48 protein-coding genes, 3 tRNA genes, 1 pseudogene and 1 CRISPR repeat array are annotated in these 57,294 nt (G+C 55.7%); of the genes and pseudogenes, 23 read left to right on the top strand and 29 right to left on the bottom strand.

Annotated elements, in window-relative coordinates; genetic code table 11:
* Positions 1-220 precede the first annotated feature (220 nt).
* The gene (gene acs, locus VRY85_RS13965) at positions 221-2,200 is read left to right on the top strand and encodes an acetate--CoA ligase (RefSeq protein ID WP_414599212.1); all 1,980 of its coding nucleotides are present in this window, start codon (positions 221-223) and stop codon (positions 2,198-2,200) included.
* Here acs and rssA read toward each other — a convergent pair.
* The 3 genes from rssA to VRY85_RS13950 form a co-directional block, all read right to left on the bottom strand.
* Complete coding sequence (rssA, locus tag VRY85_RS13960) at positions 2,194-3,132, bottom strand: patatin-like phospholipase RssA (protein WP_414599232.1); 939 nt, start codon at positions 3,130-3,132, stop codon at positions 2,194-2,196. The two genes, acs and rssA, sit on opposite strands and share 7 nt — an antisense overlap.
* A 19-nt stretch (positions 3,133-3,151) precedes the next feature.
* Positions 3,152-3,553: a DoxX family protein gene (locus tag VRY85_RS13955; RefSeq protein ID WP_414599211.1), complete on the bottom strand. Its 402-nt coding sequence runs from the start codon at positions 3,551-3,553 to the stop codon at positions 3,152-3,154.
* Between the two features lie 61 nt (positions 3,554-3,614).
* Positions 3,615-4,076 carry an AMP-binding protein gene (locus VRY85_RS13950; RefSeq protein WP_414599210.1) on the bottom strand — a complete coding sequence of 154 codons (462 nt, stop codon included), beginning with the start codon at positions 4,074-4,076 and terminating at the stop codon, positions 3,615-3,617.
* A 213-nt stretch (positions 4,077-4,289) separates the two neighbouring features.
* Here VRY85_RS13950 and VRY85_RS13945 point away from each other — a divergent pair, with 213 nt between their 5' ends.
* Positions 4,290-5,045 (top strand): 5'-methylthioadenosine/adenosylhomocysteine nucleosidase, encoded by a 756-nt coding sequence (locus VRY85_RS13945; RefSeq protein WP_414599209.1) that lies wholly within the window; start codon positions 4,290-4,292, stop codon positions 5,043-5,045.
* A 5-nt stretch (positions 5,046-5,050) separates the two neighbouring features.
* Here the strand turns inward: VRY85_RS13945 and VRY85_RS13940 are convergent, their stop codons facing one another.
* From VRY85_RS13940 to VRY85_RS13930, 3 genes are all read right to left on the bottom strand, one after another.
* Positions 5,051-5,812, bottom strand: coding sequence for a spermidine synthase (locus VRY85_RS13940; RefSeq protein WP_414599208.1), 762 nt, complete (start codon positions 5,810-5,812; stop codon positions 5,051-5,053).
* Between the two features lie 61 nt (positions 5,813-5,873).
* A tRNA-Pro gene (locus tag VRY85_RS13935) sits at positions 5,874-5,950 on the bottom strand.
* A 45-nt stretch (positions 5,951-5,995) separates the two neighbouring features.
* Positions 5,996-7,573 (bottom strand): TerC family protein, encoded by a 1,578-nt coding sequence (locus VRY85_RS13930; RefSeq protein WP_414599207.1) that lies wholly within the window; start codon positions 7,571-7,573, stop codon positions 5,996-5,998.
* Positions 7,574-7,779: 206 nt separating this feature from the next.
* Between VRY85_RS13930 and VRY85_RS13925 the strand changes: the two genes are divergently transcribed.
* Genes VRY85_RS13925 through VRY85_RS13910 form a run of 4 tightly spaced genes read left to right on the top strand, consistent with a single transcriptional unit; the run spans position 7,780 to position 12,462 of the window.
* Positions 7,780-8,997: an ABC transporter substrate-binding protein gene (locus VRY85_RS13925; protein ID WP_414599231.1), complete on the top strand. Its 1,218-nt coding sequence runs from the start codon at positions 7,780-7,782 to the stop codon at positions 8,995-8,997.
* Positions 8,998-9,030: 33 nt separating this feature from the next.
* Complete coding sequence (locus tag VRY85_RS13920; protein WP_414599206.1) at positions 9,031-10,914, top strand: ABC transporter permease; 1,884 nt, start codon at positions 9,031-9,033, stop codon at positions 10,912-10,914.
* Positions 10,911-11,702 (top strand): ABC transporter ATP-binding protein, encoded by a 792-nt coding sequence (locus tag VRY85_RS13915; RefSeq protein WP_414599205.1) that lies wholly within the window; start codon positions 10,911-10,913, stop codon positions 11,700-11,702. Before VRY85_RS13920 ends, VRY85_RS13915 begins: the two co-directional genes overlap by 4 nt.
* The gene (locus VRY85_RS13910; RefSeq protein WP_414599204.1) at positions 11,689-12,462 is read left to right on the top strand and encodes an ABC transporter ATP-binding protein; all 774 of its coding nucleotides are present in this window, start codon (positions 11,689-11,691) and stop codon (positions 12,460-12,462) included. The genes VRY85_RS13915 and VRY85_RS13910 overlap by 14 nt, the downstream gene beginning before the upstream one ends.
* A 42-nt stretch (positions 12,463-12,504) precedes the next feature.
* Here the strand turns inward: VRY85_RS13910 and VRY85_RS13905 are convergent, their stop codons facing one another.
* Complete coding sequence (locus VRY85_RS13905) at positions 12,505-16,080, bottom strand: indolepyruvate ferredoxin oxidoreductase family protein (RefSeq protein WP_414599203.1); 3,576 nt, start codon at positions 16,078-16,080, stop codon at positions 12,505-12,507.
* 32 nt (positions 16,081-16,112) lie between these two features.
* Positions 16,113-17,423: a phospholipase A gene (locus VRY85_RS13900; RefSeq protein WP_414599202.1), complete on the bottom strand. Its 1,311-nt coding sequence runs from the start codon at positions 17,421-17,423 to the stop codon at positions 16,113-16,115.
* Positions 17,424-17,584: 161 nt separating this feature from the next.
* On the opposite strand from VRY85_RS13900, the gene VRY85_RS13895 reads away from it, so the two are divergent.
* Positions 17,585-17,661, top strand: a tRNA-Arg gene (locus tag VRY85_RS13895).
* Between the two features lie 348 nt (positions 17,662-18,009).
* Entirely contained in the window at positions 18,010-19,047 is a 1,038-nt protein-coding gene (bioB, locus tag VRY85_RS13890; RefSeq protein ID WP_414599201.1) for a biotin synthase BioB, read from the top strand.
* A 93-nt stretch (positions 19,048-19,140) separates the two neighbouring features.
* Here bioB and VRY85_RS13885 read toward each other — a convergent pair whose 3' ends face one another.
* Positions 19,141-20,145 (bottom strand): Bug family tripartite tricarboxylate transporter substrate binding protein, encoded by a 1,005-nt coding sequence (locus tag VRY85_RS13885; protein ID WP_414599200.1) that lies wholly within the window; start codon positions 20,143-20,145, stop codon positions 19,141-19,143.
* Between the two features lie 174 nt (positions 20,146-20,319).
* On the bottom strand, positions 20,320-21,267 hold the full coding sequence (locus VRY85_RS13880; protein ID WP_414599199.1) for a LysR family transcriptional regulator: 948 nt from the start codon (positions 21,265-21,267) through the stop codon (positions 20,320-20,322).
* A 151-nt stretch (positions 21,268-21,418) separates the two neighbouring features.
* Between VRY85_RS13880 and VRY85_RS13875 the strand changes: the two genes are divergently transcribed.
* A complete protein-coding gene (locus VRY85_RS13875) occupies positions 21,419-22,570 on the top strand; it encodes a M20 aminoacylase family protein (RefSeq protein WP_414599198.1) in 1,152 nt (383 codons plus the stop codon).
* On the opposite strand, the gene VRY85_RS13870 is transcribed toward VRY85_RS13875, so the two are convergent.
* From VRY85_RS13870 to VRY85_RS13850, 5 genes are all read right to left on the bottom strand, one after another.
* Entirely contained in the window at positions 22,567-24,021 is a 1,455-nt protein-coding gene (locus VRY85_RS13870; RefSeq protein WP_414599197.1) for a phospholipase D-like domain-containing protein, read from the bottom strand. The two genes, VRY85_RS13875 and VRY85_RS13870, sit on opposite strands and share 4 nt — an antisense overlap.
* 648 nt (positions 24,022-24,669) lie before the next feature.
* On the bottom strand, positions 24,670-25,089 hold the full coding sequence (locus tag VRY85_RS13865; RefSeq protein WP_414599196.1) for a very short patch repair endonuclease: 420 nt from the start codon (positions 25,087-25,089) through the stop codon (positions 24,670-24,672).
* On the bottom strand, positions 25,086-26,063 hold the full coding sequence (locus VRY85_RS13860; protein ID WP_414599195.1) for an HNH endonuclease: 978 nt from the start codon (positions 26,061-26,063) through the stop codon (positions 25,086-25,088). The genes VRY85_RS13865 and VRY85_RS13860 overlap by 4 nt, the downstream gene beginning before the upstream one ends.
* Positions 26,020-27,138, bottom strand: coding sequence for a DNA cytosine methyltransferase (locus VRY85_RS13855; protein WP_414599194.1), 1,119 nt, complete (start codon positions 27,136-27,138; stop codon positions 26,020-26,022). The genes VRY85_RS13860 and VRY85_RS13855 overlap by 44 nt, the downstream gene beginning before the upstream one ends.
* A gap of 843 nt (positions 27,139-27,981) precedes the next feature.
* Positions 27,982-28,057: transfer RNA gene (locus VRY85_RS13850), tRNA-His, on the bottom strand.
* Between the two features lie 231 nt (positions 28,058-28,288).
* Between VRY85_RS13850 and VRY85_RS13845 the strand changes: the two genes are divergently transcribed.
* The 4 genes from VRY85_RS13845 (at position 28,289) to bamC (ending at position 31,690) form a co-directional block, all read left to right on the top strand.
* Positions 28,289-28,915: an L-threonylcarbamoyladenylate synthase gene (locus VRY85_RS13845; protein ID WP_414599193.1), complete on the top strand. Its 627-nt coding sequence runs from the start codon at positions 28,289-28,291 to the stop codon at positions 28,913-28,915.
* A 12-nt stretch (positions 28,916-28,927) separates the two neighbouring features.
* The gene (locus VRY85_RS13840; protein WP_414599192.1) at positions 28,928-29,578 is read left to right on the top strand and encodes a site-2 protease family protein; all 651 of its coding nucleotides are present in this window, start codon (positions 28,928-28,930) and stop codon (positions 29,576-29,578) included.
* Between the two features lie 82 nt (positions 29,579-29,660).
* Positions 29,661-30,557 carry a 4-hydroxy-tetrahydrodipicolinate synthase gene (gene dapA / locus VRY85_RS13835; RefSeq protein WP_414599191.1) on the top strand — a complete coding sequence of 299 codons (897 nt, stop codon included), beginning with the start codon at positions 29,661-29,663 and terminating at the stop codon, positions 30,555-30,557.
* 2 nt (positions 30,558-30,559) lie between these two features.
* The gene (bamC, locus tag VRY85_RS13830) at positions 30,560-31,690 is read left to right on the top strand and encodes an outer membrane protein assembly factor BamC (protein WP_414599190.1); all 1,131 of its coding nucleotides are present in this window, start codon (positions 30,560-30,562) and stop codon (positions 31,688-31,690) included.
* A gap of 78 nt (positions 31,691-31,768) precedes the next feature.
* On the opposite strand, the gene VRY85_RS13825 is transcribed toward bamC, so the two are convergent.
* From VRY85_RS13825 to VRY85_RS13805, 5 genes are all read right to left on the bottom strand, one after another.
* Complete coding sequence (locus VRY85_RS13825) at positions 31,769-32,959, bottom strand: cupin domain-containing protein (protein ID WP_414599189.1); 1,191 nt, start codon at positions 32,957-32,959, stop codon at positions 31,769-31,771.
* A 2-nt stretch (positions 32,960-32,961) separates the two neighbouring features.
* Positions 32,962-35,616, bottom strand: coding sequence for a DNA mismatch repair protein MutS (gene mutS, locus VRY85_RS13820; RefSeq protein WP_414599188.1), 2,655 nt, complete (start codon positions 35,614-35,616; stop codon positions 32,962-32,964).
* 403 nt (positions 35,617-36,019) lie between these two features.
* Positions 36,020-36,214, bottom strand: coding sequence for a hypothetical protein (locus tag VRY85_RS13815; protein WP_414599187.1), 195 nt, complete (start codon positions 36,212-36,214; stop codon positions 36,020-36,022).
* Positions 36,192-37,232, bottom strand: coding sequence for a nucleotidyl transferase AbiEii/AbiGii toxin family protein (locus VRY85_RS13810; RefSeq protein WP_414599186.1), 1,041 nt, complete (start codon positions 37,230-37,232; stop codon positions 36,192-36,194). Before VRY85_RS13810 ends, VRY85_RS13815 begins: the two co-directional genes overlap by 23 nt.
* Positions 37,225-37,821 (bottom strand): DUF6088 family protein, encoded by a 597-nt coding sequence (locus VRY85_RS13805; RefSeq protein WP_414599185.1) that lies wholly within the window; start codon positions 37,819-37,821, stop codon positions 37,225-37,227. The genes VRY85_RS13810 and VRY85_RS13805 overlap by 8 nt, the downstream gene beginning before the upstream one ends.
* A gap of 315 nt (positions 37,822-38,136) precedes the next feature.
* Here VRY85_RS13805 and VRY85_RS13800 point away from each other — a divergent pair, with 315 nt between their 5' ends.
* Complete coding sequence (locus VRY85_RS13800; RefSeq protein ID WP_414599184.1) at positions 38,137-38,511, top strand: CRISPR-associated endonuclease Cas3''; 375 nt, start codon at positions 38,137-38,139, stop codon at positions 38,509-38,511.
* A 242-nt stretch (positions 38,512-38,753) separates the two neighbouring features.
* On the opposite strand, the pseudogene VRY85_RS13795 reads toward VRY85_RS13800, so the two are convergent.
* Positions 38,754-39,533, bottom strand: a pseudogene (locus VRY85_RS13795) (IS110 family transposase); the annotation flags it as partial.
* Here VRY85_RS13795 and VRY85_RS13790 point away from each other — a divergent pair.
* From VRY85_RS13790 to VRY85_RS13775, 4 genes are all read left to right on the top strand, one after another.
* Entirely contained in the window at positions 39,421-39,780 is a 360-nt protein-coding gene (locus VRY85_RS13790) for a hypothetical protein (RefSeq protein WP_414599233.1), read from the top strand. The pseudogene VRY85_RS13795 and the gene VRY85_RS13790 sit on opposite strands and share 113 nt — an antisense overlap.
* 152 nt (positions 39,781-39,932) lie before the next feature.
* Positions 39,933-40,178, top strand: a complete 246-nt coding sequence (locus VRY85_RS13785; protein ID WP_414599183.1) for an AbrB/MazE/SpoVT family DNA-binding domain-containing protein — start codon at positions 39,933-39,935, stop codon at positions 40,176-40,178.
* On the top strand, positions 40,178-40,525 hold the full coding sequence (locus VRY85_RS13780; protein WP_414599182.1) for a type II toxin-antitoxin system PemK/MazF family toxin: 348 nt from the start codon (positions 40,178-40,180) through the stop codon (positions 40,523-40,525). Before VRY85_RS13785 ends, VRY85_RS13780 begins: the two co-directional genes overlap by 1 nt.
* Before the next feature lie 231 nt (positions 40,526-40,756).
* Positions 40,757-41,131: a DsrE family protein gene (locus VRY85_RS13775; RefSeq protein WP_414599181.1), complete on the top strand. Its 375-nt coding sequence runs from the start codon at positions 40,757-40,759 to the stop codon at positions 41,129-41,131.
* A gap of 48 nt (positions 41,132-41,179) precedes the next feature.
* On the opposite strand, the gene VRY85_RS13770 is transcribed toward VRY85_RS13775, so the two are convergent.
* The 3 genes from VRY85_RS13770 to VRY85_RS13760 form a co-directional block, all read right to left on the bottom strand.
* The gene (locus VRY85_RS13770) at positions 41,180-41,698 is read right to left on the bottom strand and encodes a flavin reductase family protein (protein ID WP_414599180.1); all 519 of its coding nucleotides are present in this window, start codon (positions 41,696-41,698) and stop codon (positions 41,180-41,182) included.
* 86 nt (positions 41,699-41,784) lie between these two features.
* On the bottom strand, positions 41,785-42,813 hold the full coding sequence (locus tag VRY85_RS13765) for a methionine synthase (RefSeq protein WP_414599179.1): 1,029 nt from the start codon (positions 42,811-42,813) through the stop codon (positions 41,785-41,787).
* A gap of 27 nt (positions 42,814-42,840) precedes the next feature.
* On the bottom strand, positions 42,841-43,821 hold the full coding sequence (locus VRY85_RS13760) for a DUF1852 domain-containing protein (RefSeq protein ID WP_414599178.1): 981 nt from the start codon (positions 43,819-43,821) through the stop codon (positions 42,841-42,843).
* Between the two features lie 419 nt (positions 43,822-44,240).
* Here VRY85_RS13760 and VRY85_RS13755 point away from each other — a divergent pair, with 419 nt between their 5' ends.
* Both VRY85_RS13755 and VRY85_RS13750 read left to right on the top strand, forming a co-directional pair.
* Positions 44,241-45,362 carry a hypothetical protein gene (locus tag VRY85_RS13755; RefSeq protein ID WP_414599177.1) on the top strand — a complete coding sequence of 374 codons (1,122 nt, stop codon included), beginning with the start codon at positions 44,241-44,243 and terminating at the stop codon, positions 45,360-45,362.
* A 58-nt stretch (positions 45,363-45,420) separates the two neighbouring features.
* Positions 45,421-46,470, top strand: coding sequence for an NADP(H)-dependent aldo-keto reductase (locus tag VRY85_RS13750; protein WP_414599176.1), 1,050 nt, complete (start codon positions 45,421-45,423; stop codon positions 46,468-46,470).
* A 26-nt stretch (positions 46,471-46,496) separates the two neighbouring features.
* On the opposite strand, the gene VRY85_RS13745 is transcribed toward VRY85_RS13750, so the two are convergent.
* From VRY85_RS13745 to VRY85_RS13725, 5 genes are all read right to left on the bottom strand, one after another.
* Positions 46,497-47,195, bottom strand: a complete 699-nt coding sequence (locus VRY85_RS13745; protein ID WP_414599175.1) for a pirin family protein — start codon at positions 47,193-47,195, stop codon at positions 46,497-46,499.
* A 9-nt stretch (positions 47,196-47,204) separates the two neighbouring features.
* Positions 47,205-48,191 carry a glutathione S-transferase family protein gene (locus VRY85_RS13740; RefSeq protein ID WP_414599174.1) on the bottom strand — a complete coding sequence of 329 codons (987 nt, stop codon included), beginning with the start codon at positions 48,189-48,191 and terminating at the stop codon, positions 47,205-47,207.
* Positions 48,192-48,327: 136 nt separating this feature from the next.
* The gene (locus VRY85_RS13735; protein WP_414599230.1) at positions 48,328-50,181 is read right to left on the bottom strand and encodes a CHASE2 domain-containing protein; all 1,854 of its coding nucleotides are present in this window, start codon (positions 50,179-50,181) and stop codon (positions 48,328-48,330) included.
* Between the two features lie 106 nt (positions 50,182-50,287).
* Positions 50,288-51,352 (bottom strand): FecR domain-containing protein, encoded by a 1,065-nt coding sequence (locus tag VRY85_RS13730; RefSeq protein WP_414599173.1) that lies wholly within the window; start codon positions 51,350-51,352, stop codon positions 50,288-50,290.
* 38 nt (positions 51,353-51,390) lie between these two features.
* Positions 51,391-52,110 (bottom strand): response regulator transcription factor, encoded by a 720-nt coding sequence (locus VRY85_RS13725; RefSeq protein ID WP_414599172.1) that lies wholly within the window; start codon positions 52,108-52,110, stop codon positions 51,391-51,393.
* Between the two features lie 322 nt (positions 52,111-52,432).
* On the opposite strand from VRY85_RS13725, the gene cas9 reads away from it, so the two are divergent.
* From cas9 to cas2, 3 genes are read left to right on the top strand one after another with little or no spacing between them, the layout of a single operon-like run.
* Positions 52,433-55,498, top strand: coding sequence for a type II CRISPR RNA-guided endonuclease Cas9 (gene cas9 / locus VRY85_RS13720; protein ID WP_414599171.1), 3,066 nt, complete (start codon positions 52,433-52,435; stop codon positions 55,496-55,498).
* 21 nt (positions 55,499-55,519) lie between these two features.
* Positions 55,520-56,455, top strand: coding sequence for a type II CRISPR-associated endonuclease Cas1 (cas1, locus tag VRY85_RS13715; protein ID WP_414599170.1), 936 nt, complete (start codon positions 55,520-55,522; stop codon positions 56,453-56,455).
* A complete protein-coding gene (gene cas2, locus VRY85_RS13710; protein ID WP_414599169.1) occupies positions 56,456-56,782 on the top strand; it encodes a CRISPR-associated endonuclease Cas2 in 327 nt (108 codons plus the stop codon).
* Between the two features lie 68 nt (positions 56,783-56,850).
* Positions 56,851-57,151: direct repeats of the CRISPR family, unit length 37 nt; unit sequence AATTCTAACTGATTAGGATATGCGCACTGGCTGGAAC.
* Positions 57,152-57,294: the final 143 nt, after the last annotated feature.

The following is a 57,294-nucleotide window of genomic DNA, read 5'->3' as shown; positions in this document are numbered from 1 at the left end:
AAGCCTGATCGTCGCCAAGACAGAAGCATAAAAGCCCACTTCACGGTTTGGAACCGGAGTGGGCTTTTTCGTGGGCGTCACAGGGATGGTTGTGAGGATTGCGGTTCGTAGCAATCGGGTCTAGAGGCGGGGCGCAAGAATCGAGTACCATCAACTTCAATAATTTGAAGATTTGAAATGCCGTAATCAAAGAGCGGCGGATACAACAAAAGGAGACACGATGTCAACCACCATCAACACCATGCTGGTCGAAAAAAGGGTCATCCATCCCCCAGCGGAGTTTTCGGCCCAGGCGCGGATTTCTAGTATGGAGCAGTACCAGGCTTTGTGTGAGGAAGCAGAGCAGAACCTCGAGGAATTCTGGCGGAATATGGCGGAATCGGGCCTGGAATGGCGCAAGCCGTTCACCAAGGTGCTTGATGACTCAAACGCGCCGTTCTACACCTGGTTTGAAGATGGTGAGCTGAACGTTTCCGAAAACTGCTTAGATATTCATCTGAAAAATGGCAACGCCGACAAAACTGCGCTGATTTTTGAAGCGGATGACGGCTCGGTCGAAACTGTGACCTACCGCCAACTGCATGCAAGGGTGTGCCGCATTGCCAATGGCATACGCGCCCTGGGCTATGGCAAGGGCGACCGAGCCATCCTTTACCTGCCCATGTCGATCGAGGCCATTGCGATGATGCAGGCCTGCGCCCGCCTGGGTTTGACCCATTCCGTGGTGTTTGGCGGCTTCTCGGCGCGCAGCCTGCATCAGCGCATTGTCGATGTCGGCGCCCGGCTGGTGCTCACAGCGGACGCTCAGATGCGTGGCGGAAGGCAGATCCCCTTGAAAGCAGCCGTGGATGAGGCGCTGGCTTATGAAGGGGGTGATGTTGTTGAAAAAGTGGTGGTGTATCAGCGCACAGGAGCCGACATCAATTGGGAGGAAGGGCGTGATGTTCCGTTGAGCGAACTTGAGACAGGGCAGTCTGAAGAATGTGAGCCTGTGGCGGTCGAAGCCGAGCACCCGCTGTTTGTGTTGTATACCTCGGGTTCCACTGGCAAACCCAAGGGGGTGCAGCATGCCTCGGCCGGGTATCTGCTGTGGGCCAAGCAAACTGCCCAATGGGTATTCGACGCCCGGCCTGAAGATGTGTTCTGGTGTACCGCCGACATTGGCTGGGTAACAGGGCATTCTTACATTACCTACGGCTCGTTGGCGGCGGGGCTGACTCAGATTGTGTTTGAGGGCATTCCCACCTATCCCCATGCCGGACGTTTCTGGGAAATGATCCAGCGCCATGGCGTCACCATTTTTTATACGGCGCCCACTGCCATCCGCTCACTGATTAAGGCTTCTGAACAAAGCCCAGAACATCATCCCAGCCGTTACGACCTTTCCAGCCTGCGTTTATTGGGCTCGGTGGGAGAACCCATCAACCCCGAAGCCTGGATGTGGTACTACGAGAATGTGGGCGGCTCGCGCTGTCCGATTGTTGACACATGGTGGCAGACTGAAACGGGTGGGCATATTCTCACGCCTTTACCCGGCGCCACACCTTTGAAGCCGGGCTCCTGCACGCTGCCCCTTCCCGGCATCGATGCGGCGGTGGTTGACGAAGCAGGGAACGAACTGCCCCCTGGAGCAGGGGGCTTGTTGGTGATTCGCCGACCCTGGCCGGCCATGATACGAGCGGTGTGGGGGGACGAAAACCGCTATCGCAGCAGTTACTTCCCCGATGAGTTGCGCGGCATGTATATGGCGGGCGACAACGCTCAGCGCGATGAGGACGGCTATTTCTGGATATTGGGCCGGACGGATGACGTATTAAGCGTGTCCGGCCACAGGTTGGGCGGGACGGAGATCGAATCCGCTTTGGTGGCTCACGAACTGGTGGCCGAAGCGGCGGTAGTAGGGCGGCCGGATGCCACAACGGGCGAGGCGATTGTGGCCTTCGTCATGCTCAAGCAGGCCGCGCCAAGCGCTGAAGAAGCGCAGAAGGTGGCTGAAACCTTGCGCAACTGGGTGGCTAGCCAGGTAGGGCCGATCGCCAAGCCCAAGGATATCCGCTTTGGCAACAACCTGCCCAAAACGCGTTCTGGGAAAATCATGCGTCGCCTATTAAGGCTGGTGGCTGAAGGCAGGGAAATCGACCAGGATACATCCACGCTTGAAAACCCTGACGTGCTTAAGCAGTTCTCGGGCGTTTACTGAGCGGGCGCTTCGCCGTCACCCAGCGGTTTTCCCAAACCCAGGCTGCGCAGCGTGGGCAGGGCGGCTTGGGCGGCGGCGACACCTTGCTCAATAGCGAGTTCGGCGCGGTGAAAGTCCAGCAGGCCCAGCGAGGCCAGGCGCGGGGCAATGACAGCGTCGGCAGGGTCGCCCGCCATGCGGCTGCGGGTGATTCTGACCTGCATAATATTGATGCTGCTCGACAGAATATCGATCAGAGAAGGCATGGGCTCGACCTCGGGAGGGCTGCCCGACAGCCACGATGACAAGGCTTCCGGCAAGTGTGCTCGCCAGGCGCTGCCTACTGTAGAACGCAGCTTTTGTTCAGGCTCAGGTTCCAGGTGGCGGCCAAGAATATCGGTGTTCAGGTCCACGGCCACCACGATGTCGGCGTCCATTGAGCGCGCCAGTGAAACGGGCACTGGGTTAACCAGACCACCATCCACTAACAGGCGTTCCTGAAGCCAGCAGGGTGAAAACAGCCCAGGCAGCGCAATGGAGGCTCGCACCGCGTCAGTGGTAGACCCTTCCTTCAGCCAGACCTCCTGGCCGGTGTGCAGATCGGTGGCTACCGCAGCAAACGGCAAGTTGAGTGCTTGGATGGGGCAATCCATGAAATGCTTCTGGAAGAAGCTCATCAGGCGCTCACCCTTGAGCATGCCGCCATTCAGATGAAAATCCATCAGTGACACGACATCGCGTAGGTTGAGCGAGCGAACCCACTGTTCGAAGCGGTCAAGCTCCCCTGCTGCATAGGCTGCGCCGACCAAGGCGCCAATTGAGGTGCCGCAGATGATGTCAGGCTGGATGCCAGCCTCTTCTAGCGTGCGCAGTACGCCAATGTGGGCCCAGCCGCGGGCCGAGCCGCTGCCTAGCGCCAAGGCCAGGCGGGGTTTACGCTTTACGGGAGGCATCATGGTGAGGGAGGCTTATTTAGTTCCAGCGGCCGCCGAGAGAATAGCGGCCGGCGCCCAGCATGAGTACGGCTATGCCGGCCCCCAGAAACATGGCCTGGAGCTCCAGCCGCCAGCCGCCGTTGGAAGTGAAGTGGGAGAAATGCCCACTGTGGGCCAGAAGCAAGGCGAACAGCATATTGACGATGATAAGGGCGGCTCCCAGGCGTGTGTAAACACCCAATATCAGCAGCAGCGGAGCCAGCACTTCACCCAGGTAAACGCCCCAGGCCAGAAACGCAGGCAGGCCACGCATAGCCAGCATGGCCTCGATGCCGCCGATGCCGTGCTTGATTTTGGCCCAGCCATGGAAAAAAATCAGTATGCCAAGCACCAGGCGCAGCAGCAGCCTTGCAAGATCGTCGAGAGAATTCTGGGACATACAAGATAGCGTAGATTGCAGTTGCGGGGATTATAGGCCGCTCGTATGTCTGTACCGCTATTCAATTTGCAGTTGTTTTTTCTGCCAGAGTAGCGCCGTCCCCGACTGTGGGCATCTCTGCATCGCGATAGGTGGAGACCAGCCCCGGAAATTGCGAAAAATGAATTTTGAAATCTTCATCGCAAGGGATGAGGGCGTGGCCTCGGGCATCGACAATAATGGTGCTGGGCTGCGCTGAATTGATAACCGGCGCAAGCTCTTCAGTCGTGGCGCCGGTGCTGAGCGGCAGTAGTTTTTTGTTGGCGGCTTGCGCTGCCAACACCGTGACGAGATATTCGTGGCAGTAATCGGCGCACAAAGCCACGGTTGATCCGGGAGTCGGGTCCATATTGGCCAGTGCAACGCTCATGGCGTGGACGGCAACGGCGAGTTCCGAATAGGAGACGGCGATTTCGCTGTCGTCCAGGGCGATATGTTCGCCAAAATTCTCTGCAATGGAATTCAGATACTGCGCGGGTGACATAAACCAACATCCTTGTTCAAAGGGATAGCGCAACAAGTATAGAGAGTCGCCTTCTGGCTGTCGTGTCCGATTCCTAAGGGGTTTCCCGAGCATGGGGTGGCGGTTCTGTTGAGACGCACAATGACATAAGCGTACAACCCACGCAAATCGGGCGATAGCGGTCTTTTCTGCGCGGACAGTCTAATATGCCGGTCTGACACTTACGGAGGAAACATGCTTCGCATCGGCATTATGGCGGCCTTGTATGAGGAGATCGCTGATCTGCTCGACACGATGGAAAACGTGGTGACCCGTCGCATCGGCATGCGGGATTATCATGCGGGCACATTGCATGGTCAGGATTGCGTGGTGGTCCTGGCGCGCATCGGTAAGGTGGCCGCAGCTGCGACAGCGGTGACCTTGATACGGGAATTCAGTGTTGATCGCCTGGTTTTTACCGGCTTGGCGGGCGGCGTCGCCAGCCACGTCAATGTGGGCGATGTTGTCATTGGCACGGCGCTGCTGCAACATGATCTGGACGCTAGCCCGTTGTTTCCTCGCCATGAGATTCCTCTGTTGAGCCGAAGCCGTATCTCGGCCGATAGTGGTTTGAGCGCCAAGCTTGAGCAAGCGGCTCAGCGCTACATACAGCAGGAATGGGCGCAGGATATTGTTCCCGCAACACGCGAGGCGTTCCGTTTATCGGTTCCCCGCGTTCATGTCGGGCTGATAATCAGCGGCGATCAGTTCGTGAACCGTGTCGCAAGCGTGCGGGCACTGCGCGAAGCGCTGCCGGATGCTTTGTGTGTGGAGATGGAAGGGGCTGCTGTGGCACAGGTCTGCCATGAGTACGGTGCGCGTTTTGCCATCGTACGCACGGTGTCAGATCGCGCTGATGATTCTGCCAGCCACGACTTCAGCGGTTTTCTTGCGGCTGTCGCCAGCCATTATTCTGCTGGTATTTTGCGGCAAGTTCTGGATACCTTGTAGAGGTGTTAGCTGGGCAGGCCGCCCGCTTCAGGCATAACAGGAATATCCAGTTCACCAAGCATCCAGGCAAACAGGCCGTCTACCCATGTATGAGCGGGCAGGCCCAAGGTTTGGTGCAGGTGTGTGGCGCGTTCGCGTAGCGCTTCAAAATCTACGGATGGCGAGCGCTTGAAAGCAATGGCCACAATATTGCCGTCGTGGACTTCCGGCAGCCATGCGACCGCTTCAAATGCGGTTTCCATCATCCGTATATGCCGCCCATGATCGGGCCAGTCGCAATAAAGATTGACAGTCATTATGCCGTCGCGGCTCAGGGTGTTGGCGCAAGCGGCGTAGAAAGCCTCAGAACTCACAGCCGGTGCATGGGCACGGGCGTCGTATAGGTCAACCTGCAGTATGTCTATGGTGCGGCGCCGCGAGAAATCGTTGACGTAATCGAGTGCGTCCATATTCAGGACGTTAAGCCGATCGTCATTGGGAGGCAGGGCGAATTGCTGGCGGCAGGTGGAGATAACGTCCGGGTTGAGTTCCACCGCCGTGACGTGCGAGGCCAGCAAGCGTTGATAGCAAAACTTGGTAAGCGCTGCGGCCCCTAAGCCCAATTGAACGATATGTTCGGCATGGTCACGAAACAGCAGCCACATCATCATCTGCTGGACATATTCCAGCTCGATATCGTCGGGCCGGGCGACCCGCATAGCGCCTTGCACGGCAGGGGTGCCAAAGTGCAGGGTTCGCAGGCCATCGTTTTCCAAAATGGTCAGCATGGGTAAACCGCTCAATGACAACGGCCTTCCGAGGATATAACTTCGGAAGGCCGTAAATGAGTGGTCGGGGCGGCGGGATTCGAACTCGCGACCCTCTGGTCCCAAACCAGATGCGCTACCAGGCTGCGCTACGCCCCGACAAGAACGTGACTATAACACACTATTTTTAATCGTGCCTGAGCCTCATGTTTCCTCGGGTGTGGCTGGGGCCTCTGAAGCAGGTAAACGTTCGACGAATACCTTGGCAATGCGACGCCCGTCTAGCTGGAGGATGCGGAAGTGCAGCGTGTCTTTGCCATGATTTACCGTGAAGGTTTCACCGACTTCCGGCAGTTTGCCCAGCTGCTGCAGCAGGAACCCGGCCACCGTGCTGAAATCGTCGTTTTCGGAGGCCAGTTCGTCGATGTCCAGCGTTTGCTCGAACTGGTGCAGATCGGTACCGCCTTCCACAATCCACTGGTTCTCAGACTTAGCAATGATGTCTGGGGTTTCGTCTTCGTCCGGGAAGTCTCCGGCAATGGCTTCAAAGACGTCCATAGGGGTGACCAGACCTTCGACCGTACCGAACTCATTGATAACAATGACCAACTGACCACGAGCGGATTTCAAGGTATTGATGAGATCCAGCATGCGTACGGTCTCGTGCACGATGATGGGGGGGCGCAAGCGCTGTTGGTTTACCTTGCCGTCAACGATGAGGTCGGTGATGAGGTCCTTGGCGCGGCCGATGCCGACGATTTCATCCAACGAACCCCGGCACACGGGGTAGAAACCATGGGGGGTCTTGTTGATGTTGGCGCGGATGGTTTCCGCGTCGCTATCCAGGTTGACCCAGGAGATATCGGTGCGTGGCGTCATGACTGAATGCACGTTGCGTTCCGCCAGGCGCAGCACACCGCTGACCATATAGCGCTCTTCCTCGGCAAAAGGAATGGGCTCTTCAGATGGCATTTCGTCAGTGGGGGAGTCGGCCTCAGCGCTGCTGCGCTTGCCCAGCATACGTAGCACGGTTTCCGCAGTACGTTCGCGCATGGGGCGGTCGGAACGCATGAGCAGGAGGTTGCGTCGCGCCAACTGGTTAAGAAACTCAATAATGACGGAAAAGCCAATGGCGGCATATAGATAGCCCTTGGGCACCTTAAAGCCGAAGCCTTCTGCTACCAGAGAAAAACCGATCATGAGCAAAAAGCCCAGACACAGAATCACGACGGTGGGGTGTGCGTTCACAAATCGGGTGAGCGGCTTGGACGCGAACAGCATCACACCCATGGCGATGATGACGGCAGCCATCATGACCTCAAGGTGGTCCACCATGCCGACAGCCGTGATGACGGCATCGAGTGAAAACACCGCGTCAAGCACCACGATCTGCGTCACGATGACGCCGAAGCTGGCGTACGCGGGCGACTGAAGTACAGCATGACGCTGACCTTCAACGCGTTCGTGCATTTCCATCGTGCCTTTGAAAACGAGGAAAAAGCCGCCCACTATGAGAATGAGATCACGCCCCGAAAACCCAATGTTGCCAACATGGAACAGTGGCGTGGTGAGGTGGAACATCCAGGAAATGACTGACAGCAAGCCCAGGCGCATGAGCAACGCCAGTGATAAGCCCAAAACACGCGCTTTGTCGCGCTGATGCGGGGGAAGCTTGTCTGAAAGAATGGCGATGAAGATGAGGTTGTCTATCCCTAGGACAATCTCAAGGACGACCAGGGTGAGAAGGCCGACCCATACAGTAGGGTCAAGCAATAGCTCCATTACGATGTAATCCGGAAAACAAAAAAAGCATTATAAGGACGCGGGCACGGATATCTACATCTGGAATGATTTATTTAGCCACTTCGCCGGGTCTTGACGGGCAATTATGCTCAGGATTAGCATAATGATGCAAGGCTGTAAGACTGGCCTGAGCAAACGAGAGCAGAACCTTTATTTATCACTATTTCGGGATATCGGAAATGACCATGCCCATCGTCCGGCGCTTGGCGCGTACCCTGGCATTGTTGTGTGGTGGCGTTGCCATGGCCGCAGGCGGCGCGCAGGCGCAAGAGCCCATTCGTATCGGTGAGCTGAACAGCTACAAGACACAACCTGCTTTTCTGGGCCCTTACCGAATGGGTATGGAGTTGGCGGTCGAGCAGATTAATGCGGCGGGAGGGGTGAACGGCCGGGAATTACAGCTCATTATCCGTGACGACAACTCCAACCCGGGCGACGCCGTGCGCGCGGCCGAAGAGTTGGTGACGCGTGAAAAGGTAGATGTGCTGACCGGCACGTTTCTGTCGAATATCGGTCTGGCCGTGGCTGACTATGCTCGGCACCGCAAGATCTTTTTTCTGGCCAGCGAGCCCCTGACTAACAAAATCGTGTGGGAACAGGGCAATCGCTATACGTTCCGCTTACGTAATTCCACCTATATGCAGGTGGCCATGCTGATTCCGGACGCTGTGAAAATGAACCGTAAACGTTGGGCTATCGTCTACCCCAACTACGAATATGGTCAATCTGCAGTGGAAACATTCAAGGAACTGCTAAAGCAAGCCCAGCCGGATGTCGAGTTTGTTGCCGAACAGGCCACTCCGCTGGGGCGTATTGATGCGGGCAATGTGGTACAGGCATTGGCCGATGCGAAACCGGATGCGCTTTTCAATGTGCTTTTTGCTGCCGACTTGGCTAAATTTGTGCGGGCGGGCAAGCAGCGTCGTTTTTTAGATGGCCTGCCCACCGTCAGTATGCTGTCAGGTGAACCTGAGTATCTTGACCCCCTGGGCCGGGAAACTCCCGAAGGCTGGGTCGTGACCGGCTACCCCTGGTATGCCATCGACACGCCAGAGCATCAGGCCTTTCTGGATGCTTACCAAGCTCGTTTTGACGATTACCCGCGACTGGGAACCGTCATAGGTTACAGCACCATTGTTTCCCTGGCCGAAGGTTTGCGTGCAGCGGGTTCCACCGATACCGAAGCCTTAATCAAGGCGTTTAAGGGGCTGGAAGTGTTAACGCCTTTTGGCCCGATCAGCTATCGCCCGCAAGATCATCAATCCACCATGGGCGCTTATGTGGGCAAGCTGGCGGTGCAGGACGGCAAGGGAATTATGACCGACATCCGTTATGTGGATGGCGCAACCGTGCAACCTTCCGATGAGCAGGTCGAGCAGTGGCGCCCGGCCGATGCGCAATAAGGGGCGAATCATGGCAGCTCCAAGGAGGCAGAGGTGACGCTGGCCGCGCTGCTGGTGCAGGCCCTAAATGGTCTGGCAGAAGCGTCTTCACTCTTTCTGGTGGCCGTCGGGCTGTCGCTGATATTCGGCGTTAGCCGCATCGTCAATTTCGCCCACGGTTCGCTGTATATGCTGGGGCTGTATCTGGCCTGGACGCTGTCGCAAAACTGGGGAGGCAGTGTGGTCGGCTTCTGGGCCACCATGCTGGCGGCGTCGCTACTCATTGGCGTAGTGGGCGCCTTGGTGGAAATGACGGTGTTGCGGCGTATTTACCGTGCACCGGAAATGTTTCAGCTATTGGCCACATTTGCCTTGGTGCTCGTGTTTGAAGACCTGGCTTTGTGGCTGTGGGGGCCGGAAGATCTGCTTGGCCCGCTGGCGCCGGGTCTCGAAGGTTCCGTACCCGTATTGGGCCGTTATTTCCCTGTCTATGATCTGGTGCTGATTGCTATCGGACCCTTGGTGTGGCTGGGGCTGTGGTTGTTGCTGAACCGCACGCATTGGGGCAGGCAGATTCGGGCGGCCACTCAAGACCGCGAAATGCTTGGCGCACTTGGTGTGAACCCCGCATGGCTATTTACGAGTGTGTTTGCGTTGGGCGCTTTTTTGGCCGGCCTGGCTGGCGCTTTGCAACTGCCTCGCCAGCCTGCGAATCTGGGGCTGGATCTGGCAGTCATCGGTGACGCCTTCGTGGTGGTGGTCGTAGGTGGCATGGGGTCGATTTCGGGCGCTGCGCTGGCGGCTGTCATCATTGCCCAATTAAAGGCGTTGTGTATTGCGCTGGGTGTGGTGGAAATCCTCGGTGTGCAGGTTGCCTTTCCCAAGCTCACGTTGGTTGTAGAGTTTCTCTTTATGGCCGTCGTGTTGGTGTTCCGGCCCTGGGGCCTCCTGGGTAAACCGCTGACATTACCGCGTGCGGCGGCGGGGGCGGAAGCGCCGCTGATTCCGGCTGGCCGTATGGCGCGAGCCCTGGCCGTATGTGTGGCGGTTGTGGCGCTGGGCCTGCCGCTATTAAGTGGGGTGCTGCCCTATGCCACCGTGATTGCGCAAGACATGCTGATCGCCGTGATATTCGCTGTGAGCCTGCATTTCATGATGGGTTTGGGAGGCATGGTGTCATTTGGCCATGCCGCTTACTTCGGGCTGGGCGCCTATGGTGTAGCGCTGGCTTTCAAAAGCCTGGGCTGGGGGATGGCGGCTTCTTTGCTTGCCGCACCGGTTCTGGCAGGCGTGGCGGCGCTGCTATTCGGCTGGTTCTGTGTACGGCTGGCCGGAGTGTATTTAGCCATGCTGACGCTGGCTTTTGCGCAAATCGTATGGTCGGTGGTGTATCAGTGGGATGCTGTGACGGGCGGCTCGAACGGCATGATCGGGGTGTGGCCCGAACCCTGGCTCAGTGGCAATGCCTGGTACGGGTTTGTGGCAGTGGTGGCCATCGCGGTGGTTTGGTTGGTGCGCCGCCTGGCGTTTTCGCGCTTTGGCCTGGCTTTGCGGGCTGTGCGGGATTCCGCCTTACGTGCCGATGCGCTGGGCATGGATGTGCGGCGCGTGCAACTGGTCGGCTTTGTGATTGCTGGTGTGCTGGCAGGTGTAGCGGGCGGCCTGTTCGTTTTCTCCAAGGGCGGGGTGTCGCCGGAAACGCTGATGGTAGGCACATCGGTGGATGCGCTGGTAATGGTGCTGCTGGGCGGGGTTCAGCAACTGGCTGGGCCAGTGGTGGGAGGTGTGGCCTTTACTGCCATGCGTGATTATTTTGTGGGCATTACAGAATATTGGGGGGCATTGTTTGGCGCCGTCATCTTGCTGATTGTCATGGTCTTCCCTCAAGGCATTGCAGGTCAGTTCGCACGATGGAGTGCGGCCAGGAGGCCGTCATGAGCACCTTGTTGCAAGTGCGTGGCCTGACTCGCCGTTTTGGCGGCAACCTGGCGGTTGATGGCATTGACTTCGATGTGCAGGCAGGTGAGTTGTTGGCGCTGATCGGGCCCAACGGAGCAGGTAAATCTACCACCTTCAATATGGTGAACGGGCAATTGGGCGCGACGTCGGGCTCAGTGCTGTTCAAGGGGCGGGAGATTCTCGGCCTGCCTTCCCATAAAGTGGCGCGCCTTGGGGTAGGGCGCAGCTTTCAGGTGGCGGCCACTTTCGCTTCGCTGACGGTATTGCAAAACGTGCAGATGGCCCTCATAGCCAGCCAGTGCAGGGTGTTTTCCTTTTTCTCCCGTGCCGACCAAGAAGCGCCGGAACGCGCCATGGCGTTGCTGGAGCAGGTTGGCATGTCAGAGCAGGCCGCAAGGCCTTGCGCTGATCTGGCTTATGGAGACGTGAAACGGCTGGAATTGGCCATGAGTCTGGCGGGCGACCCTCAACTATTGTTGATGGACGAGCCCACAGCGGGCATGGCCCCGGCAGAGCGCAACGCCTTGGTCAGCTTGGTCAAGCGCATCGTGCGCGAACGCAATATGGGGGTGTTGTTCACCGAGCATAGCATGGATGTCGTGTTCGACCATGCGGATCGCATCATTGTGCTGGCGCGGGGGCGCTTGATCGCTGAAGGCAGTGCGGCGCAGATCAGGGCCCACCCAGAAGTCCGCCAGGTGTATTTTGGCTCAGACACAGGGTTGGATTACGAAAATACCCCGGGAGTTGACCATGACGGCGTATGAAGTCGGCCCACCCGCCAGCGTGGCGGTGCAGTCCGCTCCATCCTTGTTGGATGTTCAGCAACTGGATGCCTGGTACGGCGCGGCGCAGATTCTGCGAGGCGTCAGCCTGCAAGTAGGGCGGGGTGAAGTGGTTGCGCTGATGGGGCGTAACGGCGCAGGCAAATCCACCACAATGAAAGCCATTATGGGACTGGTGAAGCGGCAGGCGCGGCGCCTGACCTTTCTGGATTCGCCCGTTGATGCATTGCGGCCCTTTGAAATGGCGCGTCGCGGTGTGGGCTATGTGCCGGAAGACCGGCGCGTGTTTACCGAGTTGAGTGTGGATGAAAACCTTTCCATGGGCCGCCTGCCGCCTCGCCATTGGCCGGATGGTCGGCCCGCCGTTAACTGGAGCAAAGACGAGCTCTACGATCTGTTCCCGTCTCTGCAGGCGTTGCGCGACCGGCCAGCGGGGAACTTGAGCGGCGGCGAACAGCAGATGCTGACCGTGGCGCGCAGCCTGATGGGCAACCCGTTCCTGCTATTGTTGGATGAGCCGTCTGAAGGCGTGGCCCCTATTGTGGTGCAGCAGATGGTGGAAATGATCCGTGCGCTCAAGGCACGGGGAACCAGCATTTTGTTGTCTGAACAGAATCTGCCGTTCGCCCGTCTGGTTGCCGAGCGCGCCTATGTGCTTGAAAAAGGGGTAATTCGCTACGGCGGAGCCATGAGCGTCTTAATGACCGATGAACACCTCAAGCGCCAGTATCTGACGCTTTGAAGGAGTGAGCACACGTATGGGCTCACCCCGGCCACACCCTCTTCATGCCACGCTGCGCCGCGCCTCTGTGGTGGCCATATCGCCGTTGCGATAGCGTTCCAGTAGTTCAGCCCAACGTTGAGCGGCGCGCTCCATAGCCGCCTCCTTGATATGACCATAGCCACGGATGCTGTCGGGCAGGCTGGCTAGCTCCAAGGCGGCGGGCAGGCGTTCTTCATTAAGCGAACGCGTGAATTCATCCACCAAGGCCAAGTAGTCTTCCACCCATTGTCGTTCGCGGCGGCGTTCCTCAGTTTTGCCGAAAGGGTCGAGTGCGGTGCCGCGTATACGGCGCACGGCGGCCAGCCCTTTCATGGCTTTGAGCAGCCAGGGGCCGTAGGCAGCTTTTTGCGGGCGCCCTTGAGCGTCGCGCTTAGCAAAGCGCGGTGGTGCCATGTGAAAGCGTAGTGAGTAGTCCTGGCCGGGTTCCCCTTCGAAAGCATCGCGCAGGCGCTGCAAAAACTCCGGTTGGGTATAGAGACGGGCGACCTCGTATTCGTCTTTGTAGGCCATGAGTTTGGCCAAGTTGTGCGCGACGGCTTCGGCTAGCTGCAGGCGTGCGCTGTCGCGGCCCAAGACTTCGGTTTCTTTTCGCCTGATCGCGTGTACTGCGCGGACATAACGCTGGGCATAAGCTGCGTTCTGGTAATCGGTAAGCCACCGGGTATTGCGTTCTATGACTTGGTCCAGCGTTTCCGGCAGGGCCAGCACCTTGGTGGGGGCGGGTGCGACGGCCTCAAACCCTTGGTGCGCGGCGCGGCGGCCCCATTCAAAGGCGGACAGATTCTTTTCTACCATGACGCCGTTCAGCTCAATGGCGCGGCGCAGGCTATCGCCCTGCAGAGGAATCCAGCCTTTTTGCCAGGCGTAGCCAAGCATGAGCGGATTGGCGTAAATGGTGTCACCCAACAAAGCCAGAGCCAGGGCGCTGGCATCCATGAAGTCGCAATGCTCGCCAATGGCGTGGCGCAGGCGTTCATGCGTTTGCTGGGCCGGGTAGCGCCACGTGGCGTTATGGATGATGTCGGCCGTGGGGGCGGGGGCATCGTTCACCAAGGCACGGGTATGGCCTTGGCGCATGCGTTCGAGTACGTCGGGTGCCGTGCTGACAATGGCGTCGCAGCCAAGCAGCAGGTTGGCGCGGGCGGTGGGCACACGCGTGGAGTGGATGCCATCGGGAGAGGAGGCAATTTGGATATGGCTGGTGACCGCTCCACCTTTCTGGGCCAGCCCAGCCATGTCGAGCACAGACACCCCCTTGCCTTCCAAGTGGGCGGCCATGCCCAGCAGATTGCCGATGGTGATGACGCCGGTGCCGCCTATGCCGGTGACCAGAATGCCATACGTGTGTTCCAGCGTGGGCAGAACAGGCAGTGGTGTTTGGGTGGGGCTCGCTGTGTTGTCGGCGGCTTGTGCGGTGGCAGCGGGCGTGGCCTTGCGTGGCTGCGCACCTTCCAGGGTGACGAAACTCGGGCAATAGCCCTTCACACAGGAAAAATCCTTGTTGCAGGAAGATTGGTTGATGCGGCGTTTGGTGCCGCGTGGTGTTTCCACAGGCTCCACTGAAAGACAGTTGGAAGCGGTGGAGCAGTCGCCGCAGCCTTCGCAGACATCGGTATTGATGTAGGCGCGCACGGCAGGGTCGGGGTAGGCGCCACGCTTACGGCGGCGCCGTTTTTCGGTGGCACAGGTCTGGTCGTAAAGCAGTACGGTCGTGCCTTCCACCTCGCGCAGTTCCCGTTGAATACGGTCCAGTTCGTCGCGGTGATAGACGGGTGGGCTGCCGTGCAGCGACCCCCCTTTGTATTTTTCCGGCTCGTCGGTAACGACCACAATGCGGCTGACGCCTTCGGCGGCGACTTGAGCAATGATGTTGGGCACGCTCAGGCTGCCATCGACCGGTTGCCCGCCTGTCATGGCGACCGCATCATTGAACAGAATCTTGTAAGTGATGTTGGCCCCGGCCGCTACGGCAGCGCGGATGGCCAAGATGCCGGAATGGAAGTAGGTGCCGTCTCCCAGGTTGACGAAGACATGCTTTTCCTTGGTGAAGTGCTGCTGGCCGATCCAGGCCGCGCCTTCGCCGCCCATGTGGCTGAAGGTTTCTGTACGGCGATCCATCCAGATGGTCATGTAGTGGCAGCCAATGCCGGCCATGGCCCGTGAACCTTCTGGCACACGGGTAGAGGTATTGTGCGGGCAGCCGGAACAGAACCAGGGTTTGCGTTCTGCCGCCGCAGGCGCATTCATGCGCGCCTGAGCTTTGGCATCCAGAATGGCGAGGTGGGCGGTGATGCCTGCGCGGACATCTTCCGGCAGTGTGAAGCGTTCCAGGCATTGGGCAATGGCCCGGGCGATCTGTGCCGGAGACAGGTCGGCATGAGGTGGCAGCAGCCAGGGGCCGCGCGGTTGCTTCCATTCTCCGCCGCCATCGCCTTGGTCGGCGAACTTGCCTGAGACGCGCGGACGGACGTCGTCCCGCCAGTTATAGAGTTCTTCTTTTAGGGCGTATTCAAGAATCTGGCGTTTTTCCTCGACCACCAGGATTTCTTGCAAGCCTGTTGCGAATTCCCGGGAATCCTGGGCATTCATGGGCCACACACAGCCCACCTTCATGAGCCGGATGCCAATGCGGCGACAGGTATCGTCATCCAGACCCAGGTTGCGTAGAGCTTCCCGGGTGTCCAGATAGGCTTTGCCGGCTGCCATGATGCCAAAACGGGCTTGCGGGGCCTCCAGCACAACGCGGTTGAGCCGGTTGTGACGCACATAGGCCAAAGCGGCATAGAGCTTGTGGTCTAGCAGCCGGGCTTCTTGCGCCAGCGGGGTGTCGGGCCAGCGCAGGTTCAAGCCGTCTTCGGGTAAGACGAAATCTTCTGGCAGAAGAATTTCAGGGCGGTGTGGGTCGATATATACCGATGCGCTGGACTCAACCACTTCGGTGACGCACTTCATACCTACCCACAGCCCTGCGTAACGGCTCATGGCCCAGCCATGCAGGCCGTAATCCAGGTATTCCTGGACGTTAGCGGGGTAGAGCATGGGGATGCCTGCAGACATCAGGTTGTGTTCAGACTGATGCGCAACAGTGGATGATTTCGCCGCGTGGTCATCGCCTGCCAGCACCAACACGCCGCCATGGCGTGAGGTGCCTGCTGCGTTGGCGTGCTTGAAAACATCCATGCTGCGGTCAACGCCCGGCCCTTTGCCATACCAGATGCTGAAGACGCCATCGTGGGTGGCGTCTGGGTAAAGATTGACCTGCTGGGTTCCCCAGCACGACGTGGCTGCGAGGTCTTCGTTCACCCCAGGTTGGAACACGATGTCATGGGCCTTCAGGTGCGCCTTGGCCTGCCATAGCGCTTGATCGTAAGCCCCCAGCGGGGAACCCCGATAACCGGAAATAAAGCCAGCTGTATTCAGGCCGGCGGCCCGGTCGCGCGCTTTCTGCAGCATGGGCAAGCGTACCAGGGCCTGAGTGCCGCTCAGGTAAACACGACCTTCTTCCAGTGTGTATTTGTCGTCGAGCGTTACGTCCTGGCCGTGCGATACAGCGGACGCCGGTAATGGGGCGTTCATCGCGTTGTCTCCTGTTGCTTCTTTATTTTTTCTTACGGCACGAGTGCTAACCCAAAGCGCACTTGTGATCCTGTTTTCTGGTCATAACCCAATAACGTTTCGTTATAGCCTTTGAAGTACTGCACGTGGAAGTAGCCGTTCATATTGAGAAAGGTGCGTTTCAGTGGCCAAGCGGCTTCCAACTGCGTGCTGTTACGCCCTTCCTTGCCATGCCGGTACAAGCCCGTCAGTACCAGGCCGTTATCCTGGGCCCAGCGCAGCTTCCAGTCTACGTTGCCCACGTAGTCTTTGTAGTCGGGGTTTTCGCTCATGCTGAAGTAGTGTTTGAGACGGGGTGCGAAGGTGAGCGTGCTGCCATGGCCTAAGCGGTAGTTAAATTCCGGCTGAACATAGGCGAAGTTCAGGGAACGGGAGTCTTCGCCGCTCTTGCCGTTTGATTCGTGCTCGACACCCGATTGCAGCCCCAAGAAGAAGGCGCTTTCATTTGGACGATAGATGGCGTCTCGCCGCCAGAACAGGCTGGGTTTAAACGAGGTATCGATAAAAGGGTTGGAGTCGGAGTGCAGGTCCCACAACGATGTTTGCGTATAGCCAAGATACAGGCCGTCTACAAAGCTGGGGTGTTGCGGGTCGTCCGGTGTGAACAGGCGGTATTTCAGGCTGATCTGAAAGCGCGCCATTCTATTGTCTTGGCCACCGACATCAAAATACACCGGCTCGTAGGGGGAAATGGCATTGCGGAAGCGCTCAAACCCAAGGTTGGGGGTACTGCCTTGCGAAGAAATCGGCGCAGGCCCTGCGGTGTGCGATGCGCCTGCCTGAGCAACCATATGCTCTGGCGCGACTGCGTCACCGTAAATAGGGTCGCTCTTTTCGGCATCCAGAACGGGGCCGGTAGCCGGTACCGATGCCACCCTTGCCGATTCGAGTGTGTTCGTATCGAGCGCCAGCAAAGTACCATCTCCCTCGACGTTGACCGCCTGCAGCCCGCTGGTACTTTGGGGCACAACCGCTCGCCACTGAAACTGGACGAAGTTGTTCACTGGAATGCTCACCGAAGAAGGGCCTTCGACTCGATGCGCAATAGTGCGTAGCGGCTCTCCTTGTTCGCTGCGCCACTGCAGGACGATGGTCTTGGGCGCAACCCAATCCATAGCGTTGGAGGTATTGTTGAACACGACAGCATTGATATGAACCGTTTCACCGGCGGTGGCATGGTTGCGGTCAAGGGAGTACACAATGCCGGCTTGCGCCGTGTGTGCCCAGCTAAGAAAAAATAGGATGGCAAACGCCATGATGCTGAGGCGGTGCAGTCTTTGCTTCCAGCGGATTTGATCTGTCATAGGATTCTTGTGCTTAAAAATAACGACAAAAATGTAACATCGGCTCCAGTCATCGCGACTACGAGTTGTAACGGCCTTTTCGCCCTAGCGAATCTCGTGCCCGCGGGGCGCCGTTTGGCGCTTTGCCGTTGCAACGGTAAAATGCCGTGCTTCTCCTCATTGCGGCAGTAGCTCAGTTGGATAGAGCACGGGCCTTCTAAGCCTGAGGTCGGGGGTTCGAGACCCTCCTGCCGCGCCATCAAGTTTTTGCAAATCGCTGTTTCGCTATTTTCCAGATGGCGTTACGCGGCTGTTGTCATACCTTGCTGCCTGCCAAGCGCGCACGGCTCACACGAATTTCCGCCTAGTTGAAACGCCAGAAATCCCGCCTTTTAAAACATATTTCTCTGCCTTTGTAGCAAATTGATACATTGGCCCAGCAGAATGCTAAACCGTTATATTTTGATGTTTTAATGAAAATTAAAAGAAGATGCTGAATTTTGGCGGCATTTTTTGGTGTTTTGCTTAAAGCGCGACAGCCCGTATGTTTGCATGGGCAAGCACCTGCTTTCTACCATGGCCACTTTTCCACAGTTGAGTTCATGATATGGAAGCGATTGCTATTTCCCGCAATACCGGGGCCTGGAATGTCTCGTCGGTCACAAGTCTGTTTGAATTGCCTTTTCTCGACCTGATGCATAAGGCGCAGGAGGTGCACCGCCGGCATCATGCGCCTAATCAGGTTCAGCTATCCACACTCATGTCGATCAAAACAGGGGCTTGTACCGAAGATTGTGCCTATTGCCCGCAGTCCAAACACCATGACACGAGCCTGGCGGAAGAAAGTCGGCTCGCCGCGCTTGAAGAAGTATTGACGGCAGCGCGCGCCGCGCGTGACCAGGGGGCGCAGCGCTTTTGTATGGGTGCGGCCTGGCGCTCGCCCACAGAGCGTCAGCTGGATGATGTGCTGGAAATGGTGTCGGCTGTTAAAGCGCTGGGCATGGAGACCTGTGTCACGCTGGGCATGCTTAAGGCGGGGCAGGCAGAGCGCCTGCGCGAGGCTGGGCTGGATTACTACAACCATAACCTGGACACATCGCCGGAATTCTACGGCAACATCATTACTACCCGCACTTACCAGGATCGCCTGGACACTTTGCATGCCGTGCGTGAAGCCGGCATCAAAGTCTGCTGCGGTGGCATTGTGGGGTTGGGGGAGTCGCGTCGTGAACGCGCCGGCCTGCTGGCGCAACTGGCCAACCTCAATCCTTATCCTGAATCCGTGCCCATTAATAATCTGGTCAGAGTGGCAGGCACACCGCTGGCGGACGTGGAGGCGGTTGACGAATTCGAGTTTGTACGCACGATTGCTGTGGCCAGAATCATCATGCCTGACGCCGTTCTGAGGCTGTCGGCAGGGCGCACCGAGATGAGCGACGCCACTCAGGCCTTGTGTTTTATGGCCGGGGCCAATTCCATCTTCTATGGCGATGAACTGCTGACCACTGCCAACCCTCAGCAGGATAAAGACCGCGCTCTCATGGAGAGACTGGGTCTGCGCGTGATGGAAACGGAGGTTGCCGCGCACGCGACAAGGCAGGTCGCGACAGCCTGCCAGACCAAAGAAAGCCCGGCGCTCGCTTGAGGCCGGGCGGGTATGCTCTGCTTTGGCAGCTTTAGGCTGCCTGAGCGAACGCCGGATGGTGTGCGATCAGCATTAATCCGGCGTTGTAGGTTTTTAGATCGGCTCGAACCCTACAACGTCAACGAGTTCGCGCAGGCTGCTGATTTCGTTGTTCCACAGCGCTTCGTTTTCTTCGGCGCTCATTGGGTTATAGACAATGCGCCCTTCGATTTCCAGTCGCTCACGCACATCTGGTTTTTCCAGCGCGTAGCCCACGGCTGCTCGCAGCACTTTTTTGACTTCCTCGGGCGTGCCGGCTTTCACGAAGTACCCGCCACGGATGCCATAGTCGAAGTCTTTCAGCAGTTCGCTGTCCTGGATTTTGGGAATATCTTTCAAGGGTTCCGGAGCGACGCTACCCAAGGTGGAAAGAATCTTAAGACGACCTTGGTCTTGCAAGCCGAGCATAGAGGTCTGGAAGGCCAGGACTGCGAAGTCAATCTGGCCGCCTGCCAGGTCTGTTAGCGCGGGTGCTGAACCGCGATAGGGAACGTGTTCCACATTGATGCCGGTGTCTTTCTTAATACGTTCCGTCAGCAGGTGGTAGAGCGAACCGTTGCCAACACTGCCGTAAGTCAGTGGCGCGCCATCTTTATTTTTCGCCAGGCGGATCAAGTCATCCAAATTGTTGACTTCAAGCCCGGCACGGGTGAGCACCACAATGGTTGCTGTGGTGATAGCCTGAACCAATTCAAAGTCTTCAGGCTGAAACGTAACGGCTTTGTTGGTGAGCGTGGGGAGTATGAGCTCGTTGGGAGAGCCGTGAAAGAAGGTGTAGCCATCGGCTGCATCGCTGAGCATGCGGCGTGCAGCAATTGCCCCGGTGGCGCCGCCAATGTTTTCCACGACCACATTGTGTTTGAGGTATTCGCTGATGGCTTCGGAGAAAATTCGTGCTGATGCGTCGCTGGGGCCGCCCGCAGGGTAGGGCACGATGAGAGATATCGGCTTGTCCTTGGGGTAATCCTGAGCGGCAGCCTGAGTACTGCCCAGCAGTGCGCACGAGGCACAGAGCAGTGCTGCCGTGTACGTTTTCAAGTTGTGGAGTGCTTTTTTCATTGTCTCTTCCTGATTGCACGGGGAAATAATGGCTTCCCGCTCTTCTTGGGCAACAGCATTCAGTTGCTTGAAGGCGTAGAACGCTCAGATTAGGAGCCGCTGCGCAACGGAACAATGACCGATCTGTAGCAAAATACTTGCGATTTACTCAACAGTCGTGCTGCGACCAGGTCGTTAAGTTTCATTGTTGCCCATCATGGCGACCTGGGTGGCGGCTCGCAACGATGGAATTTCCGCAATCAGGTATTGCAGTAAAGAACGTGCGGCGGGGCTGGGGTGGCGGCCCGCCCGGGTGACTATGGCCATGCGGCTTTGCAGAATCGGGTTCTTCATAGGCAAAGCGACGAGGTCGGGCATATTGAACCAGGCCGCAAACGAAGTACCGCACAACGTATAGCCCAGCCCGGCATTGGCAAACTGCCATAGGGCGCGGTAAGACGAGGTATGCAGCACGTGTTTCAGCTGTATTTGTTCGCTGGCTTCGGCTGCCTGCACATACTGGCGCAGGCCAAAGCGTTTGTGCAGCGTGGCGCCGTTATAGGGCGCCAGGTCAGTCAGTGTCAGAGGTCGCCCGATCTGCGCCAGGGGGTGATCCTTGTGAACGATGGCCTGAATGGGTGATAAAGGCAGCACCAAGTGGTAACGCAGGCGTACATCGTCGTGGGCAGTGTAGAGGACGGCAATATCCATTTTGTCCTCAACGAGCTCCTGAACGTGTTGCTCCACACTAGACACATTCAGGTCCAGGGTGATGTGAGGGTATTGCCTCATATAGTTGGTAATCAGGGGGTGGAAGAACATGTCCAGCATGCCTTCACCCAAACCCATGTTGACATGCCCGCGCGCAGCATTTTTGGATTGATCTAATTCTGCGTGGAATTCGTTGAGAATTTCCTGCTGGCGGCGGGCGTAGCGCGCCAGTACGTGCCCCGCCTCGGAAGGCACAACACCGCGCCCTCTGCGTTCCAACAAAGTCAGCCCGGTTTCTTTTTCCAGTTGTGAAACGGCCCGGCTGACAGAGGAAGGGTCTACCCCCAATTGTTCTGCGGCGCCGCGAACGGAGCCTGAAACCGTGACTTGAAGAAAATACTCGAGACGCTTTGCATTGAGCATCTTTTGCATGGCGGGTTCTGCCTTCTTTATGTTGCTTTGTTGTGGAACATGCAACGATTTTAGCCCTGACCAGCCATTGCAGCAGTGAGAGGACCATGCGCACAATCAACTTACTCCCTCAGTCCTAATCGGTAAAAGTTCATAAATGGTTGATAAAAACATGATCTCCAAGTCACTTCACGAAAAAATGATCGCTTGGCGGCGCGACCTGCACGCTCACCCTGAAACCGCTTTTGAGGAGCATAGAACATCTGATGTCGTAGCACGTGCACTGCAAGACATGGGAATGGAGGTGACCCGCGGCCTGGCTACAACAGGCTTGGTGGGAACCCTGCGTAACGGCGACGGCCCCAGTCTGGGCCTGCGCGCCGATATGGACGCACTTAATATGCAGGAACTTGGCACTTGCGACCACGCCTCGACGTATGAGGGAAAAATGCATGCCTGTGGTCATGACGGTCATACCGCCATGCTATTGGGTGCGGCGCAATACCTGAGCGAGCACAAACCGTTCCGAGGCACCATCCATTTTATTTTTCAACCGGCCGAAGAAAATGAGGGCGGCGGCAAATACATGGTGCAAGATGGCTTGTTCACACGTTTCCCGTGTGATGCCGTGTTTGGGTTGCATAACGCACCGCAAATGCGCTTTGGCACATTCAGCATTCGTGAAGGGGCCATGTTGTCCGCCTCGGATTTCTTTGAAATCGTGGTGTCAGGTAATGGCGCCCATGCTGCACATCCGCACACCGGTGTCGATACCATTGTGGCGGCGTCCAGCGTTGTTGGAGCTTTGCAGGGCATTGTCAGCAGGAATTTGGACCCGCTTGATTCCCTGGTGATCAGTGTGACGCAGATTCGTGGCGGGGATACCTGGAACGTGCTGCCTCAGGAAACTGTCATTCGCGGGACTTGCCGCTCTTTTACTGATAAGGCCCGCGCACTGGCAAAGTCACGCATCACCGAAGTGTGCGAAGGGGTGGCAATCACGTCAGGCGCCCGTATAACTTTAAATTACAGAGAAGGCTATCCTGCAACTACCAATGCGCCAGAGCCGACGCGTCAGGCCATCCGTGCGGCACAAAGTCTGGTGGGTGAGGAGAATGTCGATACCAATTGCAAGCAGCGTATGGGGTCGGAAGATTTCGCGTTTATGCAGCAGGCATGCCCGGGCGCCTACATCATTCTGGGAACGGCTCGTGGGGAGAACGACCCGCCGGTTCACAACCCTTACTACGACTTCAATGACGATGCGCTGCCTTTAGGTGCAGCGTATTGGATACGACTGGCCGAGCAATTTTGCCCGCTCTAAAGGTAGGGGCTGGCCAGCCAGATAATACGGTTGCGCAGGCGTTTACGGAATGGAATCGCTGCCAGCGATTCCAGCGTAACGATTTCTGAGTGGGAAATCTCCAGATCGATCAGGTCTTCAAGGCGGCGAGCGATCTTGCGACTATAGATTTCCATATCCAGCTCGAAATTCAACCTGAGGCTGCGCGGGTCGAGGTTGGATGATCCGATCAGCGACCACGCGCCATCAATGGTGGTCAGCTTGGAATGGTTGAAGTTACCGGCTGTCCGCCATACGCGGCAGCCGGAACGTACTACCTGGTCAAGCTGGGCCGTCATGGCATAGTTGACCAGCCGCAGGTTGTTCCGGCCTTGAATCACAATATCGACCAGAACACCGCGCCGCGCTGCCGTATTGATGGCACCCAGCAGAACCTGATCGGGCAGAAAGTACGGCGACTGTATGCGTATATGGTGTTGAGCGACAGCCAGTGCGCCCAATAGCAAGCTATGCGTGCTTGCCATGTAACGGTCGGGGCCTGAGTGAATACAACGTGCTGCCACGTGGGGGGTAGGGGGGTCCCAGGTTGGCGATATCCACTGCTCAATGGGCAGGGTTTCTTTGGTGGTGAATTCCCAGTCGTGCATAAAGACGGCCAGCAATTGAGCCACGACCGGCCCGTCTACCTTGAAATGCGTGTCGTTGGCCACCTTGCCTTTGGCCACTGTAGAAACAAAGTTCTCGCGGATATTCATGCCGCCGGTAAAACCCAGCCGCCCATCGACCACGAGAATTTTTCTGTGGCTGCGCAAGTTGGCGTAGGAAGTGCGGATGCCCATCGGGTTGGTCATGAATAGCGCGTAAGGGATGCCGTTACGGCGCAATGACCAAGCAATGGATGGCTGCGAATAGCGCGCGCCGACGGCGTCTATCAGAACCCGGATCTCCACGCCACGCTGCTTGGCGCGTGCCAGCGCCTCTACAAACAGCCTGCCTTGTGAATCGTTATCGAAGATATAGGTTTCCAGGGCAATCGTACGTTCGGCGGCATCGATGGCGGCCAGCATGGCGGGGTAGGCTTCATCGCCGCTGCGCAGAATGCTCACATGGTTGCCGCCTAACAGAGGGAAGCGGCTCAGGCCGTCGCTCAGGGTATGCAGGGATTTGAACTGTGGCGCTGCAAGTTCGGCAATGTCGATGGAACCCAGCGTATTGTTGGTGGTGTACTTCAGCAGGCTACGATTGCGCTGGTCGGAGATATGATCGTGCCGAATGCGGTTAATGCCCGCAATTAAATACAGAAACGGCCCAAGCAGTGGCGACATGATGATGACACCCACCCAGGCGATGGCGGCTCTCACGTCGGTTTTTGTCATGGCGACGTGAATGGCGGCGCTGCCGCCCACTACAATGCTCAGCAGCAGGACGAGGTGCGGCCAATACTGGTCAAGGAGCAGTTGGAGTGAGGTCATGCATACACCGTAGAGCCTGCAAGATGTCGCGAGTATGCGGGGAGTTTACCTGATGCGGGTGTTGGCTTGGCGCTTGCTGGCGCACACGTAACGTCGCTGTAGGCGACCTCAGCCGACGATGGCTGCGCTGGATTGCCGTGATGAGCCGTTAAATAGAATTGCCCGCTCTGTGGCGGGCAATTTTCGGTGCATGTTACCAAATTCGGTTTATGCCACCATTTTGAGGCTTTGCTGATTTTTCAAAACCCATCTATCAGCCATCGTGATTTACATCGGGAAGTCTGAAGAACCAGGGAACGTTGTGAGGCCTCGAACTTCTGGACAATTTTGCGGTCGCTCATGGGCCCCCGGGAGAAATTGGTAACTGGTTATGACTAATAACATAGAACTATGACCGGACGACAAGGAGGTCGGGACAATTTGGAATCTGTGTGCCGCATCATCCACGAGAGCGGTCGGCTATACGCGGCCCTATCGACGGTCTGGCATAATGAACGAACAGTTCCTCGCCTGTGCGATGGGTTTGTTGCGTTAGCCATTTGAGGCGCTCCACGTAGGTCTTGCAGCGGCCGCAGAACTGCGGTGTACCGGTAGGTTTCTCCGCAGCCTGAGTTTCAGCAGGAACTCTCAAGATCCTTTCATTGATGATTAACACCGAAACGTCTTTGGGATCGTAACAACCAGCGATGTGAGTATGTCCAGTTTCTTTGTCTGACATTCCCATATCGTGAGCACTCGCCATCCAAGGCTGCTTAGAAGCGCGCGTACTTCGGCATCACGGGCCATATTCCTGTCCAGATTTTGATTCCAAAATTCCGCATTGGTTTGCGGCCGTTTGGACTTAGCGCAGTCGAGATGCTGATGCCAAAAACACCCATGCACAAACACGCAGGTCTTGTACTTCGGGAATACTAAGTCTGGGCAGCCCGGCAAATCTCTTCGATGAAGACGAAACCGCAATCCAAGCTGATGACATAAGCTGCGAACTAGCTTTTCCGGAGCTGAGTCTTTCTGTTTAACAGCCCGCATCGCCTTGCTGCGCTGCGATGGATTGAGGTTATCCGTCATGCCAGTAGCCTATGTAACTCCTCCGCCGTGATGTCACCACGGTGCACGCTGTCGTGACATACATTGCACAAGGTGATGAGATTCTCCGGTGCGTTGGAGCCTCCGTGTTCATGATGTTCGATATGGTGCAGTTCAAGCAAGACGCGGGGGTCACCTTTCCGCTTTTTTTCGTAAGACCATTCGCATTGTTTGCATTGGTGATGGTCCCGTTCCAAGACTGAGACTCGCACAGGGTCGGGAATCACGCGATCATGCGGGGGGCTCTGTCGGTCTTCTTCCAGCACGTAGAAACCTACCGGAAGTTCTGGATGGCCGGAAGTGCGTGTCGCAATTGGCCATCCTTCTTCTGTTCTAAGCTCTCGTACTCGACGAGCCCATTCTGAGGCGTCCTTAGCTAAATAACGCAGTTCCTCACCCGAAATGGCGTTCCCGACATTCGCTCGAAAAAAGGAAATGAATTTGTCCTTAATGGACAGGGAACTCTTCCTGATTCTGTTGGCGGCGTTCCACCGATGCGCCGCCTCTCTGTCAGCATTTTCCTGTAGGAGGATGTACGCGTCGCTCTTCAAGTCCGCCATGTTGAGCTCCGCGAACCCGTCTACAGACGCCTCCCCCTCGACTAGCATTTGTTTTAATGTGAGGCCCGAAACGATGGGCCAGCCTTCTTGGACTCTAAGCTCGCGGATGCGTCTGGCGTATTCGCTGATACCGGCGACCACCATCAGCTCATTTCCGTGAATGACGGTACGAGGAAACTTCCGGAGATACGCAAGAATGCGTGCTCGTGCCGATTCGCCATTATCATCTTGGAGAAGAGAGCACCCAAGATCGGAAAGCGTGTGGTGAGCGGGAATTAAGCCCACCACCTGCTTCCTCAGGTCGTCTTGTTTTAGTTTTTGTTCAAAGCCTTCGATCAATCCGAGCAACTGCTTACGCAACTGCTCTGGATTCTTCCTGCTCGGTCGTCTCGCCATATTGTTTCCGTTGATCCAGCAACCTACACACAAACCTTGCAATTACGGCAGCGAAAGCGGGGGGCACAGCATTGCCAATCTGGCGGGCGATCTCGATCTTGGATCCCTTAAAGACAAAACTATCTGGGAATGTCATCAGTCTCGCCGCCTCCCGGTGGGTGATGGGCCGATCCTGATCTGGGTGGAGGTAACGACCCTTCTCCGGTTTGAAAAACTCAGTGCGAATTGTAACTGATGGCCGGTCCCACCAGAGCCTTCCAAATAGATCAGTTCCGCCGGACTTTTTATTCAACCAGCATGCAGGAGTGATGTCCGGCCGATTTTTTTGTAAATCGAATCTGTTGCCGCCTGGGGGTACAGCCGCATAGCGCTGTAAGCTGGTCTCTGTAGGGGTACGTCCAAAATGTAAGTTATACGGAGGAGCTTCGTCGCGGATTTGGGTACCCTTGGGGGGCTTAAGGTCGCCGATAAACTCTTTCACCGTACGCCACGGGGGAAGATGCCCTGTCACGCCCGGAGCTTGATGCGTGGGTTGCGGCGGAAATTCCTGAGGGCGGAGCTCGAACGCTGATTCTTTTATCCCAACTATAATGGCCCTTCGACGGGTTTGAGGCACCCCGTAGTCGGCCATATTGAGTACCGCCGGAGCAAGAAGTCGGAAACCGAGGCTTGTGGCTCGGTGTTGGATATCTAGGAATTCTTCACTTTTTAGAAGGCCAGGGACATTCTCCATTACAAATGCCGTAGCGCCGGAGAGCATAACGATGTCCATGTATGGTTCCCATAACGCCCGTCGCGCATCTCCTTCTCTCTTCCTATTTAGAAGGCTGAATCCTTGGCAGGGAGGTCCGCCGATCACAACGTCCGCTTGTGGTACGTCATGAGATGCCAACCAGTCTTCGATGTTTACAGGCAGACAACGATCACCGAAATTAGCGTTATATGTGGCGACCGCAGCTGCGTCGTTGTCTATCGCAAGAACGCTTTCATAACGACCGCAGAATTGGTCTTTGATGAAACCGGCGGAAAGTCCTCCGGCACCACAAAAAAGGTCGATTAGTTTGTATTTCGTCATTTTTGGCCACCGTGGAAATCAAAAGGCGCGTTGGGAGTTGTGCATCGGCATCAGCTAATACTACTGTATATTTGTATAGTGGTACAGCAAGCGTAGCTAGTCGATGTCACACGGCCGTTCCGCGTGTGAGCAAGACACACAGTTTACCAAAGAGGCTTTGCCAGCCAGCCGGTCCGTAGCTTCCGTGGCATTGTCGAGCCACTCGCATTTTGTGTTGGGCGAAGCGCCTCACAAGTCCAGTTTCATTATCGAATCCACCTGCTGATAGGAGATGGCGGTGAGGTTAATGCTGTACGGCCCGCAAGTTGCTGCCATATACCGAGTCAGTGCAGATTTGCTGGGAATCTCCGGACGTCATTAGTAGATTCATTAATCATATTGGTCTGTCGCGGCTTCGTGATGTCACTACAGTGGCTGTAGTCACCGGTACGCGAGGGGATGATCAATGTATTGGCCGACCATCCTGTCGATGTGATCAAGCAACATGTGGAGGTCGTCAAGCTGTTTGTCGTCAAGCAGGAGGAGAGCGATTGGCAGGCGGTGAAGAAACACACACTCTCAGGGTGTATTACCGAGTGTCCGTAGGGGCGGGGGGCCTCCGACTTCAGACAGCATGGCCTGCGACGCATTCGAGTGTCATGGCATATTTGGCTGGTACGCCATTGGGGGTTCTGAAAGAACTGAAAGATTGAGGTCGAATGAGGTGGCTCAGATGTATGCGCTCTGGCCTCTAACTACTTAGCTGCCCATGCAAACACGGTCAAGTTTTGGTCAAACTCGGAGCAGGAACAAAAAACGCCGCTGAAGGCGGCGGCGTAATTGCTTGATTTAACAAGAGAATTTTGGGGTGACCGATGGGGCTCGAACCCACGACAACCGGAATCACAATCCGGGACTCTACCAACTGAGCTACGGTCACCACTGCTTCCAGTGTGAAATTTGTATTTCTTGCTGGTTAAAGAACCCGCACCACTGAAAGAACATGAATTCTAGCATGAAACAGAAAATGTTTGCCAACCGGGGCAATCAGCCCCCAGAATGGACTGATTGCCCGCGTACGCGGGGCGATGTATCGTAGGGCGAAATTAGTCGTTGCCTGTGTGTCGGAGCGCCCTTAAACTGACCAACAAGAATGTTAGGAAACAATTAAATGGCCCAACTTTTTGTCGTTCACCCAGAAAATCCCCAGTCCCGGCTGCTCAATCAGGCTGGCCAGCTTCTCGCTGAAGGCGGCTTGGTTGCCATCCCCACAGATTCCAGTTACGCCCTTGTCGCTCGTCTGGATGACAAGTCTGCAGCAGATGCCTTGCGAAGGCTGCGCGGGCTGGACGAACGCCACCACCTTACTCTGCTGTGCCGCGACCTGAGCGAGATCAGTCACTTTGCACGCGTCGATAATCGTCAATACCGTTTTTTGAAGCTGGCCACCCCGGGTTCTTACACTTTTATCCTGGAAGCCAGCAAAGAAGTGCCGCGTCGGGTTTCCCATCCGTCACGTAAAACCATAGGCATCCGGGTGCCGGACCACCGCATCACGCTCGATTTCATCGAAGCGGCGGGTACGCCTTTGGTCTCTACCACGCTGATTCCGCAAGATGGCGAACAGCCGCTTAACGATGCACAGGAAATCTTCGAACGCTACAGTGGGCAACTGGCTGCGGTTGTGGATGGCGGGCCTTGCTCATTAGCGCCGACTACCGTTATTGACCTCACCGGCCCGCTGCCTGAAGTGCTGCGCCGCGGTCAGGGTGATCTTTCTGCGGTGGGGCTGGATTAATCCATAAATCAGATGTCCGACCTTATCCAGACGATCACGGTCTATGCGCTTCCCGTGCTTTTCGGTATTACCCTGCATGAAGCCGCCCATGGTTATGTTGCGCGTATGTTTGGCGACCCTACCGCCTGGCAGGCCGGTCGCATCAGCCTCAACCCAATCCGTCATGTAGACCCCATCGGCACCATTGTGGTGCCGTTGGTTTTGCTGTTTTCCACCAAGCTGATGGGCGGCAGCGGCCTGCTGTTTGGCTGGGCCAAGCCCGTTCCCGTCGACTGGAGCCGTTTACGCAACCCCAAGCGCGATATGGCCTGGGTGGCGCTGGCCGGGCCGGCTTCTAATCTGGTGATGGCCATTATCTGGGCGATTAGCCTGCGGCTGCTCGCAGAGGCCGGTGCATCCGCCTCGGATTTCTGGGCGCGAATGGCGATCGCAGGCGTGCAGGTGAATCTGATTTTGATGGCGCTGAATCTGGTGCCGTTGCCGCCCCTGGACGGTGGGCGCATTGTTTGCAGCATTTTGCCTAACGGCCTGGCGTATCAATATTCGCGCATTGAGCCCTACGGCATACTGATTCTCATCCTGTTGATGGTCACCGGCATGTTGTGGTTTTTTCTGACTCCGTTCCTGCTCTTCGGGCAGACTATCATCAAATGGTTTTTGTGAGTCTTTACGAGTAAACTTACATGTTAGGTTCGGCCTGCGTGTTTTGTGCGCGGCCGATGCGTTAGCGGAGATCAACTGAAAAATGGCAAGCACGGATTCCTCGATTTTCCAGGGCAGCATGGTGGCCCTTGTTACACCCATGCACCCCGATGGCAGCCTTGATCTCGACGCCTTCCGAAAACTTATAGACTGGCATGTTGCCGAAGGCACAGACGGTCTGGTCGTAGTGGGCACGTCCGGTGAATCCCCTACTGTCGATTTTGAAGAACATTTCGAAATCATCCGCGTAGCTGTCGAACACGCCGCCGGCCGCATACCTGTGGTGGCAGGGGTGGGCGGCAACTCCACCAGCGAAGCGATTGAACTGACGCAACACGCTAAAAATGTGGGTGCTCAGGCTGGTCTGTCCGTTGTCCCGTATTACAACCGCCCCACACAAGAAGGGCTGTATCAGCATTTTCGAAAGATCGTCGAAACGGTGGATCTGCCCATGATCCTCTACAACGTGCCTGGCCGTTGTGTGGCCGATCTCTCGCACGAAACCGTTTTGCGCCTGGCCGAAGTCCCCAACATTATTGGCATTAAAGATGCTACCGGCGATATCGCCCGTGGCGCTTTGCTCTTGCGCGATGTCCCCAGCGGCTTCCAAGTCCTCAGTGGCGATGATCCCACTGCTGCTGCACTCATGCTGCTAGGTGGGCACGGCAATATTTCTGTCACAGCCAACGTGGCGCCGCGCCTGATGCACGAACTCTGCGCTGCCGCCATTGCCGGCGACGTCCCTCGCACGCGCGAACTCAATGCGCGGCTGGCCCAACTGAACAAGGTCCTGTTTGTTGAAGCGAACCCCATTCCTGTTAAATGGGCTGTGGCTGAAATGGGCCTGACAGAACTTGGCTATCGTCTACCCCTGGTGCCGTTGTCGGCCCAATATCACGAGCTCGTTCGCTCATCTCTGAAAGAAGCAGGCTTACTCTGAACATGACCACCTACCTCAAGAAGACATGCCGCATCGGGTCGGCGATCGGCCTGAGCGCTTTTCTGCTGTCTGGCTGCTCATCGCTGAATCAGGCGCTCGGGCTTGAAGAGTCTGTCGATTACCGAAGCACGGTAGCAGGCGACCCGCTGAACATTCCGCCTGATCTGACTCAGGCGAATCGCGACGTCCGTTATACGGCGCCGGAAGGCGTAACCACCTTTTCCCAATACGCGGCTGCCCAGAGTGAGCGTCCTGCCATTGGTCAGGTAGAGGTGCTGCCGCAACAGGAAGGGATTCAGGTCAAGCGCGACGGCGACCTGCGTTGGTTGGTGGTAAACCGGCCTGCGGAGCAAATCTACCCTTTGCTGCTGGAATTCTGGACCGATCAGGGCTTCACGATTCGTACCGAAAACCCACGTACCGGGCTGGTTGAAACCGACTGGGCCGAAAACCGCGCCAAGATTCCGGAAGGCTGGATCCGTTCGGCGCTGGGGGCCCTGATCGACCAGGTATTCGACAGTGGCGAGAGGGAACGCTTCCGCACTCGGCTGGAACGTATCGACTCAAACACGAGCGAAATCTACATCAGCCACCAACATATGTATGAAGAGCCAACGATGGAAGATACCGCCATGCGTTGGATTCATGGTAAGGAAGATCCCGGTCTGAACGCCACCATGTTGGCCCGCCTTATGGTTTTCCTTGGTACTGATGTTGAGACGGCCTCCGAGCGAGTGGCTGAGGCGGAGAAAGTCAATCTTCGTCCCACGGTCGAAGCGCAGCCGGATCAGGTCGCACTGGTGATGGCGGAATCTTTCGACCGCGCCTGGCGTCGTGTGGGCGTAGCCATCGATTCAGCAGGCTTCTCTGTAGAAGATCGCGATCGTTCAGCGGGTGATTACTATATCCGCTATCTCGATGTCGATCTTGGTGAAAAAATCGAGCAACAGAACTTCTTCGGGCGCCTGTTTGGCGGGAAGAATACCGCTGAGCCGGTTCCCTACCGCATTCACGTGCAGAGCCAGGGGAGCGATTCTATCGTAACCGTCAGGGATCAAAACGGCGTCAAGCAGGAAGATGATACGGCTAAGCGCATCCTTTCTGTGCTGATTGAACACATGACGTCCAACTAAGCCGCTATTCCGCCTTCACTGGCGGCGGTGCAGCGAAATACCGGCCGGTTCACTAAATAGTGGGCCGGCCGGTTTTTTTTAATCTTCCAGGTAATGCACCCAGCCTTCTGCAATCCAGTCGCGCAAGGCGGCTTCTTCGCTGCGTTTGAGCTTCTTCAGCAGACTTGCTGAGCAGGTCAGTTCCCGCTCGTCGGCCAGCGCCCGCATGCGGCTGCTGGCCTGGACAGGGGCGACTTCTCCGTTGATATAGAGTTCTTTGCCGCGATACATCATGCGGGTGCAACGATCCAGCACCAGTCGGCCGATGGCCGGCATGGGTTCATGGTCGGGCAGCACGTCGTCACCCGGAATGAAATATGCGTTATCTGGCAGTTCGGTCAGCCATTGGCCGAGAAAGCGAGCGGCTTGTTTGCGGCCTCGGGGAAGCTGGCGCACGGCGTCGATGGTGGTGTCGAGCAATGCATTGGGTAATTTTGCCGGTGTGCGGGTGGCATTAGCGCCCGGGTCTTTGTAAGTGTCGTCCAGTACCGGGCCCGGAATGGTAGGGCGTGCATAAACGCCGTCATCGTTGCCCAGATTGGCCATTAACTGGTCGGACATGGCGTGCAGCATGCCATAGGCCAGTGCGCCGTGCGAAGGAGCACGAAAACCGATGGAAATGGTCATGCAATCGTGGGTCTCTGCAATGCCATCATGAGCGACATGAGGGGGTAGATACAGCATGTCACCCGGTTCCAGGACGAACTCTTGCTCAGCCTCGAAGCGTTGCAGGATTTTGCATGGTAAGCCCGGTATGAGCTCAAGATCGGTTTGCTGGCTGATACGCCAGCGCCGGGTGCCGTGACCTTGCAGCAGGAAAACATCGTAACTGTCAAAATGAGGACCAACGCCTCCATCTTTGGTGGCGACGCTGATCATCACATCATCCAGCCGTGCATCCGAAATAAAGCGGAACCGGCGCATTAGTTCAGCCATGCCGTCGTCGTGAAGGTCTACGCTTTGGGCCAGCACCGTCCAACCGGGCTTACGTGTGGAAGGCAGCTTGGTGAAGGGGCCTTTATCCATATTCCAAACCCCGTCTTCCTGCCAGATCAGCCGGGACTCTACTTCCTCGCGTTTCACCAGCTTGCGAATATCTGCGGGGCGCAGATTCGGTTTGTAATCAGGAATGGCCTGACGGATCAGCAGGGGCTGTTTCTGCCAATAGCGGTTCATGAACTCTTGTGGCGAAATGCCGCCGAGCAAGGTGAGGGGCTGATCAATATTCATGATTAAAGTTCTTCGTGCAATGCGTAAAGGAGATCGAGCGCGTCGCGGGGTGACAGGCTGTTGGGGTCAATGTCACGCAGTTTATCGCGCAAGGTCAGAGCGCTTTCGATTTCGGCTCGCTCGCTGTCAGAAAGCGCGGTGGCGGTCTGAGTCACGCCGGCTGCTGCCTGCTCGTCAACAGCGTTCCCCGCACCAAATAAATCCAGTTGCGGGGTGGCGACGCCGAGGGCTTCCAGGCGCGAGAGTTCGCGGCTTGCATGCCGGATCACTGCGGCGGGAATCCCCGCGCGTTGCGCAACTTGGATGCCGTAGCTGCGGCTGGCCGGGCCAGGGCGGACTTCATGCAGAAACACAATGCCGGAGGCAGATTCGGCTGCTGCCAAATGAACATTGACAGCGGTAGGCGCCTCGGAAGGCAGACGTGTGAGCTCAAAATAATGGGTCGCAAACAGCGTGAACGCCTGGTTGTGATTCAGTAAGCGGTGAGCGATGGCCCAGGCCAGCGCCAAGCCGTCATAGGTGGAGGTGCCGCGACCGATTTCATCCATCAGCACCAGGCTGTGGGATGTGCTGGCGTGAAGAATGCCAGCAGCTTCAGTCATTTCCATCATGAAGGTAGACCTACCGCCTGCCAGATCATCCCCGGCACCAATACGGGTGAAAATGCGGTCTATGTCGCCGATGCGGGCTGAAGCTGCCGGCACAAAACTGCCCATTCTGGCCAGCAGAACGATTAAGGCAATCTGCCTCATATAGGTCGATTTACCCCCCATGTTGGGCCCGGTAATCAGCAACATGCGCTGGGTGTTGTTCAGCGTGCAGTCGTTGGGGGTGAAGCGCTCGATACTGCGTTCCACTACCGGGTGGCGGCCCGCTTCAATCAGGATTTCGGGCGTGTCGGTCAGTTCGGGGGCCGTCCAGTCGTTATCGCGGGCATGCAGCGCGAGCGCGGCTAGGGCGTCAATCTGCGCCAAGGCGGCGGCACACACGCTCAGTGCTGGCGCATATCCAATCAACGTTTCCAGCAGTTGCTCGAACAGCCATTTCTCCCTTGCCAGGCTGCGTTCCTTGGCGGACAGCACTTTGTCTTCCCATTCCTTGAGCTCCGGGGTGATATAGCGTTCAGAGTTTTTCAGCGTTTGGCGGCGGCGGTAATCATCTGGCACTTTATCCGCCTGCCCACGGGAAACCTCGATAAAGAAGCCATGTACCCGGTTGTATTCCACCCGCAAATTGGGAATGCCGCTGCGTTCGCGTTCACGGGCTTCAAGCTCCATGAGGAACTCGCCACTGTCGGTGGCCAAACGCCGCAGTTCATCCAGTTCAGTATCGTAGCCGTCTGCCAGCACGCCGCCATCGCGAATCTGCAGGGCCGGTTCTTCGGCAATAGCGCGGGTCAGGAGCTGTGTCGCCGCAGGGTCTACGGCAAGCTGGGCCTGCAGAGCCTGTAGCGCCGGGCCATCCGCATAGCGTTCAGCCAGAAAGCGCATGAAATCGGGCATCTGTTGCAAGCAGTCGCGCAAGCTGGCCAATTCGCGCGGGCGCACCGAGCGTAGCCACAAGCGTGTGGAAATACGCTCGAGATCGGGCATGCGCTTCAGGCTGTTACGCAAGGTGTCTAACGGCTCCTCGGCTTCCAGCCCGCCAATTGGGGTAGGGGAAAGCAAGGATGCGATAACGTGTTGGCGCTCAAGTGCTGCCTGCGTGTTGCGCAACGGCTGATGCAGCCAGCGACGCAGCAGGCGGCTGCCCATCGGGGTGGCGCAGTGGTCCAGCACCGAAAACAGTGTGGGGCCGTCATCGCCATTAATGGTGTCGGTCAGCTCCAGGTTGCGGCGTGAAACGGGGTCCAGCACCACGTATTCGCCACCATGATCGACCTTGATGCTATGGATATGCTCTAAAGCCTGGCTTTGCGTGCGGCTAACATAACGCAGCAAGGCGCCTGCAGCACATGCCGCTACCGGCACGTCGGCCAGCCCAAGGCTTTGCAGGCCATCTACCTGGAAATGCGTTTCCAGCACATGCAGGGCGCCATCCGCTTCAAAATGCCAATCCGGAATGCGGCTGACTGCCGTCTGAGTGGCTTCAGTTGACGGCGCGCTTTCAGGGTAGACCAGTTCAGCCGGGTCGATCCGATGTATCTCCGTTTCCATCATATCGGGGGTGCATTCCGTCACACGGAACTCGCCATTCGCCAGGTTCATCCAGGCCAGCCCGCAGCGTTCGTTACGCCCCTTACCTTGCACCCACACGGCGGCAATCATGCGGTCGGCCTTGCTGGGCAGCAAGGCGTCGTCGGTCAGCGTGCCGGGGGTGACAATGCGCACAATCTTGCGTTCCACCGGCCCCTTGCTGGTGGCCGGGTCGCCCACTTGCTCGCAAATGGCCACCGATTCGCCCATAGCAACCAGTCGTGCGAGATACCCTTCCACGGAATGAAACGGTACGCCTGCCATCGGCACAGGCGCCCCATTCGACATCCCGCGCTTGGCCAGCGTCAAGTTCAACAGCCGCGCACCGCGCTCTGCGTCTTCATAGAAGAGTTCATAGAAGTCACCCATGCGGTAGAGCAGCAGATAGTTTCCAGCCTCCGCTTTAAGGCGGAGATACTGCTGCATCATGGGGGTGTGGTTGGAGAGATTGGGGCTGGTCATCAAGCGTATGGGGTGTGTGGCTTTGGATGTGAGTTAACGCGTATTTCAGGAGGGTGGAAAAGTCCGACCCAGCCATCGCGGCGGCGTCTGGCTATTGTAGTAGGAGCGGGGGGGGGGCGTTGTGGTTGGAGCCCGGTGCAGCTGCATCCTGGCATTGGTCGGGTTAGAATTTGTTCAACACACCCGCCACACGTCCTATCTTCGGGTAGGGTGTCTGCGACACGCAGACGTGCAAAAGGCGGGTTTTTGCGTTTATTCCATATTCATGGCAATAAATCGTATGTGGGGCGTATGTTTTGGCGTAGGTTTCATCAAGGACTGGAAGTACAGAGCCATCCCTCAAAAATCCGCATTGAAATGTCAAAAATGCGTCATCTCAGGAAGGGGTTCGTGCTCAACCGCGTCAGACGTCAGGCGCTTCAATTATCACCGGGTAGCGCTGATCTTTGCGTGGTACGCGGGCGGCGTTCTCCATGCGTTCCCACATTTCGCTGGTGACAACCGGGATTCGCTTATAGGGAAACTTGAAGACTCGCTTGCCCTCTGTAATGGTTTGCTGCGGAGCTTCGGTGGATTTATGGATGGCGTGATTCTTCATGGGCAGCCTTGTTTGTTTTTGTTTCAAGGTCAACGCAGGCTTTCAATAACTCGTCAAAAGGCAGAGCCTCACCCAGCATTATGTCATCTGCGAGCATGGCGGCGTAGTCATGCTCCAGAGCAACCTTGGCTTCGCCTGTTGGAACAATTTGCAAATGTCCGGTCGTCGCAGCTAAGTAATCGATGACTTGGCCCTTGATATCTTTTTCGATAAAAAAACACGATTTATGACGGGCAACGGCCATTGCCACTTCGCGGTCAGAGATTGTCGGGGCGAAATAAGGGCTTCGGGCGATTGCTGCCAGATCATGCCAGTGTCGTGCGTAGCGCTCACCGCGCATTCGTCCTTGAGCACAGAATACATGTGCTGCTGTGGCTTTTTCCCAAAAGGTGCGACTGACGCTCATTACCACTGGTGAGGCCGTTGGAAGCACTATGTCTGGGAGGTGTTCGGCGATATCGCAGGCGACCTCATGTACCTGATGGGGTTCACCGGTGGCCCGGCCACCAAATTCCAGAGTGACGATCGGTGCTACATAACCTGTGCCTTGCATTAATGCAGGGTAGCGCAGTAGTAGTTTGTCATTATCTTGACCACCAAGCTCGATGCGTGCGTCGAGATTGTAGCGATTCAGAGCCTGTTGCAGAATGGGCAGCACTTCGCTTGTGATCCAGTCAGGGAGGCGACTTCGGACAGCCTTGGTCCATTTGTTTGCCTGGCTGCGGCTGGATGGCAATTCTCCGTCATCGCCAAGTAAATCCGGGATCAGCTTACGAATGTCATACGTGAGATCAATATCTTCAGAGAAACGGTCAATGATTTTGTAGACCTTGGATAGTGATGTGCCACCCTTGAAGGTCAGATCATTCGTTAACGAGGAGTCAAAGAGAGCGTGTAGGACCCAGACCACCCAGATGTCCTTTTCCAGAAGATGGGCGGGGCGGCCTGATTGGGCGCGGGCATATTCCAATGCTTCTCGTTGATCTGCTTTGCTGAGGTCGAAAAAGGATTCAGCCATGCATCGCCTCCTTGCCGATGGCTTGAGCCATCCAGCCAGGCAGGCCAGCCCGTGCGCTTACAAGAGCTTGCCACTCGGAGCTAGGTAGGGTGCGGTGTAGTGACGCTAGGGATTTGCTGACGTGAGTAGGTCCCATCCAGGCCAGGGCACGCACCGCTGCACCAGCGGGACGCGAGCCCAGTGCCATCATCCAGCGCGGTGCGTGCTTGACGAGCACGGTCGAATGGCCAAGCGTGAGTTCGCGCGTTTTCCCAGATGTGAGGTAGACCTCACGGATGGGTACTTGTTGAGTTAACCCCAAGACATTGGCTGAACTGGCGCCATGCGGCACGACAATCTCGCCATTTTGTTCAGCGAGTGCCTGAACCACTTTTTCGGGAGACGGCGCTCGTGCGCCAAATCGGCTGGACACCGGGGCAACGTAAGCGCCACGGGCGACGCGCAGCAGTTTTCCTTCCTTGTTTAACCGGGAGAACGCCTGGTCAATCGCGGCGCGACTACCGAGATGCAGAAATTCCTTGGGCGACAGAACGCCTCCTTCAGGGAGGGATTGTGCTTGCTTCAGGATAGCTTGAGGTAGTGTGTTCATAGACGCCTCGATTGGTGAGAAACTATACCCTAATATCTGACATTTTAGAAGTGAGAAGGTTCCCCCTCTGACGGAGATGAGCTACCTAGAGTAAGGGGAAGGCGTGCAGAAGAAGGCCAGGGCGAGCGCTATCAAAGGTATGTCAACACGCCAGGATATGCCCCAAGTTACGGGCTATTTTCTTGGTGTGATTTTGGTGTAAGTCCATCGCCAAACCATGCCAATCGATGGGGCGCGATGCGCTCAGCGCTGCTTCGGGTTAATGCCGCTTTCCCGGTTTGGTGTTGGACTCTAAAATCTGGAATATGTAATTAAATGTATTTTTATGACATGAGATTTTCTTCTCTTTCGCCCCCCGTGCGTGCTTTATGGGCGAAAAGCTCCGAGGAAGGCGGGCATGGTCTTCTTGCGCATATGCTGGATGTTGCGGCAGTCGCCGAGGAAATCCTGAACCGAGAGCCTGCAAGCACCCGAAATTGGGCCATCCAAGCTTTCGGGTTAAAGCAAGATGAGGTGGTTCGGTGGCTGGTGGCACTGGTCGGCTTGCACGATTTTGGAAAGGCAATTCCTGGTTTTCAGAGTAAGTGGGAGGCAGGGCGGCAGAGATGTATTCAGGCTGGCCTGTCTTTCCCCTCTGTCATAGATGGTCGCCCCCATTTTGCCAAGCCTTCGATCGGTGATAGTTGGTAGGTAATGATTGCTGCCATAGATCCGGACTTTTGTCTGAGGCCGTCGCCCCATGTCCCTGATGGAATATGCTGGTCGGCTCCTGATCACAATATCGTGCTCTGTGGCACTGGACTGAGGTGAGGTTTTCCGACCACGGTCTTACCTGTTACGCCATCACGTCATGAATTGCCTGTGCAATCGGTGGTAGGTCTCTATGCTCCTGTGAAATCGTCCCTGGAGATTCTTATAATCAGCCGGTGCGGCTACGCGGCGTTCTGCGCGTAGTCGCACCGGAACCTACGCTCGTGTGCAAGCAATGCCCACACGATGCGTGCGTTCTTGTTGGCAAGCGCTACCGCCGCGACGTTCTTGTGACGTCGTGCCAGAAGCCGTTCTGTCCACAGCTGTGAATCCGGCTGGGCTTGCCCAAAGCGCAACACAGCGCGAGCGCCATGAATGAGTAGTGTGCGCAGATATGTATCGCCACGCTTGCTAATGCCCAGAAGTGTGGGCTTGCCCCCCGAGGAGTGCTGCCGTGGCACGAGCCCCAACCAGGCTGCGAGCTGTCTACCGTTTTTAAAGTTACGTGCGTCTCCCACCGAGGCTACTAAGGCACTTGCCGTCATGGGGCCGATACCGGGCACTTCGGACAGGCGTTTGCTTGCCTCATTCTCCCTATGCCAGCGCACGATCTCAGCCTCCAGTTCCTCGACCTGGTTGTCGAGCACTTTCAGATGATCCAGCAAGCGCAAGATCAAGAGCCGGAAGCTGCCCGGTAGGTCATTGTCGCCATCCTCAATGATCTCCGGCACGCTTTTGCCAAGGTGGATGATGCCTTGCGGAATCACGAAGCCGAATTCGGCCAGCAGCCCGCGGATCTGGTTGGCTTGCGCAGTCCTTGCCTTCACAAAACCCTGACGGGCGCGGTGAATGGAGAGAATCGACTGCTGGCTTGCCGTCTTCACAGGAACCGTAGGCATCTCGGGACGGGTTGCCGCCACGCAGATCGCTTCGGCGTCGGCTGCGTCGTTCTTGTTGCGCTTCGTGACTTGGTACAACACGGAGCACCGCCACAGCGGCATCAAGTTCGTGACACCCGAGCAGCGACATTATGGGCAGGAGCACGCCATTCTTGAACGCCGCCGCACCGTCTACGAAGCGGCGAAACAAGCCATGCCTCAGCGTTGGAAGGGCCGCCACACGCGTGACTGGAACCCAATTGGCGAGGTGTGGTTAAACCCGCCGAAAGTAAGTGCCGCCGACGATCACAAACTCAGCCGCGCCGCATGAAGAAAACGGACATCATTGTTGACAAACACCGGGGGCAGGCGATTGTGATTCTTGAAGCGTTTATTCAATCGGATATATTTATCCTACTTGTGTAGGATAAATAGTACTACTAAAATAGAACTTATTAAGTTCAGAATAAACAGGAGACCTCTATGCTTCAAACGCTACGTAAAGCAGGCGGTTCGCTCGTGATGACCGTTCCCAAGGTGTTTGTCGAACAGAACGGCCTTAGCGAAGGTTCTCAGGTTGAGTTGCATCTTCAGGGAAAGAAGATGACCGTCGAGGCACCTGCCCGCCCGCGCTATAAGCTGACCGACCTGATGGCCGAAATGCCTGAAGGTTTGCCTCGTGCCGAGGGCTGGGAAGAAATGCCTTCGGTAGGACTGGAGGACGGCTGATGGCTTACGTGCCTAATCGTGGCGACATCGTGCATCTCGAATTTGACCCATCTTCCGGGCGAGAGATGAAAGGCCCGCACTTTGGTCTAGTTCTGAGCGGCAAGGTCTTCAACCAGCAAGGGTTGGCGATGATTTGTCCGATTTCGCAAGGGGCCGCGGCAGCGGCCAGAACTTATGGAACGGTAGTCACGTTGATGGGGGCGGGCACAGACACTCAGGGTGCTGTGCACTGCCACCAGTTGAAGTCGCTGGATTGGCGGGCGCGCAAAGTACGGCTCAAAGAAGCTGTGCCGCAATCCATTGTTGACGAGGTTCTGGCTCGAATTGAAGCCATTCTTTTTGAGTGAATCCTGGGCTGTGAGGCCCTTGTTCTCGTCAGATGGCGAACTTGCCAGATTCCATCCGTTCCGTGGCGCATCCTGTATTTGTGCTTTTAGCGTGCTTCCGGAGCCGGAATGCCCCGGCTTTGTTTTTGGCAACGCTTCCGACTATTGTAGAAAGGACAGGCCGACACCCTCTTAGTTTAGTAAGATCGAATATTTATCGTGCCAGAACGCACAATTGACTGGAGAGTTCCCATGCTGCAGACCGCTGATTATGTGTCTACCTTATTCCATGGTTCAGGCAATCCTGACAAAGTCACAGTCGCTTTGACAATGGCTTTGAATGCGAGAATCAAGGGGCATTCAAGCTGCCTGATTCTGATGGCTGAGGGTGTTGAGCTTGGCGTGCCAGGCGCTGCCGACGGTATGGATATTGGCCAACCTTTTGAGCCGGCGGCGGATCTTTTGCAGAAATACCTGGATCAGGGCGGGCGGGTGGCTGTGTGCAAATCTTGTATGGTGCATAACGGCTTTACTGAAGAGCAAATGGACGCACGCTATGAGATTATCACGGCTCCCGATGTCATTGATTTGTTGATGGGGGCGCAGGGTTCGCTACAAGTGGCTTGAGGAAATACCGAAGCCAACTGAAAAGGTTGAGCCGCGCACTTGGCCGAATTAAGCCTCGCACAACACAGCAAGATTACGGTATTGCCCTTTGAAGTACAGCAAGGGCTCTGCCGCTGGCGCAGCTTGTCGGCCCAACGCCTTGACTTCACCGATGACGATCAGGTGATCCCCGGCGGGGTATTCAGCGTGGATTTCGCAATCAAGCCAGTGCAGGCTGTCGGCAATGATGGGGTTGCCCAAGGGTGACTTCTGCCAACGGATGCCTTGCCATTTATCCGTGCCGCGCCGCGCGAATTGGTTGGAAACATGACTTTGTTCGCCCGACAGTATATTGACGATGAACCGGCCGGCTTTGCGAATTTTTGGGTAGCTGGCGGAAGTGGACATGACGCTGAATGAGACCAGCGGCGGGCTGATGGATACGCTGTAGAACGACTGGCAGGTGAAGCCCACCGGCTCGTCATCAATGTGTGAGGCGATAACCGTGATGCCGGACGCAAAATGACTGAGAGCTTCCCGAAAATTTGAAGAGTGAATAGCAGTACCAGGGGATGACATAGCAGACATTTAATAGGGGTGTTTCCGCGCCCGGCTGCCCCTACCATTTTGGTGAATACGGTAGAGGCAGGCCATGGCTGTGCTTTCCCTGGGGGTTAGGTCGAGAGTTCGGTGCGGATGATTTCTGCGCCTGCGCTTAATGCATTCAATTTGCCGCGTGCCACGGAGCGGGACAACGGAGCCATGCCGCAGTTGGTGCATGGGTAAAGTTTGTCTGCGTCGACGAACTTAAGGGCTTTGCGCAAGGTGTCGGCGACTTCTTCGGGCGTTTCAATGCGGTTGTTTGCGACATCAATCGCCCCCACCATCACTTTCTTGCCCCGTATGAGTTCAATGAGGTCCATGGGGACCCGCGAGTTATGGCATTCCAGCGAGATAAGGTCGATATTAGATTGTTGTAGCTTGGGAAAGGCTTCTTCGTATTGTCGCCATTCTGAACCCAGCGAATTTTTCCAATCGATATTCGCTTTGATTCCGTAGCCATAGCAGATGTGAACTGCGGTTTCACATTTCAAGCCCTCAATAGCGCGTTCCAGGGTGGCGATGCCCCAGTCGTTGACTTCGTCAAAGAACACATTGAATGCGGGTTCGTCGAACTGAATGATATCGACACCGGCCGCTTCCAGTTCTTTGGCTTCCTGATTGAGGATTTTTGCGAATTCCCAAGCCAGTTTTTCCCGGCTTTTGTAGTGGGCATCGTAAAGCGTGTCAATCATGGTCATGGGGCCGGGCAGTGCCCACTTGATAGGTTGCTTTGTCTGCTGACGCAGAAACTTGGCATCTTCCACAAAAACGGGTTTTTGGCGAGCGACGGCGCCCACCACCGTTGGCACGCTTGCATCGTAACGATCGCGAATTTTAACGGTCTCGCGTTTTTCGAAATCGACGCCTTCGAGGTGTTCGATGAACGTCGTCACGAAATGCTGCCGCGTTTGTTCGCCATCGCTGACGATGTCAATGCCGGCCACTTGCTGCTCCAGCAAGGCGATGCGCAGAGCATCTTGCTTTCCTTCTACGAGTTCGCCGTTCTGCAGTTTCCAGGGTGACCAGAGTTTCTCGGGCTCAGCAAGCCAGGAGGGTTTAGGCAAGCTGCCGGCAGTAGAAGTAGGTAATAGTTTTTTCATGGTGATGGATAATCGGTTCTAGGTGGGTCAGGCGGCGTAATTTTCCGCCCATTGATTCAGAACGGTGTAGTAGGGTTTGATGACGTACTCTTCGGCAAACCGTCCTTGATCGACAGCTAATTGGCTACGCTCCTCCCGATCGTACACAATTTTTGTAAGCGAATAGTCTTGGTGGGTCAGGCTGGGCTGGTAGCACTTTCCTGCCACGGAATTTGCGTTGTAAATTTCTGGCCGATAGATTTTCTGAAAAGTATCCATCGTGCTGATCAGGCTAATGAGCTCTAGGTTGCTGTAATCGCTTAGCAAATCACCAAAGAAATAGAAGGCGAATGGTGCGGTGCTTCCTGCCGGCATGAAGTACCTTACCTTCATGCCCATTTTCTTGAAGTACTCATCGGTCAATGAGTACTCGTCTTGTCGATATTCAACACCCAAAATAGGGTGGTGGTTTTCAGTTTGATGATAAACCTTGGTGCTGGATACGCTCAGGCACACAACCGGGTTTTTGTTGAAGTGTTCCTGGTATGTGTTCGACTTTACGAAGCAGTTGAATAATTTTCCGTGTAAATCGCCAAAATCTTCTGGCACGCTGAATTCAGCTTGGTTTTTGTTGTGTTCTTGCAGCAGAACGCTGAAATCGTAATCTCTGATGTAAGAAGAGAAATTGTGCCCGGGAATTCCATCAATGCGCTGGTTGTTGTGCTTGTCAATAATGCTGGTTTTCAGAATTTCAATTAAGGGTAGGGTACTATTGGTTTCGGCGGCAATGCCCATTTCAACAGTGACAATATCTAGGTCTACGCTATAGCGGTCGCCTTCTGGGTTATCCCAGTGGGCGAGCGAGTTGAAACGGTTGTTAATCATGCTGAGGGCGCCACGCAAATTTTTCTGGCGGTCTTCTCCTCTGGCTAGATTAGCGAAGTTCGTGGTAGCCCGCGTGCTTTCAGCAGGTCGGTAATTCTCATCAAAACGTGTATTTTTGATAGTGAATTTAAGTTCTGTTTGCATGGTGGTTGCTGCCTGATTCCAATGCGTAATCCAGTGGATGGCTTGTCTGCGATCCTGGATTTCTTCATTGGTTTTTGTATTGAATGAAGTGAGCCATTCTAGGTGCACTCGACGGGTGAATAAAAGTGATTTGATTTCATTGAATGATTAGTGCTGCTCATCAGTCGCGGCGCAGCCCAGTTTTTCAGCAGGTGGCGCGTCAGTGCTCTACGCACAGCACCATGCTTGCGCTACAGCCAGCGGCGCACTTTTTGCTCGTACGCACGGAAGTCCGCTGGAAATTTTTCTTGCAGCATGCGTTCTGGCACACCGGGAAGCTCTTCCAGAACTTCGATCAAGTATCATGAACTTTGGCCCGACAACCATTTCTACCGTTTCTCGCTAGAAATAGGTAGAAAAGAAATCATGAGGGAGCTCTTATGCTTTATGTTGATATTCCAACCCGAAACGAATTTTCTTTGCTGGCTAGTCAGCGTTCGGATGCATGCGTTTCCATCTATTTGAAAACGACACCTGTCACACAGGAAGTTCAGGCAACGCGGATCCAATTGGGCAACCTCATCAAAGAAGCGCATGCGCAGCTGGAAAAATCCGGGTTCGATAAACGCCGGTTAGCCGCGCTTTTGGGGCACCTCAATGATCTTCTGGACGATGATAAATTCTGGCGTTTCCAGGCGAGCAGTCTGGCTGTTTTCGCTACGCCTGACAGCATTCGGACTTATCGGCTCGCAAATGATTTGACGTCTATGGTGCAGGTGGCTGACAGGTTCCATCTCAAGCCGCTGTTCCGTGCCGTCACGTTTCCCCATGCTGCCTTCATTCTGACGCTTTCAGAAAACGCCGTGCGCTTGTTCGAGATGAATGCCGATCAGCCGGCTAAAGAAATCGAGGTACAAGCCTTGCCCGATGATATGGCGTCGTCGGTTGGCCCGATTCCCAGCGACGAGCGGGTGTTCAGCGGCCGCAGCTATGGGAAGGAAGGCCATAACGTCAGGTTGCAGCAATATGTCCGTTTGGTTGATTCAGCACTGCGGCCCATTCTTGCAGGGCGCGAGACGCCTTTGGTTCTGGCGGCAACCGGGCGACTGGCAGACCTCTTCAAGCAAATCTGTTCCTACCCGCATCTATTGGCTGAGACCATCTCAGAAAGCCCTGATCGCTTGACGGAAGCTGAACTGACGGCCCGGGCACGGCCCGTTCTCGATAACGCTTACGCCGGCCAGATCGCAGACATCAAAGCACTGTTTGAAAAGCGTGTCGGCCAGCGTCGCACCACAACGGACATTTCCGATGCTGCACGCGCCGCGACATTTGGTGCTATTCAAACCTTGTTGGTCGATATCGATGCCGTCGTGCCCGGATTTGTAGATGAGGAAACGGGCGAGGTATCCTTCGTGCAAACAGATGACGCTAAAGCGTATGGGGTGATTGATGAGATCACCGCTCGGGCGTTCGCCAGTGGTGCAACGGTGTTCGGGGTCAGACGGGAAGATATTCCTGGTGGCCACGACCTTGCAGCAATTTTGCGTTACCCGCATTAACGATAAGCAAGTAGGGCGGCGCCCTGTTTTTCTAGCAATCGTAACCGGAGCATGAATCTTGGAATATCGCAAACTTGGTCATACTGATATTGAAGTCAGCCTGATCGGACTGGGCACCATGACGTGGGGTGAACAGAACACCGAAGCTGAAGCTCACGAGCAGCTTGATTACGCTTTATCACGAGGTATTAACTTTGTAGATACAGCAGAGATGTATCCCGTGCCGCCTTCAGCACAAACTCAGGGCCTGACTGAAACTTATATCGGTACGTGGCTGGCCAAGACAGGGCGCCGCAACGATATTGTTCTGGCCAGCAAGGTGGCCGGGCCCAGCACCGACCCCAAACGCCCAGGCCACATTCGCGATGGCAACACGCGTTTAGATAGAAAAAATATGACGGCGGCGCTGGATGAAAGCCTGAAGCGTTTGCAGACTGATTACCTTGATCTCTACCAGTTACATTGGCCAGATCGAACCACGACTGCATTTGGCCGGCCCGGCTACCCTTGGCGGGAAGATACGGGCTCCGTGCCGATTGAAGAAACGCTGGGCGTGCTGGAAGATTTCGTCAAGGCGGGAAAGGTGCGCCACGTTGGCGTATCGAATGAAACTCCCTGGGGGGTGGCGCAGTATCTAAAGTTCGCTGAAACCAAGGGGATGCCTCGCATCGTTTCGATTCAGAACCCCTACAACCTGCTGAATCGTATTTACGAGAACGGGCTGTCGGAGTTCAGCCATCTAGATGGGGTGGGGCTGTTGGCGTATTCGCCGCTGGCTATGGGGGTGCTGGCGGGCAAATACCTGAATGGTGCGCGGCCCGAAGGTGCGCGCCTGACCCGGTATACGCGATTTGACCGTTACTCCAAACCGCAGGTGGAACCTGCGGTGACCGAATATGTGAAGCTGGCGCGGGATCACGGCCTGTCTCCTGCTACGTTGGCCTTGGCGTTTGTGAATCAGCAGCCGTTTGTCACAAGCAACCTGATTGGCGCCACCAACCTGGAACAGCTTAAGGAAAATATCGACAGTATGTCCGTGAAATTGTCGAAAGAAGTGCTGGACGGCATCAAAGCCATTTACCAGCTGTATCCGAATCCGGCGCCCTGATTCCTGTTAGGGTGGGCAAGCGCTTTTTAAGGCAGGTCAAACAGCAGCAACTCTGCGTTTTTGGCCTCCGTCACCGTGATCTTTGTTTCGTTGGTGGCTTTAAGCGCATCGCCCGCCTTTAGCGGTATGCCATTGATCGTCGCTTCGCCCAGGGCCACATGCAAGTAGCCACGACGTTCGTTGGAAAGCGCGAAATCCAACGTGTCGTTACCATCCAGTATCGCTGCGTACAACGCCGCCTCTTGGTGGATGCGTACAGAACCTTCCCGGCCATCCGGTGAGGCAATCAAGCACCATCGCCCTTGTTTGGCAGCCCTGTCGAAGTGTTTTTCTTCATAGCTGGGTGGCAGGCCTTGCTGGTCCGGCAGAATCCAGATCTGCAGAAAATGAACGGGCTCAGTGCGCGAGTGGTTGTATTCGCTGTGCATCACACCACTGCCCGCACTCATTCTCTGCACACTGCCGTAACGAATAACGGAACCCGTGCCCATGCTGTCTTTGTGCTCCAGTGCGCCGTCCAGAACATAGGAGATAATTTCCATGTCGTTATGGCCGTGTGCACCGAAACCGCCGCCGCCTTGCACCCGGTCTTCATTGATGACTCGCAAAGGCCCAAAGCCCATGTGCTCAGGGTCGTAATAATTGGCAAATGAAAACGAGTGGCGGGAACTCAACCAGCCATGTTCGGCGACGCCGCGATCTTCGCTTTTTCTGATTTCTAGCATGTGTATCTCCTAGGCTGCTGTGTCCATTTTGCGATCGGGCGCGCGCTCCAGGTCGAGTATTGGGCCGAGCGGTACAATGCCGGTGGGGTTGATGCTCGCGTGGCTACGGTAATAATGCTGTTTGATGTGGTCGAAGTTGACCGTTGAGGCCACGCCCGGCCACTGGTATAGCTCGCGGGTGTAGCTCCAGAGGTTGGGGTAGTCGACCAGTCGCTTCAGGTTGCATTTGAAGTGGCCGTGATACACCGCGTCGAAACGAATCAATGTCGTGAACAGGCGCCAGTCGGCTTCGGTAATGCGCTCACCCACCAGGTAGCGCTGTTGGCCCAGCAAAGTTTCCAGCCTGTCTAGCGCGCCAAACAGCTTGGTGACTTCCTGCTCATAAACTTCCTGACTCGTAGAAAATCCCACTTTGTAGACACCATTGTTAATGCTGTCATAGATATCCTCATTGATGGCATCAATCTTGGGCAGCAATTCCGCAGGCGCATAATCGCCTTCACGGGCGCCTAAGCCATCGAACGCGGAATTAAGCATGCGGATGATTTCGGCAGATTCGTTACTCACAATGGTATTGCGCTGTAAATCCCAGAGTACAGGTACCGTAACTCGTCCGCTGTATTCTGGTTGTGCATGTAAATACACTTGATACAGGTATTGCGCGTGGTTGACCGGGTCGGCCACCACGCCGGGGTCGGGCTCGAAGGTCCAACCGTTTTCTGCCATATAGGGGTTTACAACCGATACGCTGATCATGTTTTCCAGCCCCTTCAAGGCGCGTAGGATGAGTACGCGGTTTGCCCATGGGCAGGCCAGTGAAACATATAAATGGTAGCGTCCCGCTTCTGCCTTGAATCCGCCTTCGCCGCTGGGGCCAGGCGCGCCATCTGGGGTGACCCAGTTGCGAAACTGAGCGTCGCTGCGCACAAAGCGGCCGCCGGTGCTTTCAGTGTCATACCACTGGTCATGCCATTTGCCGTCTATTAAAAGTCCCATATCCTTTCCTTACGTCGACGCGAAAAGCCTTGTTCGTTCCGAAGGCTTTTGCATGAATGAATAGGTTCATTCTATTGGAATGAAAAAGGAAGTTATATAGAGTTTTTACTGGTTTATAGTTCCATATATGGAACAATCAGGAGTCTAAGGCGGGCAAGATAATGGAGAATGTGGAGCCTTTGCCTTCGCGACTATCGGCAGATATCGTGCCTCCGTGTCGCAAGATCGTGGTACGCGCGAAGGCCAAGCCTAAACCAGCGCCGCTGGGGTGATCGGGGGCAGCGGAGGTAACTCGGGTAAAGGGCTCGAAGATGCGCTCCAACTGCTCGGGGGCCATACCGAACCCCTGGTCTTCGATGGCAACGCGCCAACTTTGTCCTTCCCGAGTAATCCGGCAGCGAATCTCTGTGTGATCTGGGCTGTATTTGATGGCGTTATCCAGTAGGTTGCGCAGCACCCGGCTCAATAATTTGTGATCACCTTCAACCCAGGCTTCATCAGGTAGATCATCCGTCGAGAGGGTAATGCTACGGTGGTGGGCCAATTCCCAAAGGCTGTCGCACGCTTCGTGTAGCAAGCCGCTTAACTCAATGGCTTTTAGGTTAAGCGACACCACTTCGGCTCGTTCCACCTGAACAAAACCGTCCATCAGCTCCAGGGTGTCTACGGCCCGGCGTTTTATCCGTTCCAGTACCTCTCGTTCGCTACGCAATTCAGGCTCACGCCGTTGCATTTCTATGAGCGCCAAAATTGCACTCTGGGGCGCGCGCATATCGTGCGAAAGAAAACGCAGCGTCTCCTCCCGCTTTTGTTGCACATGTCGGAAGCGGGCGATTGCCTGATGCAAGCGCCTGACTCGGGTAGGCAGCGAATGGTCATAGAAAGCACCGACGCCGTTGCGTTCGCTGTGTGTAGAGTCCCAAGCTGTGACCTGTTGCAAAGCTAGCAGCTCCTGGTCAATGTGCTGTAAGGACGCTTCCTGACTTCGCCAGCTCCACAAGGGAAACGCAAGAGCGATACCGATCAGCCCGGCCGTCACCGGCATCCAGATGTGGCCGACGAACAGCAAAATCGCCGACGCAGCACACCAGCACACAATGAGGAAAAAGGTTGCCAGTAAAGAGTGTCGTGGCGAGAGTCGCCGGAATGCCAGGCATAACAAAAGAACCGGCAAACAACTCAACAAGGCAGTGAGCCAAGCGGGAATAGTGCGTATCCAGTTCCCGTTTTCAAGCGCGAGCATTCCATTAGCCAGGATTTCCACACCGGCCATGGTTTCACCATGTCGCGTCAATGGGGTGGGGAAGGTGTCGCCCAGACCCGAGCTCCAAGCGCCTACCAGCACCAGGCGATCATGGAAGTGTTCGGCGGGTATATCGCCATGAAGTACCGCTGCGTACGGATAAAAAGAGAAATGGCCCGCCGGCCCCGCATAGGGGATTAAAAAAGACTCGCCGGGTTGACCTGGGGGGGGTGTGCTTTCTCCCATCATCTCGGCTGAAAAGTGGTGAGCCTGCTGACCCGATGGCAGAGTGTGCGAGAGCGTAAGCGTGCGCACCGTCCCATCGCTGTGTGGGTAGATATTGATGTAGCCCAGCCCGGAGGCGGCGTCGGCCAGGGGGGCCATGGGGGTTTGAAGGCGGGTGCCATCCACCGAGTCATCGACGATGATGGTGGGCAAGACGACGCGGCCATGCCGCCTGATGGCCTCAGCCAGTAGGGCGTCGTCTTCCGGAAAATCGAGGTTAGGCTCGCTGAAGACAATATCAAAACCGACGCGTCGCGCTTGGCTTAGGCGATCAAGCAGTTGCGCATGGACATGGCGGCGCCAGGGCCAGTGGCCGAGTGCTTCGATGCTGCCGTCGTCAATGGCGATGATGACAATATCGTCGGGCGCCTCGGTGGATGTGCTGGCCCGCATGACGCCATCGTAAAAGGTTTGATCCAGCCGGCTCAGGCCGGTTGTTTCACTGTGAAGGCTGAGTAGCACTGTTGCCAACAAAGTGGCTACAGTGATCGCCAGCCATTCTGTTCGGATTCGCTTTTCAAGCGAGCGCCAAAAAAGTGAGTCGGCGTGTGGGCCTGCGGCCATGGGATCAATAGTCGCTCAAGTAGACCTGGTCACCGTAGCCGGTGGCAACAGGCTTGCCGTCGGTGGTGGATAGCACAGCTTGCCCAGGGAAGGGGTGGGAAGCGTCTGGCCCCATGAGCCCCTGGGCGTCGATCGCGCGCACCAATACATAGTGGGTACCAGGGCCATGGGCTGAGAAACGGACCTCGCTAGGCGTAGCAAAGCGACGGCTGAAACGGGGATGTGCCCCATCGGGGTCATCGGCCACCCTTACCAGATAGGCCACGGCGCCCGGAACGGGGTCGAACTCTACCTGCCAGCCTTGTGGGCTACGAAAGGGTTTTGATAGATGGGGTGCAGCAGGCAAGGCACTCACTGGCCCCATGACACCCTTTCCACTTGTGGAGACTCCCTGGCCGCTTTTCAGCATCGCTTGGCCTGACTGGCTAGCGCCAAGGTGGGCAACACCTTGAATGACTTCTGTTTGGGCACCGGTGTCGCCGGCATGAACTCGCAGCCGGGTGCCGCGCACGCCGGTGATCGCGACGGGGGTGCGGATTTCAAATCGACCCACACCGGTTTTCTCCGGCGCAACCAAGGATTCAATCGAGCCATTTTCTACCGACAGAATGGTATCTGTCAGCCCTGTGCCTTTGAAAGCCTGCAGGCGGTCAACCTTGATTGCGCTGTTGCCCGGTATGGTGACCGTACTGCCGTCGGTCAGCCGCAAGGCCATAAAACTGCCGGCCGCTGTGGTGAGGGTGCTGCCTTCAGGAAGCGGTTCGCCTTGTTTGACGGGCCGCCCGTCCACCATGACCTGACCGCTGGCATGAACGACGCTGGCGGGGGCGGGCACTTCTGGAATTATGGAAAAAGGGATGCGCAGGGTCTGGCCAATGGGTAGCTTCAACGTATCGGCAACATGATTGATCTGTTGCAGCACTCGCCAGTTTTGAGGGGTGGTGGTGTAGCGCCCGGCGAGCTCCAGCAGTGTATCGCCCTGAATCACACGGTATAGGAAATCATCGCCATTGGCGCCGATCGGTTGAGACAGTGCCGGGCCGGTGGCGGCCAATGCGAACACAGTCATGCATTGGAGCAGGTTTCGCGGCAAAAAGGTGCGGTTCTTCATATAGCGGCGTGAGCTGGAGATTCATCGTCATTCAACAGCTCAAGACGGTAGCCCAATGCATAAGAGGCAGTGAGCCGCACGCCATTTTCAGGTTTTAAATGGAGCTTGCGACGGATGTTGGAAAGATGGGTATCTATTGTGCGGGATGTCGCCGGGATATCGCGATTCCATACCGAGCTGCTGAGCACATCGCGCGAGAACAGATGGCCAGGGTTGCGCAGGAAGAGTAAAGCCAGTTCGAATTCTTTGGGTGCAAGTTCTATCTTCCGGCCCCGCAGTTCTATGCGATTGTTATCCGGTTCTACATAGTAAGCCGCGCACTGAAAAGGCGCGTCTTGAACCGGCAAAGAGGCACTGCGCCGACTCAGAGTACGGATACGGGCCAACAGCTCGGCCTCCCGCGGAGGCTTGATAACGTAGTCGTCTGCGCCAGCATGTAGGGCGGCGACTAAGTCGGATTCATCACTTCGGTTGGTGACGAAAATAATAGGAAGGTTTTGCCCTAGATTGCTGCGGACCCAGCGCAGCACCTCAAAGCCTGTGATGTCGGGAAGCTCCCAGTCGATCAGCAGCAAGTTGTATGGGTGGGGCTTTGCCAGCGCGGCCAGAAATTCGCGCCCTGTTGTATACACCGTGCACTCGTAGCCAGCTTTTGTAACTATGGAGCGGAGCAGTTCGCCTTGCGCGGCGTCGTCTTCAACAGAAGCTATATGCATGCCAGGAAGTGGTTCTTTTTACTAAGCCATCGGTGATGCTTTTCGCCGCTTATGATACCGGACGAAAGGTTTTCCTACTAATTTGATTGTTTTGAACGGGTGCGAGAGGTGTGCCGAGGTTGACGGAAGTCGTAAAACCTATACTTGGCAGAAAGACGAAAAGCCGCGTATAGCGGCTTTTCCATTTGGTGCGATCTTTCAGCTTGTTAGCATCCAGCACGCATATCCTAATCAGATATGGTGTGTATGGTAATGGTTTACTTGAATAAATGCAAGATGCGGTCTAAATTCATAACAAATTATTACTACTCAAGGGGGGTGTATGCCGTTTCGTTATCGTTTGGCGTTAGATTTGGGGCCAACGTCTCTCGGTTGGGCGGTACTGAGATTGACGGCTGACAATCAACCAACTGCGGTTGTTCTGACTGGGGTACGGATTTTTTCCGATGGTCGCAATCCAAAAGACGGTGTATCACTAGCTGTGGCCCGTCGTACGGCGCGGGCCATGCGGCGTCGGCGAGATCGCATGCTGAAGCGTAAAAATAAGCTGATCGACGCCTTGATCCAATATGGCTTTTTCCCAGAAGATCTTACAGAACGAAAGAGCCTGGAAATACTCGACCCCTATCAACTGCGCGCCGAAGGTCTAGATCGAGCACTAGAACCCTATGAATTCGGTCGAGCGATTTTTCACCTTAATCAACGACGTGGTTTCAAGAGCAATCGAAAGACCGATAAAACGGAGAAGAATGACAGTGTGATGAAGAGCGCAATTTCTGGCGTGCGCTCTGCAATGCAAGGGGGCGGTTTTAGGACGGTGGGCGAGTGGCTGCACCATCGAATGAAAAACGGCCAGACGGTACGAGCCCGTTTCAATGAAACTAGGGTGTTATCGGCCGCAAGTAAGCCAAAGATCGAAAAGAGCTACGACTTATATATCGATCGGGCGATGGTCGAAGCGGAGTTTGATGCTTTATGGGCAAAACAAGCTGAACTCAATTCGAAACTTTTTCACGACCATGCTCGGGAAACGCTGCGAGATATTTTGCTATTTCAAAGGCGACTAAGGCCGGTTGACCCTGGTCGTTGTACATTTTATACGGATGAACCCCGAGCCCCACTCGCCTTACCCAGCGTGCAGTCGTTCCGTATATACCAGGAAGTGAATAACCTGCGCTGGCTTGATGAAGGCCTGAAAGAGCAAACCCTGACACTTGAACAGCGCGATGCGATGGTTAAAGCTCTGGGGGCAAGCGCCAAGAAGACCTTCAAGCAATTACGCACCGCTGCAGGTTTGGGCAGCGATGCGACATTCAATATCGAAGATGCGAAACGCCAGGAATTCAAAGGTAATGCGACCGGAAATATCTTGTCGAGAAAACAGTATTTTGGAGCCGTGTGGCAGACGTTTAGCGAGGAGTTCCAAGATGATATCGTCGTGCAGTTGTTGACAGAAGAAAACGAATCTGCCCTGATTTCGTGGTTGTGTGAGCACACGGGTGTCACTGAAGATCAGGCGGAAGCGATTGCCAATGTTTCGTTGCCGGAAGGGTACGGAAGCTTGAGTTTAAAGGCCATCCGGCAGATTCTTCCGGTGCTCCGGACGAGTGTGTGTACTTACGATAAAGCGGTGATCGCTTCAGGTATTCCGCATCATAGCCACATGGGGCCGCGCGCTACCGGAGAAATTCTGTCTAGCCTGCCATATTACGGAACCGTTCTTGAGCGCCATGTCGGTTTTGGTACAGGCCGCCCTGATGATCCGGAAGAAAAACGAGTAGGAAAAATCAGCAACCCCACTGTGCATATCGGCCTGAACCAGGTTCGTATTGTGGTCAACGAGTTGATCCGGCGTTATGGGCATCCATCCCAAGTCGTTATTGAATTGGCTCGCGAATTTAAGCAAACCCGGGAGCAAAAGCTGGAGGCCATGCGTGAGCAAGCGGAAAACCAGAAGAGAAACAAGCGTTATCGTCAAGAAATTGCCGAGATATTGGGAATAAGCGAGGATCGAGTAAAACGAGACCTGCTTGAAAAGAGGATTCTTTGGGAAGAGTTGAGTTTCGATCCTGTTGAGCGGCGCTGCCCATATAGCGGTGAGCAGATCAGTCTGGAAATGTTATTAAGCGACAAAGTGGAAGTCGAGCATATTCTGCCTTTTTCCAAAACGCTCGATGACAGTCTGAATAATAAGACGGTAGCTCTCAGGTTGGCTAATCGCGCCAAAGGCAACAGAACTCCTTGGGAGGCATTTGGGCAGCAGACGATTGCGGGTTTCAACTACGAAGAGATTTTGCAACGTGCGCAAGCAATGCCCTTGCGCAAGCGTTATCGGTTTGCACAAGATGGAATGGCCCGCTGGGATAAAGAGGACAAAGGCTTTCTGGACAGGGCGTTGAATGACACCCGCTACTTAAGTCGGATGGCCAAGGAATATCTGGAATGCATATGCCCTCAAGGTACCTGGGTGGTTCCAGGGAGATTGACAGGCATACTGCGGCGCGTCTACGGGCTGAATAATGCAGATATCTTGGGCTGGCAGGGGCAGAAAAATCGCGAGGATCACCGCCATCACGCCATTGATGCGTGTGTTGTAGGTGTGACAGACCGGCGGCTCTTGCAGAAAATGTCCAGTACGAGCGCGCAGGCTCGTGAACATCAAGGGCGGCTTCTAGCGACTATGCCCGAACCTTGGCCCAACTACAGACAACATGTGAAAAGGGCGGTCAACGGAATCTGGGTCAGCCATAAGCCTGATCATAGCTATGAAAGGGCTATGCACAACGACACGGCTTATGGATTGTTGCCCGGTGGTTGTGTGCGGGTGCGCAAAATCGTGGACGGTGTCAGGCAAAGAAAGCCCGAAAAGCTGAAAGTAATTCCCATTACTTGCGCGAAGGCCGCGGCACGCCATGGTTTTTTGCCAGACGGCAGTCTTCGCCCATACAAAGGTTATAAGGGCGATAGCAATTACTGTCTTGAAATCGTGCGTGATGAGAAGTCGGGGCGATGGAAGGGCGAAGTCATATCAACGTATCAGGCTTATCAATTGGTACGCGAACTCGGGAAGGAAGAGGGTTGGAAACGTTTGCGACATCCAAAGCATGCTTTGAGCGGTAACGCTTTGGTGATGCGGCTGGTAATTGGAGATACCGTCAGGCTGGAGCATCTTGGCGCTGTTAGGACGATGCGGGTTGCGACGATAAAAAGCAGCGGTCAATTGTTGTTGGCTGATGTCCACGAGGCCAACGTTGATGCTCGCAATAGAAACAAGGATGACCCATTTTCCTATGTGACGAAAACGGCAAGCTCCTTACAGAACTCCAGGGGAAGGCGAGTAACCATTTCGCCGGCAGGCAGGCTCTCCGATAAAGGGTTTACACCATAAATAGGTAGGAAGGAAGGCCACATGATAGGGCGCATCGTTGAAATCGCAGATGACAGACGGCATTTATTCGCTCATCGCGGCTTTATGGTGGTGCGCGATACACAGGGTGAGCGAAAGGAGCTGGGGCAAGTCCCTCTCGATGACATCGCAGCAGTAATAGCTAACGCTCATGGCTTGAGCTACACCAATAATCTTTTGGTGGCGCTGGCGCAACGTGGGGCGCCTTTTGTTTTGTGTGCAGCCAATCATAATCCTGTGGGCATGCTTTGGCCGATTGATGGCAATTATGAGCAGTCCCGGCGGATAGAAGCACAGTTAACCGCCAAGCGTCCTATACATAAGCAGCTCTGGGCTTCCATAGTACGTAGCAAGCTGGAGCAGCAGGCAGCGGTGTTGGAAGTGGTGGGGGAGCCGCCAATGCCGTTGCTGTCGCTCGCTAGAAAGGTGAAAAGCGGTGACCCTGAGAACCTGGAAGCTCAAGGAGCCAGGCGTTACTGGAGCCTGCTTTTTGGTACTGGTTTCAGGCGTGACCAAGGCGCGGGCGGACTCAATAGTTTGCTGAATTATGGCTATACGATTTTGCGCTCGGCGACGGCAAGGGCCGTGGTAGGCGCTGGCCTGCATCCTAGCATCGGGGTGTTTCACAGCAATGCAGGCAACCCTATGAGGCTGGTGGATGACTTGATAGAGCCATTTCGCCCGTTGGTGGATATTAAAGTGTGGCTTTTGCAGCAAGGAGGTGAGAGCGAGATCACGCCGGATACCAAGCGAGCACTTGTTCACACGCTCTATGACGATATGCTGACGGATACCGGTGTCACACCCGTGAGTGTCTGCATGCAGCGAGTCGCCACCTCGTTGGCCCAGGTATATCTGGGCGAGCGTTCCAGACTTGATTTGCCCCTGCCCGGGCTGCCGCTTTCACTAGCGGCGTCTTTGGTTGATAAGGATGGCTGAATGCTATCGGGATATCGGCTTATGTGGATGCTGGTGATGTTCGACTTGCCCGTACTGGAAAAAGAAGAACGCAAGGCAGCGACAGACTTTCGCAATACCTTGCTGGATCTGGGTTTCGAAATGAGCCAGTTCAGTGTTTATGTCCGGTTTTGCACCGGGCCTGCGCAGGTTGAAACCTATTGCAAACATGTCGAAGCCGCATTGCCGCCCGGAGGCAAGGTAAACATCATACAATTTACTGATAAACAGTATGAACGCATCATTTCATACCAGGGAAGGGCGCGTCAGCCCTCCCAAAAAGCGCCAGATCAATTCAACTTGTTCTAGAAAATGCCATGAAAACCGCAAGTAGAAACCCAAGTAAACTCTTTAAAATCAAGGGTTTACTTGGGTTGGATTCTAACTGATTAGGATATGCGCACTGGCTGGAACGACCTTCAGGCCCATGCCCTTGCCGAAGTTATTCTAACTGATTAGGATATGCGCACTGGCTGGAACGATTCCATGCGCACGGTTGACGCCTTGAAAATTCTAACTGATTAGGATATGCGCACTGGCTGGAACCAACCTGGTGAACGGTGACAATCTCACTGAATTCTAACTGATTAGGATATGCGCACTGGCTGGAACGGCGTCGTCTACGACATGAGTACCAAGAAAATTCTAACTGATTAGGATATGCGCACTGGCTGGAACTGATCATTGCGCGTTCCCCCCTGCGTCACAATAGATGTCCGCTCGTTTTTCGTTAATATTTGAGGGAGCGGTCGGAGTGAAGAAGTGCCCAGTTACAGCCCAGAATTCAAAGAACAAGCCGTCAGGAAATTGATGCCGCCGCA

The sequence above is a fragment of the Achromobacter sp. F4_2707 genome, from assembly GCF_047501535.1.
Classification (GTDB): Bacteria; Pseudomonadota; Gammaproteobacteria; order Burkholderiales; family Burkholderiaceae_B; genus Yanghanlia.
This window is presented reverse-complemented; position numbering and strand designations above follow the sequence as displayed.

Bases quoted from the DNA above. Each gene is read 5' to 3' on its own strand.
- acs (WP_414599212.1), top strand. From the start codon at position 221: ATGTCAACCACCATCAACACCATGCTGGTCGAAAAAAGGGTCATCCAT.
- rssA (WP_414599232.1), bottom strand. From the start codon at position 3,132: ATGCCTCCCGTAAAGCGTAAACCCCGCCTGGCCTTGGCGCTAGGCAGC.
- VRY85_RS13955 (WP_414599211.1), bottom strand. From the start codon at position 3,553: ATGTCCCAGAATTCTCTCGACGATCTTGCAAGGCTGCTGCTGCGCCTG.
- VRY85_RS13950 (WP_414599210.1), bottom strand. From the start codon at position 4,076: ATGTCACCCGCGCAGTATCTGAATTCCATTGCAGAGAATTTTGGCGAA.
- VRY85_RS13945 (WP_414599209.1), top strand. From the start codon at position 4,290: ATGCTTCGCATCGGCATTATGGCGGCCTTGTATGAGGAGATCGCTGAT.
- VRY85_RS13940 (WP_414599208.1), bottom strand. From the start codon at position 5,812: ATGCTGACCATTTTGGAAAACGATGGCCTGCGAACCCTGCACTTTGGC.
- VRY85_RS13930 (WP_414599207.1), bottom strand. From the start codon at position 7,573: ATGGAGCTATTGCTTGACCCTACTGTATGGGTCGGCCTTCTCACCCTG.
- VRY85_RS13925 (WP_414599231.1), top strand. From the start codon at position 7,780: ATGCCCATCGTCCGGCGCTTGGCGCGTACCCTGGCATTGTTGTGTGGT.
- VRY85_RS13915 (WP_414599205.1), top strand. From the start codon at position 10,911: ATGAGCACCTTGTTGCAAGTGCGTGGCCTGACTCGCCGTTTTGGCGGC.
- VRY85_RS13910 (WP_414599204.1), top strand. From the start codon at position 11,689: ATGACGGCGTATGAAGTCGGCCCACCCGCCAGCGTGGCGGTGCAGTCC.
- VRY85_RS13905 (WP_414599203.1), bottom strand. From the start codon at position 16,080: ATGAACGCCCCATTACCGGCGTCCGCTGTATCGCACGGCCAGGACGTA.
- VRY85_RS13900 (WP_414599202.1), bottom strand. From the start codon at position 17,423: ATGACAGATCAAATCCGCTGGAAGCAAAGACTGCACCGCCTCAGCATC.
- bioB (WP_414599201.1), top strand. From the start codon at position 18,010: ATGGAAGCGATTGCTATTTCCCGCAATACCGGGGCCTGGAATGTCTCG.
- VRY85_RS13885 (WP_414599200.1), bottom strand. From the start codon at position 20,145: ATGAAAAAAGCACTCCACAACTTGAAAACGTACACGGCAGCACTGCTC.
- VRY85_RS13880 (WP_414599199.1), bottom strand. From the start codon at position 21,267: ATGCAAAAGATGCTCAATGCAAAGCGTCTCGAGTATTTTCTTCAAGTC.
- VRY85_RS13875 (WP_414599198.1), top strand. From the start codon at position 21,419: ATGATCTCCAAGTCACTTCACGAAAAAATGATCGCTTGGCGGCGCGAC.
- VRY85_RS13870 (WP_414599197.1), bottom strand. From the start codon at position 24,021: ATGACCTCACTCCAACTGCTCCTTGACCAGTATTGGCCGCACCTCGTC.
- VRY85_RS13865 (WP_414599196.1), bottom strand. From the start codon at position 25,089: ATGACGGATAACCTCAATCCATCGCAGCGCAGCAAGGCGATGCGGGCT.
- VRY85_RS13860 (WP_414599195.1), bottom strand. From the start codon at position 26,063: ATGGCGAGACGACCGAGCAGGAAGAATCCAGAGCAGTTGCGTAAGCAG.
- VRY85_RS13855 (WP_414599194.1), bottom strand. From the start codon at position 27,138: ATGACGAAATACAAACTAATCGACCTTTTTTGTGGTGCCGGAGGACTT.
- VRY85_RS13845 (WP_414599193.1), top strand. From the start codon at position 28,289: ATGGCCCAACTTTTTGTCGTTCACCCAGAAAATCCCCAGTCCCGGCTG.
- VRY85_RS13840 (WP_414599192.1), top strand. From the start codon at position 28,928: ATGTCCGACCTTATCCAGACGATCACGGTCTATGCGCTTCCCGTGCTT.
- dapA (WP_414599191.1), top strand. From the start codon at position 29,661: ATGGCAAGCACGGATTCCTCGATTTTCCAGGGCAGCATGGTGGCCCTT.
- bamC (WP_414599190.1), top strand. From the start codon at position 30,560: ATGACCACCTACCTCAAGAAGACATGCCGCATCGGGTCGGCGATCGGC.
- VRY85_RS13825 (WP_414599189.1), bottom strand. From the start codon at position 32,959: ATGAATATTGATCAGCCCCTCACCTTGCTCGGCGGCATTTCGCCACAA.
- mutS (WP_414599188.1), bottom strand. From the start codon at position 35,616: ATGACCAGCCCCAATCTCTCCAACCACACCCCCATGATGCAGCAGTAT.
- VRY85_RS13815 (WP_414599187.1), bottom strand. From the start codon at position 36,214: ATGAAGAATCACGCCATCCATAAATCCACCGAAGCTCCGCAGCAAACC.
- VRY85_RS13810 (WP_414599186.1), bottom strand. From the start codon at position 37,232: ATGGCTGAATCCTTTTTCGACCTCAGCAAAGCAGATCAACGAGAAGCA.
- VRY85_RS13805 (WP_414599185.1), bottom strand. From the start codon at position 37,821: ATGAACACACTACCTCAAGCTATCCTGAAGCAAGCACAATCCCTCCCT.
- VRY85_RS13800 (WP_414599184.1), top strand. From the start codon at position 38,137: ATGTATTTTTATGACATGAGATTTTCTTCTCTTTCGCCCCCCGTGCGT.
- VRY85_RS13790 (WP_414599233.1), top strand. From the start codon at position 39,421: ATGGAGAGAATCGACTGCTGGCTTGCCGTCTTCACAGGAACCGTAGGC.
- VRY85_RS13785 (WP_414599183.1), top strand. From the start codon at position 39,933: ATGCTTCAAACGCTACGTAAAGCAGGCGGTTCGCTCGTGATGACCGTT.
- VRY85_RS13780 (WP_414599182.1), top strand. From the start codon at position 40,178: ATGGCTTACGTGCCTAATCGTGGCGACATCGTGCATCTCGAATTTGAC.
- VRY85_RS13775 (WP_414599181.1), top strand. From the start codon at position 40,757: ATGCTGCAGACCGCTGATTATGTGTCTACCTTATTCCATGGTTCAGGC.
- VRY85_RS13770 (WP_414599180.1), bottom strand. From the start codon at position 41,698: ATGTCTGCTATGTCATCCCCTGGTACTGCTATTCACTCTTCAAATTTT.
- VRY85_RS13765 (WP_414599179.1), bottom strand. From the start codon at position 42,813: ATGAAAAAACTATTACCTACTTCTACTGCCGGCAGCTTGCCTAAACCC.
- VRY85_RS13760 (WP_414599178.1), bottom strand. From the start codon at position 43,821: ATGCAAACAGAACTTAAATTCACTATCAAAAATACACGTTTTGATGAG.
- VRY85_RS13755 (WP_414599177.1), top strand. From the start codon at position 44,241: ATGCTTTATGTTGATATTCCAACCCGAAACGAATTTTCTTTGCTGGCT.
- VRY85_RS13745 (WP_414599175.1), bottom strand. From the start codon at position 47,195: ATGCTAGAAATCAGAAAAAGCGAAGATCGCGGCGTCGCCGAACATGGC.
- VRY85_RS13740 (WP_414599174.1), bottom strand. From the start codon at position 48,191: ATGGGACTTTTAATAGACGGCAAATGGCATGACCAGTGGTATGACACT.
- VRY85_RS13730 (WP_414599173.1), bottom strand. From the start codon at position 51,352: ATGACTGTGTTCGCATTGGCCGCCACCGGCCCGGCACTGTCTCAACCG.
- VRY85_RS13725 (WP_414599172.1), bottom strand. From the start codon at position 52,110: ATGCATATAGCTTCTGTTGAAGACGACGCCGCGCAAGGCGAACTGCTC.
- cas9 (WP_414599171.1), top strand. From the start codon at position 52,433: ATGCCGTTTCGTTATCGTTTGGCGTTAGATTTGGGGCCAACGTCTCTC.
- cas1 (WP_414599170.1), top strand. From the start codon at position 55,520: ATGATAGGGCGCATCGTTGAAATCGCAGATGACAGACGGCATTTATTC.
- cas2 (WP_414599169.1), top strand. From the start codon at position 56,456: ATGCTATCGGGATATCGGCTTATGTGGATGCTGGTGATGTTCGACTTG.